The 43,399-nt window shown below is 60.1% G+C and carries 38 protein-coding genes and 4 tRNA genes (1 of these 42 running past the window's edge); 15 read left to right on the top strand and 27 right to left on the bottom strand.

The window, feature by feature from the left end; all coding sequences use genetic code 11:
- Positions 1–106: 106 nt before the first annotated feature.
- The 5 genes from ACFC20_RS03375 to ACFC20_RS03355 all read right to left on the bottom strand — a co-directional run bounded on the left by ACFC20_RS03375 (position 107) and on the right by ACFC20_RS03355 (position 6,291).
- Complete coding sequence (locus ACFC20_RS03375; RefSeq protein WP_375191758.1) at positions 107–1,570, bottom strand: sigma-54-dependent transcriptional regulator; 1,464 nt, start codon at positions 1,568–1,570, stop codon at positions 107–109.
- A 12-nt stretch (positions 1,571–1,582) separates the two neighbouring features.
- Positions 1,583–2,833 (bottom strand): PAS domain-containing sensor histidine kinase, encoded by a 1,251-nt coding sequence (locus ACFC20_RS03370; RefSeq protein ID WP_375191757.1) that lies wholly within the window; start codon positions 2,831–2,833, stop codon positions 1,583–1,585.
- Between the two features lie 230 nt (positions 2,834–3,063).
- Positions 3,064–4,515, bottom strand: coding sequence for a sigma-54 dependent transcriptional regulator (locus ACFC20_RS03365; RefSeq protein WP_375191756.1), 1,452 nt, complete (start codon positions 4,513–4,515; stop codon positions 3,064–3,066).
- Between the two features lie 70 nt (positions 4,516–4,585).
- Entirely contained in the window at positions 4,586–4,915 is a 330-nt protein-coding gene (locus ACFC20_RS03360) for an SOS cell division inhibitor (protein WP_091986414.1), read from the bottom strand.
- A 17-nt stretch (positions 4,916–4,932) separates the two neighbouring features.
- A complete protein-coding gene (locus ACFC20_RS03355) occupies positions 4,933–6,291 on the bottom strand; it encodes a DUF1329 domain-containing protein (protein WP_375191755.1) in 1,359 nt (452 codons plus the stop codon).
- Positions 6,292–6,551: 260 nt separating this feature from the next.
- Between ACFC20_RS03355 and ACFC20_RS03350 the strand changes: the two genes are divergently transcribed.
- Complete coding sequence (locus ACFC20_RS03350) at positions 6,552–7,058, top strand: DUF6586 family protein (RefSeq protein ID WP_375191754.1); 507 nt, start codon at positions 6,552–6,554, stop codon at positions 7,056–7,058.
- A gap of 51 nt (positions 7,059–7,109) precedes the next feature.
- Entirely contained in the window at positions 7,110–7,373 is a 264-nt protein-coding gene (locus tag ACFC20_RS03345; protein ID WP_375191753.1) for a hypothetical protein, read from the top strand.
- Positions 7,374–7,376: 3 nt separating this feature from the next.
- Here ACFC20_RS03345 and ACFC20_RS03340 read toward each other — a convergent pair whose 3' ends face one another.
- Together ACFC20_RS03340 and lexA are read right to left on the bottom strand one after the other, a co-directional pair.
- Entirely contained in the window at positions 7,377–7,877 is a 501-nt protein-coding gene (locus ACFC20_RS03340; protein ID WP_375191752.1) for a cell division inhibitor SulA, read from the bottom strand.
- Between the two features lie 43 nt (positions 7,878–7,920).
- Complete coding sequence (lexA, locus tag ACFC20_RS03335; protein ID WP_375191751.1) at positions 7,921–8,529, bottom strand: transcriptional repressor LexA; 609 nt, start codon at positions 8,527–8,529, stop codon at positions 7,921–7,923.
- 233 nt (positions 8,530–8,762) lie between these two features.
- Between lexA and ACFC20_RS03330 the strand changes: the two genes are divergently transcribed.
- Genes ACFC20_RS03330 through ACFC20_RS03320 form a run of 3 tightly spaced genes read left to right on the top strand, consistent with a single transcriptional unit; the run spans position 8,763 to position 11,216 of the window.
- A complete protein-coding gene (locus ACFC20_RS03330; protein WP_375191750.1) occupies positions 8,763–9,764 on the top strand; it encodes an amidoligase family protein in 1,002 nt (333 codons plus the stop codon).
- Positions 9,757–10,491, top strand: a complete 735-nt coding sequence (locus ACFC20_RS03325; protein WP_375191749.1) for a gamma-glutamyl-gamma-aminobutyrate hydrolase family protein — start codon at positions 9,757–9,759, stop codon at positions 10,489–10,491. Before ACFC20_RS03330 ends, ACFC20_RS03325 begins: the two co-directional genes overlap by 8 nt.
- 38 nt (positions 10,492–10,529) lie before the next feature.
- Complete coding sequence (locus ACFC20_RS03320) at positions 10,530–11,216, top strand: SIMPL domain-containing protein (RefSeq protein ID WP_375191748.1); 687 nt, start codon at positions 10,530–10,532, stop codon at positions 11,214–11,216.
- 20 nt (positions 11,217–11,236) lie between these two features.
- On the opposite strand, the gene ACFC20_RS03315 is transcribed toward ACFC20_RS03320, so the two are convergent.
- Both ACFC20_RS03315 and ACFC20_RS03310 read right to left on the bottom strand, forming a co-directional pair.
- A complete protein-coding gene (locus tag ACFC20_RS03315) occupies positions 11,237–14,992 on the bottom strand; it encodes a translocation/assembly module TamB domain-containing protein (RefSeq protein WP_375191747.1) in 3,756 nt (1,251 codons plus the stop codon).
- A complete protein-coding gene (locus ACFC20_RS03310) occupies positions 14,989–16,638 on the bottom strand; it encodes an autotransporter assembly complex family protein (RefSeq protein WP_375191764.1) in 1,650 nt (549 codons plus the stop codon). The genes ACFC20_RS03315 and ACFC20_RS03310 overlap by 4 nt, the downstream gene beginning before the upstream one ends.
- Positions 16,639–16,894: 256 nt before the next feature.
- On the opposite strand from ACFC20_RS03310, the gene ACFC20_RS03305 reads away from it, so the two are divergent.
- Both ACFC20_RS03305 and ACFC20_RS03300 read left to right on the top strand, forming a co-directional pair.
- Positions 16,895–17,902, top strand: coding sequence for a hypothetical protein (locus tag ACFC20_RS03305; protein WP_375191746.1), 1,008 nt, complete (start codon positions 16,895–16,897; stop codon positions 17,900–17,902).
- A 42-nt stretch (positions 17,903–17,944) separates the two neighbouring features.
- Complete coding sequence (locus ACFC20_RS03300) at positions 17,945–19,441, top strand: amidase (RefSeq protein WP_375191745.1); 1,497 nt, start codon at positions 17,945–17,947, stop codon at positions 19,439–19,441.
- 39 nt (positions 19,442–19,480) lie between these two features.
- On the opposite strand, the gene ACFC20_RS03295 is transcribed toward ACFC20_RS03300, so the two are convergent.
- Positions 19,481–19,557: transfer RNA gene (locus tag ACFC20_RS03295), tRNA-Met, on the bottom strand.
- 100 nt (positions 19,558–19,657) lie between these two features.
- Positions 19,658–21,001, bottom strand: a complete 1,344-nt coding sequence (locus ACFC20_RS03290; RefSeq protein WP_375191744.1) for an acetyl-CoA C-acetyltransferase — start codon at positions 20,999–21,001, stop codon at positions 19,658–19,660.
- Between the two features lie 324 nt (positions 21,002–21,325).
- Between ACFC20_RS03290 and ACFC20_RS03285 the strand changes: the two genes are divergently transcribed.
- Complete coding sequence (locus ACFC20_RS03285) at positions 21,326–22,732, top strand: 3-oxoacyl-ACP reductase (RefSeq protein ID WP_375191743.1); 1,407 nt, start codon at positions 21,326–21,328, stop codon at positions 22,730–22,732.
- 156 nt (positions 22,733–22,888) lie between these two features.
- Here the strand turns inward: ACFC20_RS03285 and ACFC20_RS03280 are convergent.
- The 6 genes from ACFC20_RS03280 to ACFC20_RS03255 all read right to left on the bottom strand — a co-directional run bounded on the left by ACFC20_RS03280 (position 22,889) and on the right by ACFC20_RS03255 (position 25,677).
- Positions 22,889–22,964, bottom strand: a tRNA-Val gene (locus ACFC20_RS03280).
- A gap of 7 nt (positions 22,965–22,971) precedes the next feature.
- A tRNA-Asp gene (locus tag ACFC20_RS03275) sits at positions 22,972–23,048 on the bottom strand.
- Between the two features lie 67 nt (positions 23,049–23,115).
- A tRNA-Val gene (locus ACFC20_RS03270) sits at positions 23,116–23,191 on the bottom strand.
- Between the two features lie 198 nt (positions 23,192–23,389).
- A complete protein-coding gene (locus ACFC20_RS03265) occupies positions 23,390–23,602 on the bottom strand; it encodes a hypothetical protein (protein ID WP_375191742.1) in 213 nt (70 codons plus the stop codon).
- Positions 23,603–23,703: 101 nt separating this feature from the next.
- Complete coding sequence (locus tag ACFC20_RS03260; RefSeq protein ID WP_375191741.1) at positions 23,704–24,576, bottom strand: DUF2846 domain-containing protein; 873 nt, start codon at positions 24,574–24,576, stop codon at positions 23,704–23,706.
- Positions 24,577–24,708: 132 nt separating this feature from the next.
- Positions 24,709–25,677, bottom strand: a complete 969-nt coding sequence (locus ACFC20_RS03255) for a hypothetical protein (protein ID WP_375191740.1) — start codon at positions 25,675–25,677, stop codon at positions 24,709–24,711.
- Positions 25,678–25,972: 295 nt separating this feature from the next.
- Here ACFC20_RS03255 and purE point away from each other — a divergent pair, with 295 nt between their 5' ends.
- The 6 genes from purE to ACFC20_RS03225 all read left to right on the top strand — a co-directional run bounded on the left by purE (position 25,973) and on the right by ACFC20_RS03225 (position 33,199).
- Positions 25,973–26,464 carry a 5-(carboxyamino)imidazole ribonucleotide mutase gene (gene purE, locus ACFC20_RS03250; RefSeq protein WP_375191739.1) on the top strand — a complete coding sequence of 164 codons (492 nt, stop codon included), beginning with the start codon at positions 25,973–25,975 and terminating at the stop codon, positions 26,462–26,464.
- A 37-nt stretch (positions 26,465–26,501) separates the two neighbouring features.
- Entirely contained in the window at positions 26,502–27,620 is a 1,119-nt protein-coding gene (locus tag ACFC20_RS03245) for a 5-(carboxyamino)imidazole ribonucleotide synthase (protein WP_375191738.1), read from the top strand.
- 71 nt (positions 27,621–27,691) lie between these two features.
- Entirely contained in the window at positions 27,692–28,270 is a 579-nt protein-coding gene (sodB, locus tag ACFC20_RS03240) for a superoxide dismutase [Fe] (RefSeq protein WP_136631545.1), read from the top strand.
- A gap of 285 nt (positions 28,271–28,555) precedes the next feature.
- Positions 28,556–30,616 (top strand): putative bifunctional diguanylate cyclase/phosphodiesterase, encoded by a 2,061-nt coding sequence (locus ACFC20_RS03235; RefSeq protein WP_375191737.1) that lies wholly within the window; start codon positions 28,556–28,558, stop codon positions 30,614–30,616.
- Positions 30,617–30,638: 22 nt separating this feature from the next.
- Entirely contained in the window at positions 30,639–31,226 is a 588-nt protein-coding gene (locus ACFC20_RS03230; RefSeq protein ID WP_091986460.1) for a LemA family protein, read from the top strand.
- 11 nt (positions 31,227–31,237) lie between these two features.
- Entirely contained in the window at positions 31,238–33,199 is a 1,962-nt protein-coding gene (locus ACFC20_RS03225) for a M48 family metallopeptidase (protein ID WP_375191736.1), read from the top strand.
- Between the two features lie 9 nt (positions 33,200–33,208).
- Here the strand turns inward: ACFC20_RS03225 and gspD are convergent, their stop codons facing one another.
- From gspD to ACFC20_RS03195, 6 genes are all read right to left on the bottom strand, one after another.
- Complete coding sequence (gene gspD, locus ACFC20_RS03220) at positions 33,209–35,167, bottom strand: type II secretion system secretin GspD (RefSeq protein WP_375191735.1); 1,959 nt, start codon at positions 35,165–35,167, stop codon at positions 33,209–33,211.
- A gap of 32 nt (positions 35,168–35,199) precedes the next feature.
- A complete protein-coding gene (locus ACFC20_RS03215) occupies positions 35,200–36,054 on the bottom strand; it encodes a type II secretion system protein N (RefSeq protein ID WP_375191734.1) in 855 nt (284 codons plus the stop codon).
- Between the two features lie 43 nt (positions 36,055–36,097).
- Positions 36,098–36,886, bottom strand: coding sequence for a type II secretion system protein N (gspN, locus tag ACFC20_RS03210; protein WP_375191733.1), 789 nt, complete (start codon positions 36,884–36,886; stop codon positions 36,098–36,100).
- Positions 36,887–37,051: 165 nt separating this feature from the next.
- Positions 37,052–38,704 carry a chaperonin GroEL gene (groL, locus tag ACFC20_RS03205; RefSeq protein ID WP_375191732.1) on the bottom strand — a complete coding sequence of 551 codons (1,653 nt, stop codon included), beginning with the start codon at positions 38,702–38,704 and terminating at the stop codon, positions 37,052–37,054.
- 78 nt (positions 38,705–38,782) lie between these two features.
- Positions 38,783–39,070, bottom strand: coding sequence for a co-chaperone GroES (gene groES, locus ACFC20_RS03200; RefSeq protein ID WP_053112533.1), 288 nt, complete (start codon positions 39,068–39,070; stop codon positions 38,783–38,785).
- 193 nt (positions 39,071–39,263) lie between these two features.
- Positions 39,264–39,806, bottom strand: a complete 543-nt coding sequence (locus tag ACFC20_RS03195; RefSeq protein WP_375183372.1) for an FxsA family protein — start codon at positions 39,804–39,806, stop codon at positions 39,264–39,266.
- 166 nt (positions 39,807–39,972) lie between these two features.
- Here ACFC20_RS03195 and ACFC20_RS03190 point away from each other — a divergent pair, with 166 nt between their 5' ends.
- Positions 39,973–40,734 carry an SDR family oxidoreductase gene (locus tag ACFC20_RS03190; RefSeq protein ID WP_375183373.1) on the top strand — a complete coding sequence of 254 codons (762 nt, stop codon included), beginning with the start codon at positions 39,973–39,975 and terminating at the stop codon, positions 40,732–40,734.
- Between the two features lie 144 nt (positions 40,735–40,878).
- On the opposite strand, the gene ACFC20_RS03185 is transcribed toward ACFC20_RS03190, so the two are convergent.
- From ACFC20_RS03185 to ACFC20_RS03170, 4 genes are all read right to left on the bottom strand, one after another.
- Positions 40,879–41,397 carry a transposase gene (locus ACFC20_RS03185; RefSeq protein WP_375191731.1) on the bottom strand — a complete coding sequence of 173 codons (519 nt, stop codon included), beginning with the start codon at positions 41,395–41,397 and terminating at the stop codon, positions 40,879–40,881.
- A gap of 112 nt (positions 41,398–41,509) precedes the next feature.
- On the bottom strand, positions 41,510–41,821 hold the full coding sequence (locus tag ACFC20_RS03180; RefSeq protein ID WP_375191730.1) for an MGMT family protein: 312 nt from the start codon (positions 41,819–41,821) through the stop codon (positions 41,510–41,512).
- A gap of 37 nt (positions 41,822–41,858) precedes the next feature.
- Complete coding sequence (locus ACFC20_RS03175; protein WP_375191729.1) at positions 41,859–43,202, bottom strand: MFS transporter; 1,344 nt, start codon at positions 43,200–43,202, stop codon at positions 41,859–41,861.
- A 78-nt stretch (positions 43,203–43,280) separates the two neighbouring features.
- Positions 43,281–43,399 carry the final stretch of a YajQ family cyclic di-GMP-binding protein gene (locus ACFC20_RS03170; RefSeq protein WP_091986476.1) on the bottom strand. Its footprint extends 364 nt past the window's final position, so only the last 119 of its 483 coding nucleotides appear in the window; its start codon lies beyond the right edge, outside the window — the gene reads right to left on this strand; the stop codon is at positions 43,281–43,283.

The raw sequence follows: 43,399 nt of genomic DNA, 5'->3' as shown, positions 1-43,399 counted from the left end.
TGGCCAGCTCACGGGAGGACTTGCACCTCCAGGAGTGCGCCCGTGCCGGGCGCACAAAAAACGGCACCCCGAAGGGTGCCAATGAAGGAGTTTTTTTGCAGGGGGGTCAAGCCATGGACATCTCGGCGTCCAGATCGATACCGGCGTCTCGCATCTGGGCCAGTTTGTAGCGAAGCGTCCGGGGGCTGATGCCCAGTTGCTCCGCGGCCCGGTTACGGCGCCCACGCTCCTTGCGTAACGTCTGGATAATAATACGGAACTCTTGTTGCCTCAGATCATCTCCCAGCGATACCGCCTCGGAGGCCGACCCATGCGCCTCGCCCGGGAAAACGCCCTCGGACCGGTTGTCCGCGACGGCGTCGCCCGACTCAGTTGTTGACTCCGGTCTGGACACCAGTTGCGGTGTCGGCGCCGGTGCGTGCCCATCCTGCCGACCGGTAATGCCCAGTTCCAGGCAGAGATCGCCGGCATGAATCACGTTGCCCTGATGCAGCACCAGCGCCCGCTGTATGGCGTTGTCCAGCTCCCGCACGTTGCCCGGCCAGCGGTGGTTCATCAGGGCCGAGCGGGCATCCTGAGCAAAGCTGATGCCTGTGAGTTTCATCTTGCGGGCGTGCTGCTTGAGCAGAGAGGTTGCCAGCGGCATGATGTCCAGTGGACGCTCCCGCAACGGCTGCCAATGCATTGGGAACACCGTCAGGCGGTAATACAGATCTTCGCGGAATTTGCCCTCGCGCACGTAATCCGCCAGATCCCGGTTCGTGGTCGCCACCACCCGCACATCCAGGCTGATGGTCTTGCGACCACCCACCCGCTCGACTTCCCGCTCCTGCAGCACCCGCAGCAGCTTGGACTGGAGTCCCAGGTCCATTTCCGATATCTCGTCCAGCAGAATCGTGCCGCCGTTGGCCTGCTCAAACTTGCCCGGAGACGAAGACACCGCTCCGGTAAAGGCGCCTTTTTCGTGGCCAAAGAGGATGGCCTCCAGCATGTTCTCAGGTATTGCTGCGCAGTTAATGGCTACGAACGGCTGATCGGCCCGGGGGGACTGCTGGTGGATATACCGTGCCAGCACTTCCTTACCGGTACCGCTTTCGCCGGAAATCATCACCGTCGAATCGCTGGCAGCCACCTTTGCCGCCAACTGGAACATTCGCTTGCTGATCGGATCTTCTGCCACCGGCTCATCACCAGCCTTCCGGGTTCCGCCACCCACTACCTTGCTGACGGCATCGACCAGGAACCGGGGCTCGAAGGGCTTGACCAGATAATCGATCGCTCCCGCCTGCATGGCCGATACCGCGTCGCTGATCTGGCCATAGGCGGTAATCAGCATCATCGGCAGGCCCGGGTACAGGCGCTGCACCTCTGCCAGCAACTCGTGCCCGGACAACCCGGGCATGTTGACATCGCTCACCACCATGTCCACCGGCGACTCGGCCAGTCGGGCCAGCGCTTCACTGGCGTTGGACGCCTCGCGAACGCGGAATTTTGCCAACTCAAGGGTCGTCACCAGCGCTTCCCGCAGGTCACGGTCATCCTCAACGATGAGTATCTGGGCCTTGGCCATGGGTACCTCCGATCAATCTCTGTTGCGCAGTAACGGTAAACGCAGGGTGGCAACAGCGCCCCCCTGCTCTGGCGATTCGATGGAAAAACGGCCCTGGTGGGCCTTGATCACGGCCTGCACAACCGCAAGACCGAGACCGGTTCCGTGGGACTTGGTGGTGTAAAAGGCTTCCATAAGGCGGTCGGAGTCCTCCGGCGCAAAGCCCGGGCCATTATCGATGACCCGGACCACCAGTTCACCGGCATCCACCAGGGTTTGCAGTGACACCCGGGTAGCACCCGCCTCCAGACTGTTATTGACCAGATTGGTACACGCGCCGACAAGCGCGTCACGGTTGCACATCAAACGGCAATCACCGCTCAGCGCGTTGTCCAGGCTCACGGAGGCTCCAGCAGCCGGTCGAAGCCCTTCCACCGCCGACGCCAAGGCATGAACCAAGCGATCCGCAGACAGCTCTTCCGCCAGCCGGGTCTCGCCGCGGGCGAAGATCAGCATGTCCCTTACCTGTTGCTCCAGATGGGTCAATCGCGACATCAGACGTGAGGCACAGCGCTGGCGCATCTCCTCATCCAGGTCTTCTTCGCTCAGGTGACCGCCGTAGAGAATGGCGGCTGACAGCGGGGTACGAATCTGGTGGGCCAGAGAGGCCACCATCTTGCCCATCGCCGAGAGACGCTGGGCATGAGCCAGCTGTGCCTGGAGATGACGGGTTTCTGTCAGATCGGTCAGCAGGATCAACTGGCCGGGCTGGTTCTCCATGGTCCGGATCTCGATACTGACCCGGCGACCGTCTTTCAGGGACACCTCGTGACCATCGTCGCGCCTGGGCGCAAAGCAGCGATGGATCACGTCAATCCAGCGAGCGCCGTCGAGCGGCTCTCCGAGCAGGGCGATGGCCGCCGGATTGGTCTGGGTTACCACCCCCTGGCTGTCCAGAACCACCACACCGGCCGGCAGGGCCTTGAGCAGGGTCGAGAGCCGGTCGGCCAGCTGTTCCTTTTCTTCCAGCTCCTGCTGGCGCTGCCGGGATTCCTGATTGAGCTCGCCGGAGAGCTGGTTTACCCGGGATTCCAGGGTGCGGTAGGAATCAGTGATCTGGCGGGACATCCGGTTGAACAGTTCCAGGGCGGAATCGACCGCCTCGTCGTCCTGTTGAGGGAACAACGCGGTGACCTTGTCGTTCACATCCGCCGCGGCATTGGCCTGTTGCTCACCAACCTGCTCGCCAACGCGGGACTGCAAAAGAAACTGTGCCTGACTCATAACCTGACTCCCCGATCGGCCCTGGTTCAGCGGACCCTGTGTTCGGATACTTCGTTTGCAGGTTAATAAGCCAGCACCGTGCCAACTTGGTTTTTTCTTTGTATTTCAGAAGGAAAGGGAAAGAGAGAGGTCATTATTGACGGTTTTACGTCGGTATGAAGGTGGCGCGACGCCAGGATTTACGATCCTTTGACGCCGCTCCAATGTCACCCAGGGCTGTCTGAAAGAGCTCAAGGCTGTTCGGATTCCTCTTCACGGAGTCCGTACTTCCGGACCTTCTCCACCAGGGTGGTCCGGCGGATACGCAGCTTCTCGGCGGCCCTTGCGACCACACCACCCGCCTCGTCCAGCGCCTGCTGGATCAGCTGTTTTTCCAGATTGGAGAGATAGTCCTTGAGATCGATGCCATTGACCGGCAGCAAGGCCGGCGCATCGAGCCCCACCAGCCCGGGAATTCCGGAGGGCATGCCGGTGTCCTCCACCGGGCGGTTCTCATCGTAGTCATCCACATAGCGAAACTTTTTCGGCAGTTCCTGGACTCCGATCACGCCATACGGATGCATAATGGCCAGCCGCTCCACCAGGTTTGCCAGTTCGCGAACGTTGCCCGGCCAGTCGTGCCGACACAGGCTCATGATGGCCGCCGAATTCATCCTCAGTGAGCCGCGTTTTTCCTTTTCCATCCGGGAGATCAGCTCGTTGATCAACAGGGGAATGTCTTCCACACGATCCCGCAACGCCGGCATTTCAATCGGAAACACATTAAGCCGGTAGTAAAGGTCTTCACGGAAATCACCGGCGCCAATCATGTCCTCGAGATTTTTGTGGGTGGCCGCAATAACCCGTACGTCAGCCGACTGGGTACGGCTACTGCCAACCCGCTCGAAGGTGCGCTCCTGAAGAACCCGCAGGATCTTGACCTGCATGTTGAGTGGCATATCACCGATTTCGTCAAGAAACAGGGTGCCTCCCTCGGCCAGCTCGAACCGGCCAACCCGTGCGGTAATTGCACCGGTAAACGCGCCTTTTTCATGGCCAAACAGCTCGCTCTCCAGCAATTCGGCAGGAATAGCACCGCAGTTGACCGGAACAAACGGCTTGTCGCGGCGGGAGGAATGATAGTGCAGGTTCCGGGCAACCACCTCTTTGCCGGTACCGGATTCGCCGGTGATCAGCACGCTGACGTCTTTGTCCGCCACCTGCTCCATCAACTGGCGAACCTGCTGAACTTTTCGGCTGGTCCCGACAAGACTGCGAAACAATTGCAAACCACGCTGCTGCCCGCGCTCCCGGGAGCGGCTGAACTGGTCCCGGTAGATCTGGGCCCGGTAAAGAGAATCCACAAATTTGGTGTAGTTAAGGGGCCACTCCATGCGAGAGATGATCCGGGCCCCCGCCTCTTCAGGCAGCCCCTTGAGGCTTGGGTCGCCGGTAACCAGCAGCGGAATACCCTCGGCGGCCCGACAAACCAGTGAGATGTTCTCCAAGGCACCGGCGTCTTCGCCGTTCACCACGGCCACTGAAATATCCGCCAGACTGTCGTCGTCACCACTGCCCAAAAGCGCTCTGGCTTCGTCGCCTGCGAGAATCTGCTCCTCACCAATGAACTCAAGAATGGTCACCAGATCCCGACGTCTTGAATCGTCCTCGCTCAGCACCAGCACTTTGTTATTTTTAGACATTAAAACCAAACTCTTGGGGGATTTGTGCGGTATTTAAGACTGTAAGACCGGCCGAGTCAATTTTATGACGCTATTTTGACGGGTTAGACGAAACCTTCTGGTAGGCCCGTGCGGCGCTGCGATTGCGGTTGACCCCTTTGAGTCCGTCCTCGGCCTCCTGACGGGCCGCACGGGCCGACTGGTCGGCCGCGTCAATAAACTGCTGCAGTTCCTCGAGCCGGAGTCTCACCGGCTCGGCTTCTATCTCTCCCGCCTCCAGGCAGGCCATCAGTGGCGCCACCGCAGGCTTAACCTGTTCATTGAGACGGGCCATGGCATCCCAGTCCTGATCCGCGAGCGCCCGGCCCAGTTGCGCCATCAGTTCATCGAGTCGCGCCAGATGCGCTTGTGGGTCTGCCATGCCTTTCTCCCGGAGTATCAGCGGCGGGCGGCTCGACGGGCCGCTGAAGCGGTGAACTCATTGCCACGGTAACCCGGCTTGAAGTTGTAAGCCGGAAATCCGTTGTCCAGTCCGTCGATGTAGTAACGCCCAGCCTTGAGGTCGTAGGTCATCTCCATGGTAGTCCAGAACACCGGCTCACTGTAATAGCTGATGTTATGAGCCTCGGACACCCGCCAGAGGTTCCCCTGCTCATCGTACTCTTCAGACGCCAGAATCTGCCAGCTGTCCTCATCAATATAGAACACCCGACGGTCGTAGATGTGGCTGATCCCGGTGCGGCGCTTGGCTTCAACCACCCACACCCGATGCAACTCATAGCGGGTCAGTTCCTGATTGATGTGACCTGCGCGAATCACGTCTTCGGCGCGGACTTTCGGGTTGTGCAGCCGGTAGGCGTTGTAAGGCACGTAGACCTCGCGCTTGCCTTTGAGCTCCCAGTCGTACTGGTTCGGCGCCCCGTTGTACATGTCCTTCTGGTCAACCGAGCGCAGGGAGGACGAATTGGGCAGGTCGGTCTCATAGGCCAGGTTGGGTGACCGGCGGAGTCGCCGGGATCCGGAATCATAACGCCAAGCGAGGCGGGGCGAACGCACCTGATCCAGAGTTTCGTGCACCAGGGTGATGGTGCCCGCGAGGGCGGATGGCGATACCGTATCGGTTTTCAGGTAAAAGATCTTGTTGTCGATCTCGGCCAGTTCGGCGCCTTTCTGGCTGTACGCGAAGAAATAGTCGTAATCATTCACGACCGGATTGAAAGAACCGTCGACCTGCGGGGTTGCCGAGGCACTGCGCAGAGAGATGGCCTCACCACGATAACGCAGGATATGGTTCCAGATTGCTTCCAGTCCGTTGGATGGAATCGGGAACGGGCTGGTCATAATGGTGTCGCGCACCCCATTACCGTTGTCCAGCAGTTCGGCTGTGACAGCGTTTTCCCGGAATTTGTCATAGACATGCTCGGGAAACGCGGCACTGCGGCGGGTCTGATACACCGGCATGAAAAACTCGGGCCCGTACCTCTCGAGCATGGCTATGTGGCCGTCCGTGAGTTTGTCCCGGTAAAGGTCGAGGTTGCCGGCCGTAATCACGAACAGGACATCGTCTTCCGGGTACGGATCCACTTCCACCTGCCCCTGGCGCCAGGCCTTCGGCGGTGTCGCAAGCCCTCCGGTCCATTCAGGAATGGTACCTGCGCCATTGCCGGCCCGCTCGGCTCCGACCGGGGTAAGATCTCCGCCCAGTCGCTCGGCTTCAGCGGCTGCCACTTTCGACAGGACTTGCCCTGAAAAACCCATACAAAATACTGCAACACCCGCTAGAACGTGACTCCGCATCCCTCTGGCCTCCAGAAATTCATGCTGTTGGTTCGCTGCGACCGCTGTTCCCGACGCACGCTGGTGGCCCTTTTTGCCAAATTCAAACGCCCGTTTCAAGTGATCGTTTGTATTTTATTGTGAAACACGCATCTCGCGTGCCCCCATCGTGGCAGCGCTCATGCAGAATTCAGGACAAGGGCGAAATCTGCCAACAAAAATGGTATACTTCCCGGTCAACTTTTCCGGAGTTCGTCCGCGTCTGATCGCGCAGGTATCCCATGGCCTCTCAGTGGCATTCACTCGTTTCACAAAAACTGTTTCTGGCCGGCACCTTGCTTCGGCAGATTGAACGCGCTGCTGAGGCTGGCGCCGGGGTTGCCGGCACGGAACAGGCCCTGCAGCGCGAGGCGGCTCTGCAAGGCGCCATCGAGCTAATGCTCAGGGGCCGCCAACTTCTGTTGGTGATGATTGCCAGGCTGTATCAGGACAAATCAGGACAACCAGATACGCTCGGAGCGTTAGGCACATTGATCGGGAAGGAGTCCAGCGAGGTCATACGCTTGCGGGAGCTGGAGCAAACCGCCGGAAGCTGGTGGAACCACCTGGATCAGCTGGAAACGTCGCAGGGTCGGCCGCCGGCCACGCGGAAAACGGTCAGTGCCGAAAACATCATTGCCATCTCGGCCGAGACTGGCCCTGATCGCTCGGTATCGGCACTGCTCGAAACCCTCGCCGCTATCAAGCAGTTCGCCAATGAGCTGGAAGAGCAACATAGCGAGTGGTAGAGCCAGACCTGCCCCGGATACCACGAATTCAACAACGTAAAGGCTTAATGAATGTCACCGTCGTTTTTTGAAATTGTTCAACTCAGCAATGGCGATTACGCGCTGCGCCGCATTGACGATGAGAGTGCGCCGCTGGTGAAGATCTCTTTCTCTGCTGAAGCCCGCGAAATGATGGAAGATCGGGATATGTCGGTTGCCAAGGCCATGATCGCCGCTGGCATCGAGGCGGTTGGCAACGTCACCCACGATATTGACTGGGAGGATGATGAGCTGGATGCCGTGGAAGACGCCCAGCCTTCCTACACCCTCCACTAAGGCTCAACGCTGCCTGAGCACAACGCCGTGGCTGTTGCCCTTGGCCGATGCCTGCTGCAGTGATTCGAGCGCAGCCCTGCCGAGCTTGCCCGTCCACATTACGACAGCATGGCAGGTGCCCGCGCTCAGGGCTCTCTCTGCCAGCTCCTGGGCCGGATATTCCGGCGTTGAGCGGAGCACCAGCAGCTCGCCAGCCACGATTCCGTGCATTTTCTGCCACTTGCTGACGAGCGCCTGGGGAGGATCGATCCAGGCCAGCCAGCGCTTCTCCTGGTTCAGCTGGGTGAGCATGGGCAACAGCAACTGGAAATTCTCCACCTGACCCTGCGGCAGGATGATCTCGGTCACGTTACCGGGGGCTTGGGAACCGGTGACACCCTCCGGCTCCGGGTTCCGCCGGGCACGGATAACCGTGCGTCGCTCGCGCGTGGCATTCGCCGACATGGAACCGGACAGGGCATTCGGCTGGTAAGCGAGATTCTGGTTGAAGCTGAGTTGTTCCATAATTCACCCGTTATTCAAATGGTTCTGCCGTTGTCTGGGCCGATCAGTGCAGATCGGAACGACGGATAACACCTACACCAAGCCCTTCGATGAACAGTTCCTGTTCGGCCAGGTCCACCTCAATCGGCGCAAATTCCTCGTTCTCGGCAATCAGGTAAACCTTGGAGCCCTCGCGTCGAAAGCGTTTCACGGTGACTTCGTCACCTACCCGGGCAACCACGATCTGGCCGTTGTGGACATCCTGGGTGCTGTGCACCGCCAACAGATCTCCGTCAAGAATCCCGATATCTTTCATGCTCATGCCACGCACCCTGAGCAGGTAATCGGCGGATGGCGAGAAAAACTCAGGCTGCAGTGTGCAGTGGTCTTCTATGTGCTCCTGGGCCAGGATCGGGCTACCGGCTGCCACCTGCCCGATCACCGGCAACCCCAGATCCGGTTCCGCTTCCGGCAGGCGGATACCGCGACTTGCCCCGGGCACCATCTCGATGGCGCCCTTGCGGGCCAGCGCTCTCAGATGCTCCTCTGCCGCGTTGGCCGACCGGAAGCCCAGTTCCGACGCAATTTCGGCGCGGGTAGGCGGGTAACCGGTTTCATCAACGTATCGGCGGATGATGTCCAGTACCTGTGACTGTCTTGCTGTGAGCTTCATTGACCTACTCCGCTGGCTGAGGGCCTGAGTTCTGTCTTGACCGCTGTTTCAATGTCTTTACGAGCCGTTTCCAGGCCCTGTCTCAGGCCCTGTTTTTTTATACAGTAATCAGACTATATACAGTGTTTTATCCAGTGTAAAGCCGATCCGTCCAATTTCTTGCCGGCGCTTAACGGTGGTGTTCGCGGGTGTGTGTTATGGTGAACCAACGCCAACTCACACCAGGGAGTACCATGACACAGTCCAGAGCCTGCAGGATGCCGGATATTCTGAAGACAGGAGAGGGAGACGACCGAAGGGTTGGCGTAGAAATTGAACTGTCGGGTCTTGGCTATGATGATCTGGTCGCGTTGTCGGCAAAGCTCCTGAAAGGCATTCCCGATCTCAGATCACGCTATGTGACCACCATTGAAACCGGGCTGGGTGAATTTACCGTCGAGCTGGACTCGGATCCCATCAAGGATCTGGATCTGACCGATGAACGACTGCCCGAATCCATCCGCGAGTTCGGTGGCCAGGCGATGGATGTGATTGATGCCGCCGCAGAACGGATCGTGCCGCTTGAGATTGTCAGCCCGCCGATCCCGTTTGCCAATCTCGGCGTGATCGAATCCCTGATGGACAACCTGAGGGAGGCCGGAGCCCTAGGCAGCCGGGAAGCCATCTACTTCGCGTTCGGTCTGCAGCTGAACCCCGAACTGCCGGACCTCCAGCCAGCTACCCTGGTTCGGTACTTCCAGGCATTTGCCGGGCTCTACGACTGGTTGAAACATCGACATCAGCTGGATGTCAGTCGCAAGTTCACTACCTACATTGAGCCATGGCACACACGCTACACCGAGCTGCTAATGGAAGACGACTATCATCCGGATCTGTCGCAACTGATGGACGACTACCTGGAATACAATCCAACCCGGAACCGCGCCCTTGATCTGCTGCCCCTGTTTGCGCACCTCGACAGCGATCGCCTCGAACAGCACGTTCAGGACCCGCGCATCAAAAGCCGGCCCACGCTCCACTACCGCTTGCCCGACTGCGACATCAACAACCCCGACTGGCACTTTTCCACCGTGTGGAACGACTGGGTAGTGCTTGAACAACTGGCCAACCGCGCCGACGACCTCGCTGAGTTGCGGGCCCTGTTCCGGGAGCGCCGGAAACTGAGTCTCCACAACCTGACCCACAGCTGGCGGGAAACCATCGAGGACTGGCTGAGCAAGAAGGGCTATGTCTGAACGAAGGTTGGCAGAAGAGCCGGACGTACCCGGCCTGACCATTGGCATCAGCGGTCCCACACGAAAAAGCCTGGCTCACCGGCTTATCGGCCTGGGGCTTCGTCTACAGGGCGCGCGCACCTATTACATAAGGCCCGGCGCCCGTGTCGACGTGACCCTGCTGGACGGTCTGGTCCTCTCTGGTGGCACCCATGTGCATCCGGAACGCTTCGGACAGCAACCGCAGGTGAGCGCCCGCTATGACAGGAAACGGGATGCCACCGACCAGGCGCTTCTGGAAGGCGCAGAAGCCATCGGCATTCCAGTGCTCGGCATCTGCCGGGGGGCCCAGTTTATCAATGTGTTCCGGGGCGGATCCCTGTGCCAGAACGTCACGCCGCTGCGAGTGAACACCCGTCACCGGCCCCTGCTGTTGCCACTGCAAACCGTTCGCGTGGTCACCGCCAGCCGCCTGGAGCAGGCCATGGATTCGCCGGTTATCGGTGCCAACCGGATTCACAGCCAGGCCATCAAGCGGCTTGGCCGTGACCTCCGGGTGACGGCACTGGACAACGATCTGTTCGTCCAGGCCTTCGAAAACACCCGGGGGCAGTGGCTCATGGGTGTGCAGTGGCACCCGGAATACCTGTTGTACCACGGCGGACACCGGCGCATCTTTGCCCAGTTCGTGGCGGCCGCCCGCAAACTGAAACTGGCCCGGCTGGATCCGGATACCGGCGACATCTGACAATCGACGCGCAGATTCGCGCCCATAGGAGGCACACCATGTATCTACAGAAACTCAAACAGCGCCTCGGCGTCAGCCTTGTCCTGTTGGCGCCGGCATTGGCGGTAGCTGGAGAGGTCACACTCACGGGCGAGGGTCGGGTCCGCTATGAGCCCGACAGTGCCCGGCTGCAGTTTACCGCCAGTGCCGAGCATGCCCTGCCCCAGAAGGCCACCGAAAGGGTCGCCAGCCTCATGTCGCAGTGGCGTGAGGGCATTGCCGACTACCGGGACCGTCTTGAAGACTACAGCGATGCAACCGTCAATCTCTATACCCGCACCCTGCCACCGACAGACAGGAGCAAGGAGCCCGAGACGCGTGCGGTTGCCTCCCAGACCATCAGCTTCAGCATCAACGACCTCACCCTGCTCAATCCCCTGCTCCAGGAAGCCCAGGCCATCGGCCTGGACTACCATCTGGGGCCACACCAGTTCTTCCACTCCAACGAGACCGGACTGGAACAGGAGGCACTGGCGCGGGCCATTGCCGATGCCAGGGCCCGCTGCCAATTCGTGGCGAAGCAGCTCGACCAGGGATGCGGCGAGGTCGTAACCATTAACATCAACGGCGGACATCGCCCCGTTCCCATGATGATGGCGGAGGCAAAGTCCGCCTCGGACAGCATTTCAAGCGTTGGAGAGCGGGAAATCGAGGCGTCGGTAAGCGCTACCTTCGAGCTGGAGTGACGTCCGGAGCAGGCGTGCGATCAAAAATCCCGCGTGTAGAAAATGTCCAGTGAAGCCGCCAGACCACTGGCGGCTTCGAGATAGAAGTACCGCCCCAGGTCGTAACGCAGAGCCACGGTGGTGATGGGCTCGAATATTCCGACGCCGTAGCGAACGCTCAGTTCATCGGTCAGGTAACCACTGGCCACTACAGATGTCTGTTCACCCGTACCCTCCGCTTCGAGGGTCAACTGGCGGATACCGAACTCCTCGCCGATCTGGCCTGTCACCTTGTTGGCCTGCGTCAGTCCCAGTGACAGGGCTGCACGACTCATCTGTCCCTCGTCGCCGCGGCTTTGCGGAGCACGACCCAGAATCACGTAGGACAGGGCGTCGGTCTGCGGCATGTCCGGGTTGGAAAAGACCGTTGTCTCCGGCGACTGGACGGGGCCGCTCAATCGTATACCGGCGACAACCGTGCCCACCTTTCGAACCGCCTCGATGTCCAGATAGGGTTGCGTCAGATTGCCAACAAATAGCAGCCGCGCCTGTCTCAGCTCCAGCTCCTGGCCATAGGCCTCGTACTGACCGTTGACCAGCTGCAACGTACCGCGTGTGTCCATGTTGTCGCCAATTCGCAGCGACCCTTCCAGATCCCCGGTGACACCAAAGGCGCTGAAGCTTACCTCATCCTCACCGACAACCACCCGCACGTCCATATTGAGGTTGGTAACGAGGGGCTCCTCGCGCTCAACCCCGACAATCACCTCATCTTCAGATACCGACACGGCCTGCGCCGGCAACCCCTTGATCTCGATGTTCCCCCTGGGCACTGCAATTTCCCCGGACACCATCAGGGTGCCGTCCCGGAATCGGATGGTAAGATCCGGCGCCACCTCCAGCTGGGCATAGGGCTCGATGTGGAATGGCACCCGGTTCCCGGAAATGGTCACCTCTCCCCGGGGTGACTGCTCCCAGTCAATGTTCCCATCCAGCGTGGTCTGACTTCGGGCGTTACTCTGGATACGCCCGCTGATCTCGGCGGAATACCCCGACAGCTGAACGCTGGCGACCATTTCCTCGATCGGCACCGGCAATCTGGGGTCCGACACACTGCCACCCGTAAGGTGCAGTTCGCCGTTCACCGCCGGCTTCATCAGCGGGCCCGACAGCCGCCCCTGACCATCAATACGCCCGGCCACCTGGTCCAGCCCCGACAGCAATCCGGCAACGGCAATATCGAGATTCTGGAGTCGAAACTCGCCATCCACCGTCCGGTCCGGAGCGGTCGGATCCAGCCCCAGATCCAGAGCAAATTCCCCTACTCCGGGACCGGAGAGGCGCATGGCCAGGTCGGCTTGCTCCGGACGGAGGGTGAGCTCCGTTGACAACACGTTGTAGGACAGCGTCTCCCACTCGCCGTCCACCAGAATCTCGAACTGGCCGTCGCCCGCATCCAGGAAAACCCGTCCGTCCGGCCCCCGGTCGGTGGTGGTGAACTCGATGGTGCCGTCAATCCTGGCATCCCATCGCAGGGTGTCGGGAAGCACTGGCGCCAGGGCAAGCGCGGGGAACCGTTGAATGGTGTAGGCAATACGGGGCACAGGAAGCAGGGTCTGGTCATCGGCGCACACTGAACTTTGCTGCCAGCGCCAGCAGTGCTGGCCGAAGGTCAGTTCACCGGCCTCATAGGCCAGCGCTGCCGGCGACGCCAGTTGCCAGACCTGGGATTGCTCGGGTACCCGGATCTCCCCACGCGCCAGCGCACCCTGCCAGCCCTGCCAATCCTTCGGTGCGCCCCCTTCGAGAACAAGCTCAACATTCGCTTCCGGGTGGTCAACGGCGAGGCGAACGGAGTGTTGCTCACGGGTACCCTGCACCTCAAGGGAGGCGGTATCCAGCACCTGACCGAACCCGCGCAGCTCGGCAAGCTCCAGCCTTCCGTCCAGGCGCTGGCCCGTTTTGAGGACCGCCTCCAGATTCAGTGCATCGATGGCGACCTGATCCTGCCAGCGCATCTGCTGGCCGTTCACCATTAACGTCCCGGTGGGGTTGTCTGGAGTGCCGCCTGCGGTCAGCTCAGCCTCCAGGGCGCCTCCCAGTCCCGGCAGCAACAGTTCCGGCGTCGGCAGGCTCAGGGCCAGATCCCCGGCCAGGATGTCGCCCCAGGTGCCTGAACCCTTAACCCGGTTCTCGCCGACTACCAGCGCAAGATCCGACAACTTCCAGTTACCGGATGACGTGTCGAGCGAGCCAGACAATGAAGCCTCGTTGGAGCGCCATGTTCCGTCCAGTTGCCAGGATGCGGTGAGGTCCGGAATACGGTTTTCGCGAAGCTGCCCGCTACTGGCGACGTCGCCACTGAGACTCGCCTCAAGTACCGGAACCCAGTAACCGGGATTGAAATCCTGCAACTTCAGAGCAGCATCCCAGGACAGCGGGCCCGCGAACTGGACCGATCCTTTGCCCGCCAGTGCGCCGGCGCCGGTGGTGGCTGACAGGTCGGTCAGCGTCACCTGCTCCATGTCACCGCTCACCTTCGTCGCCAGGGTGGCCGTGCCCTGGGGACTGTCCACTTCGGCGGTCAGATCGGCCTGGTAGCGACCATCACTCCAGGACACGTTGCCGTCCAGGGCCTTCAGATTCACCGGTGACGGTTCTAACCCGGGAACCAGCGTATACCACGGAAATTCGCGCAGGCGAAGGTTGGCGCCCGCCTCCAGGCCCTCCTGCCAGCTCACCTGGCCACTGGCAACGGCGCTGCCCTGACCCTCGCCAGTTGCGCTCCGGGTGTTCAGCTCAATCCGGATATCGCGAGCGTCCCGGGTGGTCACCTTCCCCTGTAGCGCCAACTGCACGGGTCCCGCCGTGCCCGGCAACCGCGCCTCACCCCGGGTCTGGAAGCCGTCGGCAAGGCTGCCACGGGCCTCCAAAAACCAGTCATGCAACACCAGGGTATCGGGCATGGCGGTCACCGGCCGGAACCGCTCCGAATTGATCCGCGCCCGTGCCGGAAGTGAGGGATCCAGCGGCGCCACCCGCCCGGTCAGCTGAGCCTCCAGATAGCCGCTGCTGCGGGCCGACACCTGCACATCGCGAACTGTGCCCGACAGGCGAGCGTCGATAGTCCATTGATCACCTTCAGGTGGCGGCAGCGTGGCGGTAACATCCAGCGAAACCGGCCAATCCCGCCGGGTTTCAACGCGTCCCGAGGCGGAGACGGTGTAGTCCCCGAGCCGATACCACACCCGGTCGATTTGCCAATCGGCACCGGAACCGCCAGCATCCAGTTCAAGCCGGTCCCACACGGTATTACCGTTGAACGTAAAGGGCCCCAGACGCACGGCGTCTATCCGTACACCGAGGGGGAGGTCAACGCCGGGCAGTGCGATGGCACTGCCGCCATCGGCCGAAGGTTCTGCCGGCGGTAACTGGGTGACACTCAGCGCCTCCGCTTTGAGCTGATCAACACACAGCTGCTTCTGGAACAAACAGGAGGGCGACCAGTCCACGAGGGGCGACTGCACCACAACCTCCACGCCATACCCGCGCCAGACCAGATGCTGGGCCTGCCACTGACCGAACAGCGAACCGCGATCGGCTTCCACCTGAAGACCGGGCACCTGATCGATTACCCAGGCCGTGCCGGTCTCGGACCGAAGGGCCAGCAGCACCGCAGTCAGCAACAGAAGCGGCACCAGCAACAGCAACCCCAAACAAAGCAACAACCAGAACCGCAGCCCACGACGGCGCCGGGGAGCAGGCTTGCTGTCTGGTGTGTCCGGGGTCTGTGTCACAACTCGGGTCCCATGGAAAAGTGAATTCGCCAACCACCGCCGAACTCAGGGTCCAGGCCTTTTGCCACATCCAGACGCAGCGGACCGACCGGACTGATCCAGCGAATCCCGACGCCCGCGCCGGTGGCGAGAGGATCGTTGACATCATTGACGGCATTGCCGTGATCCACAAACAGCGCCGCCCGCCACCTGTCAGCAAACTGATACTGGTACTCGGCGCTGGCCACCATCAGGAAACGGCCACCGACAGGTACGCCGTTCTCGTTCTCGGGCGAGAGCGTCTCATAGCCATAGCCACGCACACTCTGGTCGCCGCCGGCAAAAAATCGCAGGGAAGGCGGCACATCCTCGAACCGGTTGGTGGCCACGGCGCCAGCCTGGACCCGCCCCAGGAAACGGTGCTTCTCGGCCAGCGTGAACAGACCCTTGGCAAGGGCGTTAACGTGCAGGATATCCACGTCCGATAACAACGCCCTGTGCGAGCCGGTCATATCCAGCTGCAATCGATAGCCCCGGGAGGGATCCAGCGGCGAGTCCGCATGAATGCGGGAATAACCGGCGCCTGGCAGGAACAGTGAGCTGGTGCCAGTTTCGTCGTTTCCAATGTTGAACCGCTCCCCTTCCCAGCGTAGTGACAGAACCTGTAGCCAGCCACTGTCCAGCTGATGCTGCCACTGCTGGCCGAGGGTCAGCAGTTCCGATTCGACGTTCTCTATATCCTCCCGCTGGTAACCAGCAGTCAGGCGGATCAGATCTGTCATCGGCGGATCCAGGGGCAGCTCGTACCAGGTGCTCAGATTCTGCCGGGGTACGGACAGCTCGGTTTCGGCCCCGCGCTTGTGGCCCATCGGATTGATCCAATGCTCCCGCCAGGTCCCGCGAAAGCGCGGCCCCACGTCAGTGGAGAAGCCCACACCGGCCGCCACCGAGCGCGCCTCGCGTCGCTCAAGGGCCACCGTAACCGGAATCACCCCGTTCTCGGCCTGGGACGGAGAAGCGTCTATATCAACGCCCCGGAAATAGCCGCTGCTCCGCAGATCGCGATTCAGCTTGGCGATTTCATCGGAATGAAAAGGCGTGCCTGGCTCAAACGTCACGAAATCCCGCAGCAAGTCCAGCTCGAACCAGTGTCCCTCCTCGAAACTCACCTCGCCCAACCGATAACGGTCACCGCTTTCATAGACCAGTGTGATTTCCGCGCTGCGCCGGTCTGGATCCACCCTCAAGGTCCGCGTCTCAAACCGGCCGTCGAAATAACCACGTCGGCGCGCCCGGTTTTCAATGGTATTGCGCAGAGTGGCGTACTCGCCGTGGTTGAGAATGTCACCTTCCGCTGGGTGGGCGGGGAGGTTGGCGGTAAACGCCTCATCATCGGCCGCGGCGCCCCGTATCTCCACCACCCGGCTTGTCACCCGCACCGGCTCTCCCGGGTTTATGGTCAAAACCAGCGTCGCCGTATCCTCGGAATCGCCCGCTTCAACAGTCCAGGTGATCAGCGGCGAATAGTAACCCAGGGCCCTGAGCGCTTTGCGGGCCTGATCAACGGCCGTGGGCGCAAAACGCCTCAGGTTACCCTCGCTCCGTCCTTCCACCTCGCCAATAAACGCCTCTGCGTTGTCCTTGAGCGCCGGGTAGTCGCCCTCCATCCTGATCTCCACCTGCTGCGCCAGCACCGGAAAGGACAGGCAGCACAGCCAGGCTGCAAGAAGCCGGACGAAGCCAGTTGGTACCTTATGATGGATTGACTGCATCCGGGCGTTCAACGTTGGTGAGTGCGAGGAGGATTTTCGTTCATGGAAAGGAGTTTACTGGCAGTGGGTGACCGAAATCCACGCTGAGTCGTGCGCCGCTCATAAATACGCTACCCTGTCAGAGACTTAGCACACAACCAGGCGCAGGCGAATGCTGAAAATAAACCGCGAGAACCTGAAATCCAGCCACCAGTTGATCTGGTTCGTCATCGACTTTCTGATGCTGGGTCTTTTGATCATCAACCTGGCCTTCATCATCTGGGATTCCATCTACAACTTCGTGGCGGTCCAGAGCCTGCTCAAAGAGCACGCGCCCACGCTTCAGTCGCTCTACCATCCCATCCACGAACGCTTCATTTTCTACGACCTGATTTTTGTCTCCATTTTTCTGGGTGAGTTCTTCCTGCGTTGGAGCTATGCCGTGAAGGCGAAGGTCTACGACCGCTGGTATTTCTATCCATTTATACACTGGTACGATCTGGTGGGCTGCATTCCGGTCGGCAGCCTGCGTTTCCTGAGGATTCTCCGGGTGATCTCGATCATTTACCGGCTGCACCAGTACAAGATCATCGACATTACCAACACGCGCATCTACCGGTTTATCAATTTTTATTACGAAGCATTCATGGAGGAACTGTCGGACCGGATCGTGCTCAAGGTTCTGACCGGTGTCCAGCAGGAAGTGAAGCGGGGCTCACCGCTCTTCGAGAAAATTCAGGACGACATTCTTTACCCGAGACGGGACATGTTATCCGACTGGATTTCGCAGCGGGTAGCCGAGGCCGCGCAGCAGGGCTATGTGCCCAACCGGGGGGCCCTGCGGAGCTACCTGGAGGATCGGGTCGACCATGCCCTGAAACAGAACCTTGAGTTATCCCGCCTGAAATACCTTCCCGTGGTGGGGCCGACCATCCAGGAGACCCTCGAGGAAGCAGTTGGCGACATCGTCGCCAACGTCATCCACCAGATCCTGGAAGATCTCGCCTCGGCATCCAACCACGCATTCATCGAAGACATCGTAAATGTTTTCCTGCCCTCTCCCGACGACGTTCGGGCCAACCAGGCCCAAAATGAAGCGCTGATCAACCTGATTATTGAGATCATTGAAGCCATCAAGGGCCAGGTCAAAGTCAAACACTGGCGAGCCGAACTGCCCTGATCCAGAGAGTTATTGCAAGCGACCAACAACAAGAGAATACCCATGGATTCACTGCATTATCAGTCGGCCCACACGCTTCTTGAACAACTGGACACCGGCGCCCTGTCCAGTGAAGAACTGACTCGCGCCCTGCTCGAGCGGATCCGGGAGGTGAACCCGCAAGTCAACGCCATTATCACCCTGGACGAACAGCAGGCACTGGCCAGTGCCCGCCAGGCCGACGCTTCCCGTGCGGCCGGGCAGGTAAAAGGCCCGTTGCACGGCTTACCCCTGACCATCAAGGATACCTGGGAAGTCGCCGGCATGACCTGCACCGCCGGGGCATCGCCGCTACGAGACCACAAACCCGAGCGCCACGCCGATGTTATCGAGCGACTTGAAAACGCCGGGGCCATTATCCTGGGCAAGACCAACGTGCCCATCTATGCCACCGACCTGCAGAGTTACAACAAACTCTTCGGGGTCACCAACAATCCCCATAATCCGGCCCATACGCCCGGTGGCTCCTCGGGCGGCGCCGCCGCTGCGCTGGCCGCGGGCATGACACCGCTGGAAGTAGGCAGCGACCTGGCCGGTTCCATTCGGACCCCTGCCCATTTCTGTGGCGTGTTCGGCCACAAACCGTCCCGCTCGCTGGTGTCTTTTCGCGGCCATATCCCCGGACCACCCGGCACCCAGTCCCAGCCGGACCTGGCCGAAGGCGGCCCCATGGCCCGAAACGCCCGGGATCTGGAATTGCTGCTCAAGGTGATTGCAGGCCCCCGGGCGGACCAGGAGCGCAGCTGGGCCCTCAAGCTTGCGCCCGCGTCGGTAACCAGCCTGGATCAGGCCCGGGTGGGGTTGTGGCTTGAGGATCCGCTGTGCCCGGTGGAACCGGAACTGACAGAGGCCTACCGTCATCTGGGTACCGCCCTTGCCGACCGCGGCGCCCTGGTAACCGAGGCCCGGCACCCTCTGCTGACTCTGGAGCACATTCTGCCGGCGTATTTCAATTTGCTGGGCAGCCTGCTCAGCACCTCGCTCAAGCCGTCCCAGCGTCGACAGATGAAATGGATTGCCCGGCTGGAGCCCTGGCTCAAGTTCCTGGGACCCGCCACAGCCTGCATCGGCGAATACGGCCGGGGCGTAAACCAGCCGGTTCACCAATGGATGGCGTGGAGTGAAATGCGCGAGAAAATGCGCGCCCAGATCGAATCCCTGTTTCAGGAAGTGGATGTCCTGCTGACGCCGGTTACACCGACCACGGCCATCCGCCACGACCATTCGAACCCGGTGTTCAAACGACGAATTACCGTGGCGGGCAAACCGAGGGCCTACCTGGACCAGTTCTGCTGGATCGCCCTGGCCACCCTGCTCGGCCTGCCGGCTACCTCGGTGCCCCTTGGACGGGCAAAAAACGGGCTGCCCTACAACGTGCAGGTTATCGGCGCGCCGGGAATGGATCTGACCACGATTGGTTTTGCCGGACTGCTCGAAGAGGCGGGACTGGCAGGATTTGTTAAACCGGAGGGGTTATTGAGAAACAACAGTGCCCGCTAGAAACAATAAAGCCCGCATAAGCGGGCTTTATTCAAAAGATGGTAGCGGGGGCTGGATTCGAACCAACGACCTTCGGGTTATGAGCCCGACGAGCTACCAGACTGCTCCACCCCGCATCAAACTGGTTGTTTCTCGGGGAAGCCCCCGATCAACGTGGCGCGCATGATAAGGGGTGAGGTCGCCCCTGTCAAAGGAAACCTCAGCCTGGCCGGAAACTTATCGCTCGAGAATCGCCGTTACCCCCTGACCGCCGGCAGCGCAGATGGAAATCAGGCCGCGACCGCTGCCTTTCTCCTCCAGCAATTTGGCGAGGGTGGCCACGATACGCGCGCCGGTAGCAGCAAACGGGTGTCCCGTAGCCAGGCTGCTGCCTTTCACATTCAGCTTGTCCCGGTCGATGCTGCCAAGCGGCTTATCCAGCCCCAGCCCCAGCCGCTCCTTGCAGAAAGCCGGATCCTCCCAGGCTTTCAGGGTACAGAGCACCTGGGCGGCAAAGGCCTCGTGAATTTCATAGAAATCGAAATCCTGCAGAGTCAGGCCGGCCTTTTCCAGCATCCGGGGCACAGCGAATGCGGGCGCCATCAGCAAGCCTTCCTTCTTGTCGACAAAATCCACCGCAGCCACCTCGGAGAAGGTCAGCCAGGCCTTCACCTCAAGGTTGTGCGCCTTGGCCCATTCCTCGCTGGCCAGCAGCACGCAGGAAGCGCCATCGGTCAGCGCGGTGCTGTTGGCGGCAGTCATGGTGCCATTCTCCCGGTCGAACACTGGCTTGAGCGTCGCCAGCTTCTCGAGGGTGGTATCCGGACGCAGCACATTGTCCTTCTCCAGCCCTGCCAGCGGCGTCATCAGATCGGCAAAGAAGCCTTCCTCATAGGCTTTCGCCAGCTTCTGATGACTCTCCCAAGCCAACTGGTCCTGATCCTCCCGGGGAATGGCCCACTCCTTCGCCGTAACCTGGGCGTGCTCACCCATGGACATGCCGGTGCGAGGTTCGCCGTTCTGCGGAATCTCAGGCTTCAGATGCGCCGGCCGGAACCGCGCCAGAATTTTCAGTCGCTCGCCAGCGGTCTTCGCGCGATTCAGATCCAGCAGAATCTCCCGCAACCCCTCACCCACGCCGATGGGCGCATCCGAGGTGGTGTCGGTGCCACCGGCAATACCACACTCGATCTGCCCCAGGGCAATCTTGTTGGCCACCAGAATAGCCGCCTCAAGCCCCGTTCCACAGGCCTGCTGAACATCATAAGCGGGCGTCTCCGGCGCCAGACCGCAGCTCATCACCGCCTCACGGGTAAGATTGAAATCCCGCGAATGCTTGATCACCGCACCTGCGGCCACCTCACCCAGGCGCTGCCCCTGCAAACCATATCGGTCCACCAGCCCACGCAGCGCTGAGGTCAGCATCTCCTGGTTGCTGATCTTGCTGTAGGCGGTATTGGAGCGGGCAAACGGAATGCGGTTGCCCCCAATCACCGCCACCCGACGAACGTCGGCCGGTGCGGCCGTGGCTTTCTTCGATGAACTGGTCTTCTTTCGCGGAGTCTTCGATGCTTCTGCCATAATTTCCCAATTCCTTTTCAGCGGATATCTGTGATGCCCGGGGATTATTGGGACAGCCCTTCCCAAAACCGTGGAGCGCCAGGGATGGCGCGACCGAGCCCTACAGGGACGTATTCACGGGCGTGTTTTGGGAAGGGCTGTCCCAATAATCCGAGCACCCAATTTTAGCTTTTGACTGTAAACAGTTTAGCGACAACCCGAAATGCCTCATTGGCACCCCTGACAACACCCTACAGGCATTGAGTCAATCCAAAAACTGGCCGATTCTTTAACCTGTAGGACGATTCGTAATCCGTCATTCGACTGCAACCACAAGGAACCGCAATGTCTGATCTCTACCTGAGAATAGTCAACACCCCCGTAGGCAAGACCGCTGCCCAGTCCCTGGGCCTGCCCGCCCCGGTGCCCCTGAAACGACTCAAACGCACAGACCAGCCGTTTATCGAAGGCGACGTGCTGATCGGTGCCGCCAACGGCGGCAAGGCCATTGCAGCACTGGGCGCCACGCTCGGCGCAAGCGCGGCAACACTTCACCACGCCAGTGGCAGCGACCGCCTGAACGACTCCGCCAAGGCCGGCAACAAGGCCCAGCCAATGGATCTTGCCTCCGAGGTATCACAGAAATTCAGTGCCCTGATTTTCGATGCCACCGGCATCCGTAACCCTGTGGAACTTCGGGCACTGTACGACTTCTTCCATCCCACCATCAAAAAGCTGGGCACCAACGCGCGCGTGCTGGTGGTTGGGCAGAACCCGGCCAGCTGCCGAAAGGCACCACAGGCAGCCGCCCAGCAGGCACTGGAAGGCTTCGTGCGCAGCGTTGGCAAAGAAATCGGCAAGAAAGGCGCCACCGCCAACCTTCTATGGATGGCACCAGGCGCGGAAAAGCAGCTGGACTCCAGCGTCCGCTTTTTCCTCTCGGCCCGCTCGGCCTATGTCTCCGGACAGGTGGTCCGTGTCAGCAAAAGCGAGCCGGCGTCGGCAACCAACCCGGTGGCGCCCCTGAGCGGAAAGGTTGCGTTGGTCACAGGCGCCTCACGGGGCATTGGCGCCGCCATCGCCCAGACCCTGGCCCGGGACGGCGCCACCGTAATCGGCCTCGACATCCCGCCAGCGCTGGAAGAGCTTGAAAAAGTCACAAGCGCCATCAAGGGCAAGGCCCTGGCGTGCGACATCACCGATGACAAGGCGCCGAAGCTGATCGCAGACTTTGTTGAAGAGCATTTCGGCGGAGTGGATCTGGTTATCCACAATGCCGGCATCACCCGGGACAAAACCCTCGGCAACATGCCGGAACATTTCTGGGACATGACCATTGCCGTGAACCTTTCAGCCGAGGAACTGATCGACGAGGAACTGGCCAAGCGGGAGCTCCTGAGAGCCAACGGCCGGATTGTCTGCATCTCGTCCATCAGCGGCATTGCCGGCAACTTCGGCCAGACCAACTATTCAACGGCCAAGAGCGGCGTGATCGGCTATGTCGAGGCAATGGCGCGACAGGTGAAGAATGGCGTGACCATCAATGCCATTGCTCCAGGCTTCATCGAAACCCAGATGACCGCCGCCATGCCGCTGACCATTCGAGAGGCTGGCCGCCGGATGAACAGCCTGTCTCAGGGCGGACTGCCGGTGGATGTGGCAGAAGCCATTGCCTGGTATTGCAGCCCTGCGTCCGGCGGGGTGAACGGTAATGTTGTGCGGGTGTGTGGGCAGTCTCTGATCGGCAAGTAACCTTACACCTGGATCGTGGTGTCGGATTACGCCTTCGGCTAATCCGACCTACGGGACTGGGCGTCGGATCATGCCTTTGGCTGATCCGGCCCCTCGAGCACAAAACACAAGCACAAAAAAAGGGCCAATCCTCTCGGATCGGCCCTTTTTGGAATATGGTGGGTGGTACTGGGATCGAACCAGTGACCCTCGCCTTGTAAGGGCGATGCTCTCCCAGCTGAGCTAACCACCCGGGAAAATGGCGGAGCGGACGGGACTCGAACCCGCGACCCCCGGCGTGACAGGCCGGTATTCTAACCAACTGAACTACCGCTCCGCATCAATTCGGGCCCGTGGGCCTGAACCTGAAACCGGATGGGGTGATCCGGTAATGCGCTTGAAAGTGGTGGGTGGTACTGGGATCGAACCAGTGACCCTCGCCTTGTAAGGGCGATGCTCTCCCAGCTGAGCTAACCACCCACTTTCTGGCTTCGTTCCCAAAGCTTTTACGGCTGGCGTAACGCTTTGTCGAACATCTGAAGCCTGTCACCCGGTTGTCAGCGCAGCTGTCTCAACCAAGTGAGAGGCGCATTTTAAGCATTTGGCTGACGGTGTCAAATATTTTCCCGGAATTTTCTGAAAAAACCTGCAAGCCTTTAAAAAACGGACAGTTTTCGTTCAATTTCCCTTTTTGCCAGCGGCACTGTCCGGCACGGATTTTACGCTACGGAGCGCCGGCTTGCGCTGCCCGGCCCGTTGGGCCTTTTCCTGCAGCGACAGCTCACTCACCCGGGCCCGACGGTCTTGAGGAACGGACCGCTCTGCCAGAGAACAATTCAGCGCATCCAGACGTTTCTGCAGATCGCCCCAGCCCTCGAGGAGCTGAGGCACAACATCATCCGTAAGTTTTTCAAAACGAAGTCTGAGAGAATCCTTGAGCGACATGGGGTTTCAATTCCAAGCGGTATACCTGCCAACAGTGTAGCCAGCCGTCAGAAAATCCACCAGCCACCGCCGGACTCCGCCTCCTCGCGACGCTCCCGCTCACGTTCAAGCTCGGCGTACTCGCGCTCGAGTTTCTCGATTTTCCGGTCTGTTTCCAGCGGAACGGTCGGGCCGCCACCGAAGGGCCAGAACCAGGACGCGGATTCATACTTGCCCTCAGCCTTCAAGCGCTCGAGCTCCAGTTCGCGCTCTTCCTCGAGCAATACCCGCTTGCGCTCATAGTCGACGTCTTCCGTTACTTCCACGATCGAGGTCGCCGCATGGTTTGGCGCCAGCAGGTCACTGTTCAGAAAACGGGTGGACACAAGCTCATCGGCCTGCATGGCATAGTCACGCGTTACCAGTTGCAGATCTCCCTGGGCCAGCGGATGGTCCGGATCCAGCTGCGGATGCCGCTGGTCGGGCTCTGTCAGCTCGTTATACCGCAGGTAATAGATCTTGCCTGGCTCAACCTTGAGGGTGGCGTCTGCAATAAGGCTCAGACTGAACGAATTGAGCCCCTCGAGACCCAGCAGCGGCCTGCGCATGGCAATGTGTCTCTCCCCTGGGCTGACTTCCAGCCAGGTGAAACTGTCATTACGTATATTGAAGTAATGGGTGTCGTCTATGTAAACGCTGGGCGCCTCGATCTCGTCGGCCGCCCACTGGGAGTGAGTGCGATAGAAATACAGCAGCGCGTTGCGACGGTCCCAGCTGTCGTTATCGATGTGAACGAAATCGTGCCCGGACACCGGATGCAGGAACGAACCGACACTCTTGCCAATGGACTGGTACACCGTACAGCCGGACAAGGCCAGCAACAGCAGCGCCGCAGCCAGCGGCCGGAGAAAAGCGGGAACGGAAGGCACTCGGGTTTTCATGGTTGGCAACTCTTCATCCTGATTGCGAGTTGCCCGATCATAACAACTGGCAAACGGTAGAAATGAGAGCTACCGCAAGGGCTGGCTACAAACCGTTACAAAACCCGAGATACCGCCCGTTCAGGCCAGCGTTTATTGCCCGCTGACCTGGGTCCGAAGCTGATTCACTTCTTCCGAAAGCCGCACCAGCCGCGAGGTGAGCTGCGACCGAGAGGCATCGATGGAGTCCACCGTGCGCTTCAGGTTTGCCAGCTCATTGCTGGGGGCCTGCACCCGACTATCCCCGGCGAGCTGATCGGTTTCCCGCTCCAGGGCGGCCACACGGCCCTCAAGCCCGCTGATGCCCAGCTTCTGCTCCTGCTCGAAACGCCGAATCCGGTTCTCGATCACCTGATCCACATCCGCCAACTGCTGGCTGAGACGGGTCAATTGCTCCGTTGCCTGCCGGTTCGCGTCCTGCAACGCCGCCACCGAGGTTTCAGTCTGGTTTTTCAGGGCAACAATGTCGGCGGACAACGACTGACGAGCCTGCTCAACCGATGCTTCAACCGCACCAATGGCCTTGTCATTCTCTGCCAGACCCGATTCCAGCGCGGCCAGCCGCTCCTGGTGCTCGTCCAGGCGCTTCTTGTTGCGCTCATTGGCCACCGCCCACAGCTTGCGGATCTCGCTGTCCGCGGTATCCAGCCGCTTCTCCTGAGCCGCAATCTTGTCCTCCAGCGACTCACCCCGCTCCTGCAGATTCTCGCCAGTTTCCGACAGCTCACCTTCAAACCGTGCCAACGCCAGTTTGCTCTGCCGCGCCCAGTAATCGGCCTCCTCAAGCTGACTCTCCAGCGCCTGAACCCGCTGCTCCTGGGTGTACCAGCCCGCTCCCGCGGCAGCGGCTACCACAACCACCAGCAGCCAAAGCAGGGCCGAACTGCCACGGCCGCCACCGCTTCCTCCTTTCGCGCCCCCAGACGGCCTGGCCGGACCGGGCGGCTCGGCCTTGCCTCCGGCCGACGGCTTCGGCTTGTTGTCTGCCGCTTTCTTCGGCTCGGCACTGCCGATTGGTCGTTCAGCCCTCAACTCATCATCATCTGGACGGATGGGTTCCATTACAGCTCCTGATATGGACGGTTACAGCGATAGGGATCGATAATACCTGTACTCAGGCGCAGGTAAAAATGGCGACGATGCCAGAGTGATGCTTGCAGAGGTTCTGGGGGGCAGGGTTGGTGTTCTTCCTGGAAATGTCTGAGGCCATGGATGGCCTCAGACAAGCGCTCAGGGATGAGCTTGTAGCGGTTTCCAGGAAGAACACCAACCCTGGCCCTCCCCAAGCTATAAGTTTGCATGGTAGGTAGGCAAAACATACAATGGCCGGCTTTCCAATTATCACAGGATGTTGCACATGCAGCCGCTTGTAGGACTCATCATGGGCTCCAAATCCGACTGGCCCACCATGGAGCACGCCGCCGCCATGCTAGACAAACTCGGCGTACCCTACGAAACCAAAGTCGTCTCCGCCCATCGCACCCCGGACCTCCTGTTCGACTACGCCAAAACCGCCGCCGACCGCGGCCTGAAAGTCATTATCGCCGGTGCCGGCGGCGCGGCCCATTTGCCGGGCATGGTTGCCTCCCAGACCGCCCTGCCGGTACTGGGTGTGCCGGTACAGTCCAAGACACTGAACGGCCTGGATTCCCTGCTCTCTATCGTCCAGATGCCCGGTGGCATTGCCGTAGGCACCTTGGCCATTGGCAAAGCCGGTGCCACCAATGCAGGCTTGCTGGCTGCCCAGATCCTCGGCACCTTCGATGAGAGCATTCGCAACGCCGTGGAAGAATTCCGTTCGACCCAGACGCAAACCATACTGGACAACCCCGACCCTCAGGATCCGTAATATTAACCTCGGTGCAAGAAACGGCAGGAGAGCTCAAATGAGAATTGGTGTACTGGGCGCCGGACAACTCGGGAGGATGCTGGCGCTGGCCGGGTATCCACTGGCCAAGACCTTTGTCTTCTATGACATGTCTGGCAGCCCGAGCGCAGGCTTGGGCGAAGTCATCATCGACCGCGATGGCGAATACCTCGATGACTTCCTTTCCCGCGTGGACCGCGTGACCTACGAGTTCGAACACCTGCCGGTGGACGTTGCCGAGCAGATCGCCAGCCAGAAGCCGGTGCACCCCTGCCCCAGGGCCCTGCAGGTCTGCCAGAACCGGGAAGCTGAAAAAACCCTGTTCGGGCAACTGGGGATCCCGACACCCGAGTGGAAAATCGCCGACAGCGCGGCCTCTCTGAAAGCAGCCGCCGAAGCCCTGGGCTGCCCGGTGGTTGCCAAGTCCAACACCGAGGGTTACGACGGCAAGGGCCAGGCGGTGCTCAGAAGCCCGGAAGAAGCCGAGGCGGCCTGGGCGTCCATCGGTCATCCACGGCTGATTGTCGAGAAGTTCGTGGACTTTCACCGGGAAGTGTCGATGATCGCAGTGCGCGCGGAAGACGGGGACCTGGCGTTCTATCCGATGGCCGAGAATACCCACCATGAGGGCATTCTGCGCTACTCCATCGCTCCGGCTCCAAAGCTGGAAAAGCACGTACAGGAAGACGCCGAGCGGTACATCAAGGCGCTGTTGAACGAATTGGACTACGTTGGCGTATTAACCCTTGAGCTGTTCGAGACCGCCAACGGCCTTGTTGCCAATGAAATGGCACCCAGGGTTCACAACTCCGGGCACTGGACCATCGAAGGCGCCATGACCAGCCAGTTCGAGAATCACATCCGGGCCGTGAGCGGGCACCCACTGGGCAATGTTGCGCCCCGGGGCGTGAGCTGCATGATCAATATCATCGGCGAGCATGGCGACATCGAGCGCATCCTCGAACTGCCCTATGCCCACGTGCATCTCTATAACAAGGGAGAGCGCCCGGGCCGGAAGCTGGGTCATGTGAATATCCTGGCCGACAGTTACGAGGAACTGGTGTGGCGCGTAAAGACCTGCGCCCAATTCCTGCCAGGCTGCCCCGAGTTCAAAAGCTCTTTGACAGCAAAGGGTTGATATCGATCAAACCGCCCCTATATTGGGGTGGTGAACGTAAACACAAACAGAGAGACAGGGAGAACGACCTCATGGCATTTGAACTTCCCGCACTGCCGTATGAAAAGAACGCACTGGAACCGCACATCTCTCAGGAAACGCTTGAGTACCATTACGGCAAGCACCACAACACTTACGTAACCAAGCTCAATGGCCTGATCGAAGGCACTGACAATGCCAACAAGTCCCTCGAGGACATCATCAAGAGCGCCAGCGGCCCGCTGTTCAACAATGCAGCCCAGGTCTGGAACCACACCTTCTACTGGCACTGCCTGAGCCCGAACGGTGGTGGTGAGCCCACCGGCGCCGCCAAGGAAGCCATCGAGAAAGCCTTTGGTTCTTTCGAGGACTTCAAGAAAGAATTCAACGACAAGGCCGCCAACAACTTCGGTTCTGGCTGGACCTGGCTGGTCAAGAAAGCAGACGGCAGTGTTGCCATCGTGAACACCAGCAACGCGGAAACCCCGCTCACCGGCGCCGACAAGCCGGTACTGACCGTCGATGTCTGGGAACACGCCTATTACATCGACTACCGGAACTCCCGCCCGAACTACCTCGAGGCATTCTGGAACCTGGTGAACTGGGATTTCGTAAACGAAAACCTGGCCTGATCCGGTCCGGACTCGAGCTAGCGGCCCCCAGGGGCCAAGACAGGAACGCCCGCCTCGCGCGGGCGTTTTTGTGTCTACCTTTCCGACACAATTACAAATCGATACAACTGCTCTCTGAATAATTCAAAAAAATCGCCGATACTCCATGAAGATATGGCCATACTGAACCATACTGACGGGTAATCTACAGGCCGGCCTCAAGGGGGTCGCCCATTGTCCGATTTTTTTCACATTGCCGTTTGTGAAACGATCGTCCTGACGGAACCGGATTAAAGACAGTACTGAATGCAGAATTCCTTTGAGGTAGAACATCGGCTGGGCTCACGGATACTGCGCTGGATTCTTGCCGTGGCCCTGATCAGCGGTATTGTCGTCAGCACCGTACAGGTTGTGCTGGACGCCAGGCGTGTGTCCGCCGTACTCGATAACGATGCCCGCCAGACCATCGCGATGATCAAGGATGCTGCAACCCAGGCGGTGTTCAGCATTGATTCGGATCTTGCCCAGCAGGTGGTGGACGGTCTCTTCGCCAAACAGTCCGTGCATATGGCCCGTATCGTCCACCCGGACGGCACACCCCTGGGTGAGCGGAGCCGCCCTCTGCTGGAGGCGGCCTTTCGTCCACTGACCGACCCGATTTTCGAGGACGAACGCCAGTTTCGCGAGCCTTTGTCCCGCGAGGCCAATCCGGACATGGTCTACGGCTACCTCGATGTCCACTACGATACCGCACCGGCCGCCAACACCTGGCTGGACCGGGCAGCGGTGACCTTCGCCTCCGGCATCGCCACCGCCCTGATACTGGGTATGGTGCTGTTCTACGTGTTCCACCTCCTGCTGACCCGCCCGCTGCTGAGAATCGTCGCCTCGGTCAAACAGGTGGACCCGGCGCATCCGGACGACCGACTGGTGACCACGCCCTCCGGGCATCAGAGTGACGAGCTGGGCCTGTGGGTCAACGCCACCAACAACCTGCTGGTTGCCATTGGCGACAGCCAGAAACGTCACCAGGAAGCCGAAGACCGGGTGAGCCGGTTGTCCCGTTACGACCAGCTCACCGGACTGCCCAGCCGGGACACGTTCATGGAGCTGCTGGTTAGGGATATCGAGGAGGCCAACAAGCGTGGCGTTCAGTTATCGCTGATTGTCTGTGGCATCGATGATTTCAAATCCATCAACGAACAGTGCGGTTTCCGGTCGGGGGATCTTATCCTCCAGACCATCGCGGACCGGCTCACCAGCAAGCTCGACAACGCCCGCTTCACCATTGCCCGGCTCGGTAGCGACCAGTTTGTAATTGTGGAGAAAGGCCTCCGTGACGGCTTCCAGGCGGCCGACACCGCCGATCGGATTCTGGCCTGCATCAGCGAACCCATGCTGGTGGAGGACCAGAGCATCGCCATGACGGCTACCATGGGCGTCGCACTTTACCCCTCGGATACCGGACAGGCCGATCGGCTCCTGCAGTGTGCCGAACAGACCATGACTCTGGCCAAACAGAACGGGCAGAACCATTTCCAGTTCTACGTCGCCAGTATCGACCAGGAAATCCGCGACCGGAAACAGCTCGAGAAGGATCTGGCCAAGGCCCTGGCCAACCACCAGTTCCATCTGGTTTATCAGCCCCAGATCAACCTCGAGAGCAAGCGGGTGATCGGCGCCGAGGCACTGCTTCGCTGGGAGCATCCGATCCGGGGCCTGGTGCCGCCCGACCTGTTCATACCTGTGGCGGAGGCCAACGGCTCGATTGTCGAAATCGGGCAATGGGTCCTCGATCAGGCGTGCTGGCAGGCCGCGCGCTGGGCCTCAGACGGCGCACCGCTGCGCATCGCCGTGAACCTGTCGGCGGTTCAGCTGCGCCAGAATACGATTGTGGAAGACGTCCTGGACACACTCCGACGACACAACATCCCGGCGGGCCGGCTCGAACTGGAAGTGACCGAAACCAGTTTCATGACCAACCTCTCCGATGCTGTCGCCAAACTCCACCGGCTACACCAGGCCGGCATCAGCATTGCCGTCGATGACTTTGGCACAGGCTACTCCTCGCTGACTTACCTGAAACAGATGCCCGTGCAGCACCTGAAGATCGACAAGCAGTTCATCCGCGATCTGCTGGTTAATGAAGAAGATACCCGCATTGCCAACACCATCATCGACCTGGGCAAGAGCCTGAACCTGTCGGTGGTCGCCGAGGGCGTGGAAACCGCCGAACAGGAATACTATCTGAGCCAGCGGGGCTGCAAGCTGGCCCAGGGCTATTATTTCAGCAAGCCGCTGTCGCCCCGCGATTTTGAGACCTTTGTAAAAGGTTTCCACCAGCAGATTGTGGAAAATAACGCCTGATTCATCACTCCGAGGAGCCGCAATGGGTACCACCGTCATTGGCCTGATCGTTATTGCCGTCGTCGTTTTTTACCTTGTTTTTATCTATAACCGCCTGGTTTCCCTGAGAAACCAGTTCAAGAACGGCTTTGCACAGATTGACGTGCAGCTTCAACGCCGCCACGATCTCATCCCCAACCTGGTCGAGGCCGCCAAAGCATACCTGAGCCATGAGAAATCCACTCTCACCCAGGTCATGGAAGCCCGCAATAACGCGGTCAGCGCCCAGAAAGACGCCGCCCGGGACCCCGGTGATGGCACCAAGATCCAGCGCCTGGGCAGTGCCGAGAACCTGCTGACCAAGGCCCTGGCCAATTTCTATGCGGTGGCAGAAAACTACCCGGACCTGAAGGCCAACGAGACCATCCAGCAACTGATGGAAGAGCTCTCCAGCACCGAGAACCGCGTGGCCTTCGCACGCCAGGCCTACAACGATGGTGTGATGAGCTACAACACCTTCCGGGAGCAGTTTCCCAACAACATCGTGGCGGGCATGTTTGCGTTCAAGGAAACCTCCCAGCTTGAACTGGAATCCCCCGAGGCCCGCCAGGCACCCAAAGTGGCCTTCTGAGGCCCTCACCCATGGCTCATCCCGGTTTTTTCCAGCGCCAGGCCCACGCCCGGCGCAACACCAGCCTGCTGGTGTTTCTGTTCCTTACAGCCGTTGCGCTCATTACCCTGGCTGTTTGCCTGGTGGGCTACCTGGTGACCCGTAGTGAAAGCTCCGGGCTCGCCTTTCACAACTGGCTGCTGTCGAGCCACGGGCTGCTGACGGCCGCAACCGTGGTTGGCCTTATCGTGCTCGGCTCGTTGCTGCGCTGGGTTGACCTGGCCGGCGGCGGTAGCCGGGTTGCCAAAATGGTGGGCGCACGCCCCATCGATCCGGATACCCGTGACGCCGACGAGCGCAAACTGCGCAATATTGTCGAGGAAATGTCCATCGCCAGTGGCGTGCCGGTTCCCGAGCTTTATGTCATGGATCAGGAAACCGGCATCAACGCCTTTGTTGCCGGCTACACACCTGGCGAGGCGGTGATGGTGGTGACGCATGGGGCGGTCACCCAGCTCACCAGAGACGAGCTCCAGGGCGTCGTGGCCCATGAATTCAGCCACATCCTGAACGGCGACATGCGCCTAAACGTAAGGCTGATTGCGTTGCTGGCGGGAATCCTGATGATCGGGCAGATCGGCGGTTTCCTGTTGCGGGCCTCCTTCTATCGGGGCCACCGGGTGGGTCGATCAAGGGACGGGCGGGCCCAGGCAGCCATGGGCATCATCGGCGTGGCCCTGTTTGTAATCGGTTACGTCGGTGTGTTCTTTGGCCGGCTGATCCAGGCTGCGGTTTCACGGCAACGGGAAATGCTGGCCGATGCCTCGTCGGTCCAGTTTACCCGGAATCCGGAAGGCATTGCCGGCGCCCTGTTCAAGATCGGCCTCAAGGGTGGCTATCTGGACACCACCAGTCACGCCAGCGACATGAACCACATGTGCTTTGGCGAGAGCGCCCGGATGAAGTTCACTTCCCTTCTGGCCTCACATCCCCCGGTTGAAGAGCGGATCAATGCAATCCAACCAGGTATGCTCGCCAGGCTCCGGAGCCGGCTTCGTGACACCGAACCAGGCAACCGTCTCTATTCCGGCCCTGCGCCTTCAGCCGGGGCGGCGGCATTCGCGGGCGGGCAGCCCAGGGCTTCCACCTCGCCCCTGGCATCCAGTCTTTCGCCGCCCACCAACACACGTAAATTCTCCGACCAGGTGGGGACGGTCAATCGGCGCAGTGAAGATTTCGCCCTGCAGTTCCTGGAGCGGCTTCCGGCCACCTTCCGGAATCTTCTGTACACCCGGGCAGGCGCCATTCAGCTGTGCTACGGGCTGCTGATCAGCGAACTGCCTCGCCAACAGCAAACCGAACGGCTGGGCCTCCTGCCTGACCATCCGGTGCTTGGAAGCCAGCCCGACCTGCTCGATAAGTTGCTACCTGCGCTCAAGACCATCGGTGAGGGCGTGCGGTTTCCTGCCCTTGAGCTGGCGATGCCGGCACTGCGCAAGCTGGATCCGGAAGAAAGGGAACTGCTGATCACCAACGTCCAGAAACTGGTGGCCGCGGATAACCGCGTTACCCTGTTCGAACTGGCCCTGACCAGCTTCCTGTCACGGCATCTGGGCGACGAGGCGGAGCGGGTTGTTCCCGTTCGCTACAAGAGCTACCGACCAGTGCTTCCGGCGCTGCAGAGGGTTCTCAGCCTGCTGGCACGGGCGGGCACCGAAAACCAAGACGAGGCAGAGGTTTTGTACCAGGAGGCCATGGCGGGCTTTGTGGACGGCCGCAGTGACAAGGCGCCGACCCTGGAGAAGGTCACCATGCGTCAGCTTCGGGAGGCGCTCACAGCCCTTAACGGGCTGTCACCGCTACTCAAGCCGGCGGTGATTGATGCCTGTGGCTACTGCATAACCCGGGACGGCCGGGTAGACGCGCGGGAGTATGAGCTGATGCGACTGGTGGCGGACCAGATAGACTGTCCGATGCCGCCCCTGTCGGTTTGAGGGGCCGGGTTACTGAACCCGGGTGGTGCCCTCTTCGAACAGCGTGTCGGCCGTCGGGTTGCCCTCCTCAGACGAGGGAATGCCAAGCTTTTCGCGGATGTTCAGATTGACTTCCCACAGCTGGTCGAACTTGTCTGATGTGGCAGCAACAGCCTCTTCCTTGCCCAGCAGAATCTTCGGGCGCAGGAACACCAGCAGGTTCCGCTTCACCCGACGCTCCGACTCGGAGGAGAACAGGCGCCCGAGCACGGGGATATCCCCCAGCAGCGGCACCTTGCTCTTGTTAACCTGGTAATCGTCCCGCGTCAGGCCGCCCAGAACGATGGTTTCGCCGTCGTCAGCCAGAACCGTGGTCTTGATTTCACGCTTGTTGGTGACGATGTCCGAGGCGTTCTCGATGCTGTCGGCCACGCTTTCGGTGGTTTGCTCCACCACCAGGCGCACCAGGCCGTCGGCACTGATGGTCGGTGTTACCTTGAGAGTAAGGCCCACGTCCCGGCGCTCGATGGTGGTGAAGGGGTTAGTGGCGTTGTTGCCGGTTGCGGTGTACTGCCCGGTCCGGAACGGCACGTTCTGACCCACGGTAATCTCGGACTCCTGGTTATCCAGCGTGATAATGCTGGGCGTAGATAACAGGTTGGCTGCCGAGGAGGTAGACAGCGCCTGCAGCAGGATGCCCCAACTGATGCCGTTCTCATCACGCTGGCCCGCACCAATGGTGATACCGCCGGTGGCCGGCGTAATGGCGGATTCGGTGAGGATCGCGCTGAGCACCTCACCCAGGCTGCGCCCGACATTGCCGAAGTTGGTACCAGCCACCGGGGTTGATTCCCCGGACTCGTCGCCAACCGCCACCTGCACGCCCAGATCCTGACCCAGTTCGTCGCTGATCTCGACAATGGCCGCTTCAATCATTACCTGAGCCCGACGCACATCCAGGGCGGCAACAATCTGTTCCGCTTCCTGCATCAGGGAGGGCTCACCCCGAACCACCAGGGCGTTCAGGCCTTCATCGGCAAACACGGCAAAGTTGCTCTCTGGCCTGGAACCGCCGGCTGCGCCACCGGAACCGGCGCTCTCTTTCACCAGCTCACCCATGACTCCCTTGAGGATTTCGGTCAGATTCTTGGCATCGGCGTGCTTGAGACGCAGCACCTTGGTGGTGCCACCGGTAGCCGAAGGCTGGTCCAGCTGCCGGATAAGGCCGCGCATTTTGTCACGGAAGGTCTCGTCACCCCGCAGAATCAGCCGATTGCTGCGCTCGTCGGCGGTCACGCTGTATTTACGGGCAACGTTCTCGCCACCGCCGCCGCGGCCCAGTTCATCCGGGGCGAGCTCCTGTAGCAGGGTTACCATGTCCCCCACCCAGGCTTCCTGCAGCTGGATCACCTCCACCTCGTATTTCGACGGGCTGTCCAGCTCACGGACAATCTGCTCGATGCGCTGGATATTGGACGAATGGTCGCTGATGATGAGTGCGTTCGCCGCCGCCACACCGGCGAGGTGACCGTACTTGGCCACCAGGGGTCGCAGAATGGGCACCAGTTCCAGGGCGTTGGCGTTATCGATCTGGATCACGCGGGTGATCAGCTGTTCGGAGGGCGTTTCCTCAAAGCGGTTCAGAGACTCGGCGGACTGTTTGGCATCCACCTGCTGGACCACCTTGATCACTTCTTCACCAGGTATGGCCGTGAAGCCGTGCACGTTGAGAACCGCCAGAAACAGATCGTAAATCTCATCCTTGTTCATGGGCGCGCTGGAGAGCACCGTTACCTTCCCCTTCACCCGCGGATCCACCACAAAACTGTAGCCGGTGATGTCCGCCACCTGGGTTACGAAAGCGCGAATGTCGGCATCTTTCAGGTTCAGTCTCCAGGTTTCGGCTTGTTGTCCATGGGCCACGGACATGAACGGGAGCAGAACCAGCAGGACAAGCGCCCGCAGAAAATTGATCTTGTGGTTATACATCTGGCGATTTCGTCCTGTTTCGATGAACCCGGTCAGCGCCACTGCTCGGGTATGGCATAACTGATGGTGAGGATGGATCCGTCACGCTCGATTTCTATGTCAATCTGGGACTGGCCCCGCCAGCTTTCCAGCAGCGACTTGTCCTGGCTGATATCCCCCAGCCTCTGGCCGTTGATGGAGGTAATCACATCGCCGGCCTGCAGGTTGACGGCATTGAGCATGGGGTTAGAGCCGTCGTAGACGTACCCCGACGCCCCGCTCTGGTCCACCGGGCTGAGACCAAACGGCGCGAGAGCGGCAACACCCTGGCTATCAATCTGTTCCCGGGCATTGGCCAGGAACGCATCCGGGGATGATTCTGCCGACTCGGTGGCCACTTCTGCAACCAGTTCCGAGGACGCCTGCTCCTCGAAGGTCAGGGATTCGTAGCGTCCTCCCCGACGAATGAGCACCCGCGCCGGCTCAACCTCCGCAAGCTCCGCGTTGCCCGGTAGCAGGTCACCGACCCGATAATACGCCGTTTCACCATTGCTTCGCGCAACTATAGCACCGGAGTCTTCCGGACGCTGTCCCACCAGAACGCCCTCGAGGCGCAGACGCAGGCGGGTCTCCGGTGCAGAGCGTCGAACCGCTTCGGCCACCTGGCCGGGGCTCTCCGAACGGCCGAAGAAATCATAGACCGCCATCGACGAGACCTGCCCGGCGCTTCTTCCGGCCAAGCCAGGGCCCTCGGAAGCTGGCGCCTGCGGCACAGGCCGGTCATCCCAGGCAATCAGCCAGCTGATCCGGGCCATGAACACCGCAAGATACACCACCAATGCCACCAGCAGCAGGTTGGCGAACGCCTGCGATACCCGGGTTTGCGCCGGCGTGCTCAGTAACGCCATGGGGTCGATCTCCTGCTTACCCGTTCATTCAACGGCAACATGGTCACAGCCCGGGAACCAGCGGCTGACGAACCCGGAACACAATGTCTCCCGGGCGCGCGGTATCTGGCCAGGGCTGCCCGGCAAGATCCACCATGCGTTTGTAGACCCGCAGCTCCAGCATGCCGTTCCACAACACGGTCGCATCCGCCGCCGGGCCTTCGCCACCCTGGGCAGACACCGTGAGGGCAACGCCGCCCTCGGTTGTGTCCATCGTGGCCTGCATGGGTGGAAACTCTGCCTGGCCGCGTTGATCGCCCATGGGCCAGGTCACCAGCCCGCCCTGCCATCGGGCAATGCCCTCGGCCTCAACCAGCCGGTTATCTGCCCAGGCCAGTTGTAATCGATCAACCGTAACCTCTCCCTCAATCATGGCCCCACCGCTCTGGCGTATCAGCTCCTCGAACTCGGCAACCGTGATCTGCCCGCTGGCCTCCAGCCGAGCGCTGGCCGGCCATCCGATCGTAACATTGCCGTTCAGGGAAGAGTGTGACGACGCCACAGAAATATCGATTGGCAACGTGAGCTCGGTGACCCTTGGCGTGTTCAGGCGCCAGTCGACGCGAACCGGGAACCCGGCAACCACCACGCCCGCCTCGCCGTCCCAAAGCGTGCCGGCAACCTGGCGAACCTGAACCTGTTGCGGCAGGGTCACAAAACCCGAGGCGTGATGCCACACCCAGCCGGCGGGAACCAGAACAGCGAGTGCCAGACTGTAAACAATCAGCCCCAGCAGCAGAAGGACAAGCAGCTTGCCTGGGCGCAGAAAGGATTTGGGTTGGGCGTCACTCATTCAGCGTTGCACAGATAATGGACCGGTAGCCGAGTCTAGCAAAGCCCATAGGCAAGTTCATGACAAAAAAACAAAAACCCCGCGTTAGCGTGAACCAACGCGGGGTTTTCGATGTGGGCCGGACAGCACTTCAGGAATGAAGCGCTGCCCGGAGTTTGGCCGGCATTACATCATGCCGCCCATGCCTCCCATTCCGCCCATGCCACCCATGTCTGGCATGCCGCCGCCGGCTTTCTCGTCTTCCGGCTCGTCGGCAACCATCGCCTCGGTGGTGATGATCAGAGACGCTACGGAAGCGGCCGCCTGCAGGGATGAACGGGTCACCTTGGCAGGATCCAGGATACCCATGTCCAGCATGTCGCCGTACTGCTCGGTGGCAGCGTTGAAGCCGAAGGAGCCTTCGCCTTCCTTCACCTTGGCAACCACAACGGAAGACTCACCGCCTGCGTTGAACACGATCTGACGCAGCGGCGCTTCCATGGCACGGCGCAGAATGTTGACGCCTGCCTTCTGCTCTTCGTTGATGGCATCCACCTTGTCCAGAGCCGCAATGGCGCGGATCAGGGTAACGCCACCACCGGCCACGATGCCTTCTTCAACGGCAGCGCGGGTGGAGTGCAGCGCGTCTTCAACGCGAGCCTTCTTCTCTTTCATTTCCACTTCAGAACCGGCGCCCACCTTGATGACGGCAACACCGCCAGCCAGCTTGGCCACACGCTCCTGCAGCTTCTCCTTGTCGTAGTCGGAGGTGCTGTCTTCGATCTGCTTGCGGATCTGCTCAACGCGGGCCTCGATGTCTGCCTGCGCGCCGGCACCGCCGATGATGGTGGTGTTTTCCTTGGTCACGTTCACACGCTTGGCGGTGCCCAGGTCGTCCAGAGTGGTGTTCTCCAGGGTCAGACCCACTTCCTCGGAAATCACGGTACCACCGGTCAGGATGGCGATGTCCTGCAGCATCTCCTTGCGACGGTCACCAAAGCCCGGCGCCTTGACGGCGTTGACTTTCACGATGCCACGCATGTTGTTCACAACCAGAGTCGCCAGGGCTTCGCCCTCGATGTCCTCGGCAATGATCTGCAGCGGCTTGCCCGCCTTGGCAACGGATTCCAGCACCGGCAGCAGTTCGCGGATGTTGGAGATCTTCTTGTCGACCAGCAGGATGTACGGGTCATCCAGCTCGGCGGACATGTTGTCCTGATTGTTGATGAAGTACGGGCTCAGGTAGCCGCGGTCGAACTGCATACCTTCAACAACGTCGAGCTCGTCTTCCAGGCCACGGCCTTCCTCAACGGTGATTACACCTTCTTTGCCGACTTTCTCCATGGCGTCGGCGATGATCTTGCCGATGGTCTGGTCGCCGTTGGCGGAGATGGTGCCTACCTGGGCAATCATCTTGCTGTCGTCACAGGGCTTGGCCATTTCACGGATGGCTTTCACGGCCTCGGCAGTGGCCTTGTCGATGCCCCGCTTCAGGTCCATGGGATTCATACCGGCAGTGACGGCCTTGATGCCCTCGTTAACGATGGACTGGGCCAGTACAGTAGCCGTAGTGGTGCCGTCACCGGCACTCTCGTTGGCCTGGGAAGCCACTTCCTTCACCATCTGGGCGCCCATGTTCTCGAACTTGTCTTTCAGTTCGATTTCCTTGGCCACGGACACACCGTCTTTGGTGATGGTCGGTGCGCCGAAGGACTTCTCCAGTACCACATTCCGGCCTTTCGGGCCGAGGGTTACTTTCACCGCGTCTGCCAGGATGTTGACGCCTGCGACCATGCGCTTGCGTGCACTATCACCGAATTTAACGTCTTTTGCTGCCATGTCTTCTATTCCTGTTCGTTAAACCGAAATCGTTGAACCAATCGGATTAATGAGAGTTCGTGCGATTCGCCTCGGCGATCACTCGAGCACGCCGTAAATGTCGCTCTCGCTCATGATAAGGAGCTCTTCGCCGTCGATCTTGACGGTGTTACCGGCGTACTGACCGAAGACCACGGTGTCACCCACCTTGACCGCCAATGAGCGGGTTTCGCCGTTGTCCAGGATGCGACCATTACCCACGGCGATCACTTCGCCCTGGGAAGGCTTCTCTTTGGCGTTACCCGGCAGCACGATGCCACCCGCAGTTTTCTCTTCTTCTTCCTTACGGCGTACGACAACACGATCGTGTAGCGGACGAATTTTCATTGCTCGGTTTCTCCAATAGTCAGATTAATGTGGCAATGACATTTGCGTTAACAGGTCGGACCGGCGAAGCCCTGTCCGACAAATTGCCCGGCCGCTAACCAACTGATTCCAGCGGTTACAGGCCCGCAGCGAACTTGTGGGACTTATCTGGGGCTGGCCCGATGGTTTTCAACACCCGGGAGCAAAAAATTTTTCACTTTTTTTCGATGCGATCCCGGTCGGTTTCGGTCTCGTCCCGGTACTCGCCTTCAATGATGTTGCCGTCACTGTCCCGATCAAACGGCCGCTGCCGACCGAAGGGGTTTCCGCGACCACCGAAAGGGTCCTGACCAAAGGGATCCGTGCCTCCACCGGCCCGGAAATAGAAGCTGCGACTCTGCCCGGAAGCCACCATCCTTTTCAGGGCCTGGGCGGCCAGCCAGTGACGGGTACCCGGGATCAGACAGAGGAAGCCAACGGTGTCGGTGATAAAGCCCGGCGTGAGCAACAAGGCGCCGCCTACGGCCAGAATCAGCCCTTCAGCCACCTCCCTGGCCGGCAATTCCCCGCTGTTGAGTCGCTGGTTGGCTTTCAGCAGTGTTGCCAGGCCTTGCTGGCGCAACAGCCAGGCGCCGATCACCGCGGTCAGCAGCACGAGACCGACGGTATTGAGCACACCAATCATGCCGCCTACCTTGATCAGCACCGCCATTTCGGCGATGGGCATGATGATGAATAGAAACAGAAACACGGACATCGGGACCTCGGGGTCTGAACTGGAGTTTTGGAAGGTCTGGTATACTCGCAGCCCTTCAGTTTTAACAATAAGCCAAGCCCCGCACATGGTCTTCCGCACCAATGTGCAAGGCAAAAGGACGCACAGCAACCTTAAAACCACCTGACAATAGTGATTAGGGCAAACCATGAAACTTCAAGATTCCGTGATTGCAATTACCGGCGGTGGCCAGGGCCTTGGCCGTGCCATGGGTGAATATCTCGCGGCCAAAGGTGCGAAAGTCGCGCTGATCGACCTGGTGCCGGAAAAGCTGGATGAAGCCGTTGCCGCGTGCAAGGCCGCTGGCGTCGAGGCCCGTAGCTACGTTTGCAACGTCGCCAAAGAAGAGGACGTTGAGAAAACCTTCCAGGCCATCGTCAACGACTTCGGCCACCTGAACGGCCTGGTGAACAACGCCGGTATCCTTCGCGATGGCCTGATGGTGAAAGTGAAAGACGGCGAGATTGAGCGCCGGATGGAACTGTCCCAGTGGCAGGCGGTAATCGACGTCAACCTCACCGGTGTGTTCCTCTGTGGCCGGGAAGCAGCTACCCAGATGATCAGGAATGGCGACCAGGGCGCGATCATCAACATCGCCTCCATTTCCCGCGCGGGCAACATGGGCCAGAGCAACTACTCCGCTGCCAAGGCTGGCGTGTCAGCCCTGGTGCCTGTGTGGGCCAAGGAACTCGCGCGCTACGGCATCCGCTGTGCGGGCATCGCCCCCGGCTTTGTCGAAACAGAAATGACGGTCTCCATGAAGCCGGAAGCCCTGGAGAAGATGACCGCGGGCATTCCGCTCAAGCGCATGGGCAAGCCTGAGGAAATTGCCTTGGCGGCAGCCTTCATCTTTGAGAACGACTACCTGTCGGGCCGGATGATTGAGGTGGATGGGGCCCTGCGGCTGTAATACTGCCTACACCTAATTAACTCGTCGGATTATGGCCCGTTGGGCCTAATCCGACCTACAATTGCAGCGTTTCGACCTGCGAACCGTAGGTCGGATTAGCGAAGCGTAATCCGACAACCAATTCAAACTCTTCCAACCAAGCACCTACTCTCTCCCAACCCCAACCAACAAATCCTCATCAACCGCCCAATCCCTTTGCAACACACCCTCACGAACATACCGATGAAAACTGGAATACGGCCAATCCGATGCCCTAGCAACATACCCATGCTTCACCGGATTAAAGTGGATGTAATCTACATGTCGCTCAAAATCCTGACCATCTAGGATCGTATGCTCCCAGAACCGCTTTTGCCATAGCGAGCCATCAACACCCAGTGGAAGCCCTGGGATGTCTTTAGCTCCCTTGGTGAACCCTGTCTTTATTAATCGCCAACGCCTGGAGAAATCGTGATCGCCTTCAGGCAATGTCCAAATACTATGGACATGGTCGGGTAGCACCACCATGGCATCTATTTCGAATGGAAAACGCTCCATGACAGAGCTGAATGACGTCCGCAGACAGTCAACGACAGCGGGCGAACTGAAAACAGGGGCGCGGTTGGCGGTTACGACGGTGAAAAAAAAGGTGCCGCCTTGTACTCGATTTCTGCGGTACTTCATCATACGTCCTTGTATGAGGTGAATGTGTTGTCGGGTTACGGCTCTTCGAGCCTAACCCGACCTACGACTTAGGAGCTTTGGGTTGTCGGATTATGGCTTTGCCTAATCCGACCTACGGTTGCCATTGAAATTGACACATCCGAACGCGGCCTTTGGTGACCTCTACGCCCTCCCCCTCCAATCTACTAATCTGAGTTTTGTAGGCTTCAGATCCTTCCGGAAAGGCGATCTGGCCGTTGCTGCGGATCACGCGGAACCAGGGGATGCTGTGGCCGGAAGGTAACTTGCCCAAGGCTCGACCTATGTATCTGGCCTGGCGCCCCAAGCCGGCCATGGCGGCTACCTGGCCATAACTGGCCACCTGGCCGGGCGGGATTGCGGCGACGACTTGCCAGATTTTTTGGTCTTTTGTTGGCTCGGGCATCGTATAGGCGTCTCGTTCTTTGTCGGATTACGCTTCGCTAATCCGACCTACTTTCTGATTCTGCATCAGGTTGGGCTTCATTCTTTGGCGCTAACGCATCCAATCGATCACCATGTCGAATCATGAAAACGGCCAACATGATAGCCGGCACGCCCATAAGCCCGGCAATCAGGAAGAATTCCGCATAACCGAACCCTGCCACCACAATGCCAGAGAAGCCTCCAATAAACTTACCCGGGAGGGTCATCAGCGAGCTGAACAGGGCGTACTGGGTGGCGGTGAACGAAGCACTGGTCATGCTCGAGAGCCAGGCAATCAGGGCCACGTTGGCAATACCGCCGCTCAGGTTGTCAGCACTGACCACAGCGGCAAGGGTCATGATATTGGGCGGGTACTGTGCCAGGCCAACGAAGAACAGGTTGGTGGCCGCCGTCATAACGGCCCCGAGCAGAAGAATGCGGCGCACCCCATAACGTACCACCAGCACCCCGCCGATCAGTGAGCCAGCGATGGTCATGAAAAAGCCGAAAATCTTGGTAACGTCCGCCACCTGGGTTTTGCTGAAGCCCATGAAATCCAGGTAGAAAGGATTAGCCATCACGCCCATGGCAATGTCGGAAATCCGGTAAACCGCCACCATCAACAGGATAATCAGCGCCAGTTCCCGATAGCGCCGGAAGAAATCCAGGAAAGGCCCCGCCACGGCGGCATAAAACCAGCCCACCAGCCGGGCCAGGCGCGGATTCAGGTGGCTGCGCCGCGCGGCTTCCTGTTCGATTTTATGGGCGATGTCCTGGGCGGCGGCGAAATGATTGACCGCCGGTTCGCGAACCACCAGCACGGTGAGCGCCCCCACGCCCACCAAGGCCGCCATGACCTCGTAGGACACCTGCCAGGACCAGAACTCTGCGAGATACAGGGCGCCCGCTCCGGCTACCAGCAGGGCAAGCCGATAACCAAAGATGTAGGTGGCTGCCAGCGCCGCCTGCAACCGCTCCTCGGCGATCTCGATGCGGTAGGCATCAATGGCCACATCCTGGGTGGCGGAAGAAAAGGCCACCAGCAGGCCACACAGGGCCATCATCTCTGGCGCAGCCGTGGCATCCACGTGGGCCATCAGGTACAGCCCGGTCGCAATCCCGGCCTGGGCGAACAGGATCCAGCTCCGGCGCTTGCCCAGCAGCCGGTCCAGAAGGGGTAGCTGTAACCGGTCCACCACCGGCGCCCAGAACACCTTGATGGAATAGGTAATGCCCAGCCAGCTGAAAAAGCCGATGGTGGCCGTCTCCACCCCGACGTCCGCCAGCCGGGCGTTCAGGGTGGAGAACACCAAAAGGAACGGAAGGCCGGCGGAAAACCCCAGGAACAGGAGCGCGATCACCTGCCAGCGGGTGTACGTATGGAGTGTTTCCCGGGCCAGAGCCAGGCGGTTGCCGGTTACGATGGCAGAATCTCCGAATCAGTCGCGGAAGTTGTTGAACTGCAGCGGGATATCCAGCTCGGCTTCGCGCAGCATGGCAATGGCTTCCTGAAGATCGTCACGCTTCTTGCCGGTAACGCGAACCTTGTCACCCTGAA

The sequence above is a fragment of the Marinobacter sp. genome, assembly GCF_041984545.1.
Classification (GTDB): Bacteria; Pseudomonadota; Gammaproteobacteria; order Pseudomonadales; family Oleiphilaceae; genus Marinobacter.
Note: the sequence above shows the minus strand (reverse complement) of the source record. Positions and strands in the feature narration are given on the sequence as shown.

Excerpts from the sequence above, each read along its gene's own strand:
- ACFC20_RS03330 (WP_375191750.1), top strand. The coding sequence starts at position 8,763 with ATGACACAGTCCAGAGCCTGCAGGATGCCGGATATTCTGAAGACAGGA.
- ACFC20_RS03310 (WP_375191764.1), bottom strand. The coding sequence starts at position 16,638 with ATGGAGGGCGACTACCCGGCGCTCAAGGACAACGCAGAGGCGTTTATT.
- ACFC20_RS03230 (WP_091986460.1), top strand. The coding sequence starts at position 30,639 with ATGGGTACCACCGTCATTGGCCTGATCGTTATTGCCGTCGTCGTTTTT.
- groES (WP_053112533.1), bottom strand. The coding sequence starts at position 39,070 with ATGAAAATTCGTCCGCTACACGATCGTGTTGTCGTACGCCGTAAGGAA.
- ACFC20_RS03370 (WP_375191757.1), bottom strand. The coding sequence starts at position 2,833 with ATGAGTCAGGCACAGTTTCTTTTGCAGTCCCGCGTTGGCGAGCAGGTT.
- ACFC20_RS03345 (WP_375191753.1), top strand. The coding sequence starts at position 7,110 with ATGTCACCGTCGTTTTTTGAAATTGTTCAACTCAGCAATGGCGATTAC.
- ACFC20_RS03190 (WP_375183373.1), top strand. The coding sequence starts at position 39,973 with ATGAAACTTCAAGATTCCGTGATTGCAATTACCGGCGGTGGCCAGGGC.
- ACFC20_RS03360 (WP_091986414.1), bottom strand. The coding sequence starts at position 4,915 with ATGGCAGACCCACAAGCGCATCTGGCGCGACTCGATGAACTGATGGCG.
- groL (WP_375191732.1), bottom strand. The coding sequence starts at position 38,704 with ATGGCAGCAAAAGACGTTAAATTCGGTGATAGTGCACGCAAGCGCATG.
- sodB (WP_136631545.1), top strand. The coding sequence starts at position 27,692 with ATGGCATTTGAACTTCCCGCACTGCCGTATGAAAAGAACGCACTGGAA.
- ACFC20_RS03185 (WP_375191731.1), bottom strand. The coding sequence starts at position 41,397 with ATGAAGTACCGCAGAAATCGAGTACAAGGCGGCACCTTTTTTTTCACC.
- ACFC20_RS03355 (WP_375191755.1), bottom strand. The coding sequence starts at position 6,291 with ATGCGGAGTCACGTTCTAGCGGGTGTTGCAGTATTTTGTATGGGTTTT.
- ACFC20_RS03255 (WP_375191740.1), bottom strand. The coding sequence starts at position 25,677 with ATGGAACCCATCCGTCCAGATGATGATGAGTTGAGGGCTGAACGACCA.
- lexA (WP_375191751.1), bottom strand. The coding sequence starts at position 8,529 with ATGAAGCTCACAGCAAGACAGTCACAGGTACTGGACATCATCCGCCGA.
- gspN (WP_375191733.1), bottom strand. The coding sequence starts at position 36,886 with ATGAGTGACGCCCAACCCAAATCCTTTCTGCGCCCAGGCAAGCTGCTT.
- ACFC20_RS03290 (WP_375191744.1), bottom strand. The coding sequence starts at position 21,001 with ATGGCAGAAGCATCGAAGACTCCGCGAAAGAAGACCAGTTCATCGAAG.
- ACFC20_RS03180 (WP_375191730.1), bottom strand. The coding sequence starts at position 41,821 with ATGCCCGAGCCAACAAAAGACCAAAAAATCTGGCAAGTCGTCGCCGCA.
- ACFC20_RS03365 (WP_375191756.1), bottom strand. The coding sequence starts at position 4,515 with ATGTCTAAAAATAACAAAGTGCTGGTGCTGAGCGAGGACGATTCAAGA.
- ACFC20_RS03375 (WP_375191758.1), bottom strand. The coding sequence starts at position 1,570 with ATGGCCAAGGCCCAGATACTCATCGTTGAGGATGACCGTGACCTGCGG.
- ACFC20_RS03235 (WP_375191737.1), top strand. The coding sequence starts at position 28,556 with ATGCAGAATTCCTTTGAGGTAGAACATCGGCTGGGCTCACGGATACTG.
- ACFC20_RS03350 (WP_375191754.1), top strand. The coding sequence starts at position 6,552 with ATGGCCTCTCAGTGGCATTCACTCGTTTCACAAAAACTGTTTCTGGCC.
- ACFC20_RS03260 (WP_375191741.1), bottom strand. The coding sequence starts at position 24,576 with ATGAAAACCCGAGTGCCTTCCGTTCCCGCTTTTCTCCGGCCGCTGGCT.
- ACFC20_RS03340 (WP_375191752.1), bottom strand. The coding sequence starts at position 7,877 with ATGGAACAACTCAGCTTCAACCAGAATCTCGCTTACCAGCCGAATGCC.
- ACFC20_RS03215 (WP_375191734.1), bottom strand. The coding sequence starts at position 36,054 with ATGGCGTTACTGAGCACGCCGGCGCAAACCCGGGTATCGCAGGCGTTC.
- ACFC20_RS03245 (WP_375191738.1), top strand. The coding sequence starts at position 26,502 with ATGAGAATTGGTGTACTGGGCGCCGGACAACTCGGGAGGATGCTGGCG.
- gspD (WP_375191735.1), bottom strand. The coding sequence starts at position 35,167 with ATGTATAACCACAAGATCAATTTTCTGCGGGCGCTTGTCCTGCTGGTT.
- ACFC20_RS03300 (WP_375191745.1), top strand. The coding sequence starts at position 17,945 with ATGGATTCACTGCATTATCAGTCGGCCCACACGCTTCTTGAACAACTG.
- ACFC20_RS03320 (WP_375191748.1), top strand. The coding sequence starts at position 10,530 with ATGTATCTACAGAAACTCAAACAGCGCCTCGGCGTCAGCCTTGTCCTG.
- ACFC20_RS03285 (WP_375191743.1), top strand. The coding sequence starts at position 21,326 with ATGTCTGATCTCTACCTGAGAATAGTCAACACCCCCGTAGGCAAGACC.
- purE (WP_375191739.1), top strand. The coding sequence starts at position 25,973 with ATGCAGCCGCTTGTAGGACTCATCATGGGCTCCAAATCCGACTGGCCC.
- ACFC20_RS03325 (WP_375191749.1), top strand. The coding sequence starts at position 9,757 with ATGTCTGAACGAAGGTTGGCAGAAGAGCCGGACGTACCCGGCCTGACC.
- ACFC20_RS03305 (WP_375191746.1), top strand. The coding sequence starts at position 16,895 with ATGCTGAAAATAAACCGCGAGAACCTGAAATCCAGCCACCAGTTGATC.
- ACFC20_RS03225 (WP_375191736.1), top strand. The coding sequence starts at position 31,238 with ATGGCTCATCCCGGTTTTTTCCAGCGCCAGGCCCACGCCCGGCGCAAC.
- ACFC20_RS03195 (WP_375183372.1), bottom strand. The coding sequence starts at position 39,806 with ATGTCCGTGTTTCTGTTTCTATTCATCATCATGCCCATCGCCGAAATG.